Source organism: Mycobacterium sp. NBC_00419, assembly GCF_036023875.1.
Lineage (GTDB): Bacteria > Actinomycetota > Actinomycetes > Mycobacteriales > Mycobacteriaceae > Mycobacterium.
The window spans coordinates 5,315,212-5,372,749 of record NZ_CP107931.1 but is presented as its reverse complement, the minus strand read 5'-3'; the positions used below and the strand labels follow the sequence as shown (position 1 = coordinate 5,372,749).

The following is a 57,538-nucleotide window of genomic DNA, read 5'->3' as shown; positions in this document are numbered from 1 at the left end:
TGAGGCGCTCACCGATCTGAACAAGACGTTGAGCGGGATGAACGGCACCATGGAGTACTTCGAGGAGACCTTGGGCGTCTTCAACTCGACGTTGACCCGGATCGACGAACTGGCACCGCGCCTGAATGCCATCGTCGCGCGGATGGAAGGCGTCGTCGGGCGCGTCGAGCGGATCGTCGGAATCGGTGAAGCGGTGATGTCACCGCTGGCGGTGACCGAGTCGGCGGTGCGCGGAGTGGTCAACGCGGTGCGGCGGGCCGGCGAGCGTTAGCCGGGCAGCTTCTCGACGTCGAGTCGACGGATGCGGTGCTGGCGGGCGAAGCCGGCGATCGCCGCCTCCGCCGCGCCGTCGGTCAGCTCGTGATCGACCCGAACCAGGTGCGTCGCGCCGAACAGAAGAGCCGGCAGTTCAGGAATGTGGGCAAACTCTTCGCGAACTTTGCGAAGGTAACTACCCGACAAACTGATCGCACTGACCCGCGCGGGAAGTTCCGGACCGCGGAACGCGTGATAATCGACCCCGAGCGGCAGGCCGACGCTCGCGGATGCGGTCTGGGCCGTGCACTGGTCCACCTTCGCGATCGTTGAGGGGTTGATCCCGAAACACTGGAGCATGGCTTCGGCCAAGGCGCGGGCTGATGCGTGTGGCGCGGCGACGAACAGCACATGGGTCACGGTCAATGAGCCTCCGGTCAGCGATGCGAAACCCAGCCGGCGACACCGGTGGCCGACAAATGATGTCACAGTTTCAGCCCGGGCAATACCTGAATATTGCCGATCGCGCCCCCTGTCAAAAGGGTTGTCCCTCAGGCGAACACCAACGGAGGTAACCATCGCACCCGGATCGGGAAACCTGGCAAACCTGGACTGCCCGGCGGCTACCTCACCACCAGCCGTCAGCCGGATCCGCGACGCTCCAGTCGGCCAGTACCGGGGGCGCCACCAGCGGGAGGGGGCCGATCAGGTCGGCCGTGTTGTCCATCGAAACCTCGCCGGGTTGTGTCATACCGAGTTCGACGCTGCCCGGCGGCCGCCGGTTCCCGCGGAGTTCAGCTAGCCGCTGTTGCGCAGCGCAGTCGCCAGACCGCTCATGGTGAGCAGGATGCCGCGCTGCACCAGTTCGTCGGTGTCTCCCGAGCGGTATCGGCGCAGCAGTTCCACCTGCAGGTGGTTCAGCGGCTCGAGGTAGGGGAACCTGTTGAACACCGACCGGGCCAGCGACGGGTTATCGGCCAGCAGGTCGTCGTGACCGGTGATCAGCTTGTGCATGCGAATGGTCCGGTCGTGTTCGGCGACGATCTTGTCGAACACCCGCTGCCGCAGTTCGGCGTCCGCGACGAGTTCGGAGTACCGGGCTGCCAGCCCCATATCGGACTTCGACAGCACCTGGGCCATGTTGGACAACACGGTGGCGAAGAACGGCCACTTGGCGTAGAGGTCCTGCAACACCTCGAGCCTGGACCCGTCCTCGGCGATCCAGTCCTCGATGGCGGTGCCGGTGCCATACCAGCCGGGCAGCATCACCCGCGACTGGCTCCAGGCCAGCACCCACGGGATCGCCCGCAGATCGGAGATCGAGGTGGTGGGCTTGCGGGAGGTGGGACGGCTCCCGATGTTCAGCGACCCGATTTCACTGACCGGGGTGGACTCCTTGAAGTACTCGACGAATCCCGGTGTCTCGTGCACCAATTCGGAGTATGCCCGCTGTGCGCGCGCCGCGAGATCGTCGAGCACCTCGTAGGCCGGCCCGGCGGCGTCACCGAGGCCCTCGACGTCGAGCAGGGTCGACTCCAGCGTCGCGGCCAGCAGCGTCTCGAGATTGCGGTGCGCGATGCGCGGTTCGGCGTACTTGGCGGCGATCACCTCACCCTGTTCGGTCAGCCGCAGCGAGCCGTTCACCGCGCCCGGCGGCTGGGCCAGGATGGCGTCGTAGCTCGGGCCGCCGCCGCGGCCTACCGTGCCGCCACGGCCATGGAAGAGCCGTAGCCGAATTCCGGTCTTACGGGCGGATTCGACCAGGTCGAGCTCGGCGCGGTAGAGCGCCCAGTTGGCCGCCAGGTAGCCGCCGTCCTTGTTCGAATCGGAGTACCCCAGCATGATCTCCTGGCTCTCGCCCCGGGCGTGAACCATCGCCCGGTACAGCGGCAGGTCGAGTATCGACTCCAGGATCGACGATCCGCGCTGCAGGTCGTCGATGGTCTCGAACAGCGGCACGATCCCGACCGGGGCGCACACCTGATCCGAGGAAACATCAAGTAGCCCGGCTTCTTTCAGAAGAATCGCGGCTTCGAGCATGTCCGACACCGACTGACACATCGAGATGATGTAGTTCGGCACGGCCGCAGCGCCGAAGACTCGCACCGCCCGCGCCGCGGCAAACACGATGTCGAGTTCCTTGCGCGCGAGCTCGGACAGCTCGGCATCGTCACGGATCAGCGGGCGGCGGGTGGCCAGCTCGGCAACCAGGAGCTCCACCCGTTCGGGTTCCGGCAGCGACGCATAGTCGGCGTGCACGCCTGCCCATGCCAGCAGTTCGGCGACCACCTGCTCGTGCGTCTCGGAGTTCTGCCGCATGTCCAGCCCGCTGAGGTGAAACCCGAAGGCGTCCACGGCGTCACGAAGCCGCGCCAGCCGGTCGTCGGCCAGCAGCGCACTTCCGTTGCGCCGCAGGGAATCACCAATGACGTCGAGATCGTCCAGCAGTTCACCCGGTGTCACATAAGGCTGCAGCCCGAGGTCGAGGATGCGCTCGGGTTGGCGGTCGAGGATGTTCGCGGAGGTGGCGGTCAGCCTGGCGTGCACCACGCGCAGTGCCCTGCGGTAGGGCTCGTCGGAGCGGGCCGGCTCGTCGAGGTCCGCGGCCAGTTGCTGCAGTTCCTCGGAGGTCTTGACCAGTCGGGCCGACATGGACAGTTCCTGCTCGAGTGCGGTCAGCTCGGCGAAGTAGTGCGCCAGAGCGGTGAAGGCGGCGCTGCCGGTCGCCAGCCGGACGACCTCGGCGGTGACGTTCGGGTTACCGTCGCGGTCGCCGCCGATCCAGGACCCGGGGCGCAGGATCGGCTCGGGCAACAGATCGGCACCCGGCCACCTGGCCCGCAGCGCGTTGCGCACCTCGGCGTTGACCTTGGGGATGACCTCGAAGAGCGCCGCCGGGTAGTAGCGCAGGCCGACTTCGATCTCGTCCTGAATCTTCAAGCGGGACAACCTGATCAGCGCCGTCTGCCAGAGCGTGAGGATCTGCAGGCGCAGCTCGGTTTCGACCGGCCGGCCGTCCTCGGTCTCGTCCTGCCCGTGCAGCCGCAACCGCATGAGCTGGGTGATCCGGTGCTGGGTGTCGAAGACCGTACGCCTGCGGGTCTCCGTCGGATGGGCGGTGATCACCGGCGAGACCAGCGCACCGCGCAACGCCGCGGCGACGGTGTCGGCGTCGAGTTCGGCGGCCTCGAGCTTGCCGTAGGTGGCGGCCAGCGTGCTGTCCTGCGGCGGCTCACCTGCCGCGACGTGGACAGCGCGGCGACGCTCCCGATGGATGTCCTCGGCGACGTTGGCCAGCAGGGCGAAGTGGGTGAAGGCACGGATGACCGGGATGGCCCGGTGGATGTCGATTCCGTCGAAGAGCCGGGCCAGTTCGGTGCGGTCGATCTCGGAGCGCCGGACCCGGAATGACTCCACCCTGGCCCGTTCGACGAGGTCGAAGACCTCCTCGCCGTTCTGTTCACGCACCGTGTCACCGAGGATCGCGCCGAGCAGGCGGATGTCGCGGCGCATCGGTTCGGTGGCCTCCCGCCCGACCTGGGTGCGGTGAACGGCACCGATCGGTTCGAGCGTCACATCAGAGACCTCTGCCATGCGTCCAGTATCGGCGCGGGGTGGCCAGCCCGCAGGACGAGGGGCGGTGAGGCTATCCACAGATCCCGATTCATCCACAGCACGACGCACGAACCGTTGCATGCGAACATGTGTTCGATACCGTGGGTTTATGACCGTGCTCGAACCGCTCACCGCCGAGGCGGCCCACGAGCTGGTTCGCGCCGAACTCGATGCGATCGACGCCGCGTACTCCCGACTGCGGACGACATGTACTGATCTGGCGGGCAATGCTTTTCGGATCGAGATGGCCGAGCGGCTGGAGAACCAGCAGCGGACCAGCCGCGGGCTGTCGTATCGCGTGTTCGGCGAGATCGCCGACCCGGTCGACGGTGCGGACGACGCCCGGCCGCCTGTCGGGGTCAAGGTGCGCGACGAACTGGCATCCCGGCTGCGGCTGACCGCCGGCGAGGTGCGGCGCCGGTTCCGGGTGGCGGCGCGGATCCGCCCTCGACGATCACTCACCGGGCCTCCGGTTGCCCCAGAACTGCCCGAACTCGCCGCCGCGGTGCAAGCCGGCGACATCGGTGACGACCACATCAGCGCCGTGTGCCGGGCGCTCGACCTGCTGCCGGCGTCGGTGTCTGCCGTCGACAAGGACAAGGCGGAACGGGCGCTGGTGCGGCACGCCCGCGAACAGGATTCGCAGTTCGTCACCGTGGTCGGTGCGACGATCGCCGACTGCCTCAATCCCGACGGCAACTTCACCGACGAGGATCGTGCCCGGCGTCGCGGCCTGCTGTTGAGCCGTCAGGGCGCCGACGGGATGAGCAGGCTGTCCGGCTGGCTCGACCCAGAGGCCCGCGCCTATCTGGAGGCGGTGATCTCGGCGGTACGCCCTGGGCGCCACCAGCCCGGTGGCGACGAGCGCGACACCCGGAGCTGCCAACAACGGAGCCACGATGCGCTGAAGCTGGCCTTGAGAGCGGCGATCGGGTCGGGCGCCCTGGGCAAGCATCGGGGAATGCCGGTGACCGTCGTCGTGACGACGACACTGTCCGAACTCGACCAGGCCGCCCGGGCCCTGCACGACCCCAGCGTGCCAATGCCGCCGCCGGCGCGTACGGGCGGGGCGGGGCGGCTACCGATGCGCGACCTGATTCGGATGGCCGCCGGTTCCGTCCACTATCTCGCCGTGTTCGAGGACCATTCCGAACGACCGATCTACCTTGGCCGCTCCAAACGGCTGGCGACGCCGGACCATCGGATCATCTGCCACGCCCGCGACGGAGGCTGCACCAAACCGAACTGCTGTGTCCGGGGATACGACTGCGAAGTCCACCACGCGCAGGCCTGGAGCGCGGGTGGGCCGACCGATGCCGACAATCTGTACTTCGGCTGCGACGGCGACCACGACGCGGTCACCGACGGCGTCTACGACACGACAGTCACCGGAGACGGGCGCATCGCGTGGTCAGACGGCACCGGTCCACCGCGGGTCAACGACGTGCACCATCCCGAGCGATTACTCGAAGACGGGGGCGAGTCCCCGTGAGGTGGGGCAGCGGATCAGGAGTACTTGATCTGCAGTGCCATGCCGATGATGGACACCACCCAGATGCCGGTGACGAACAACGTCAGGCGGTCGAGGTTCTTCTCCACCACGGTCGACCCGGACAGGCTGGACTGCACGCCGCCGCCGAACAGGGTCGACAGGCCGCCACCCTTGGCACGGTGCAGCAGCACCAACAGGACCACCAGGACGCTGGTGACCACCAGGATGATCTGCAGGGTCAAAACCATGGCGCCCAGAATACCGGGTTCGCGGCCCGGTTACGGCAGCGGCCCGCCCGCGGCGATCGCCGAGAGAATGGCGAACTGCTCACCGTCCAGCGACGCGCCACCCACCAGGGCACCGTCGACGTCCTCCTGAGCGACGATCTCGCCGACGTTCTTGGCGTTGACCGAGCCGCCGTAGAGCACCCGCACACCAGCGGCGATCTGGGGAGTTGCGATATTCGCCAGCTCCGCACGGATCGCTGCACAGACCTCCTGCGCGTCGGCCGCGCTGGCCACCCGGCCGGTGCCGATCGCCCACACCGGCTCGTAGGCGATGACGACGTCGGTCAGCTGTTCGTTGGTCAGCCCCGCCAGCGAGCCGCGCAACTGCTCGACGTTGTACTCCACGTGGTTGCCGGCCTCACGCACGTCGAGGTGCTCGCCAATGCAGACGATCGGGATCAGGCCGTGCCGGAACGCCGCGGCGGCCTTGGCGGCCACCAGGGCATCGTCCTCGTGGTGATAGGTGCGGCGCTCGGAATGTCCGACGACGGCGAACGTGCACCCCAGCTTGGCCAGGAACGCACCACTGATCTCGCCGGTATAGGCGCCGGAGTCGTGCTGGGACAGGTCCTGGGCGCCGTAGGTCAGCCGCAGCTTGTCGCCGTCGACGAGGGTCTGCACACTGCGCAGATCAGTGAACGGCGGGATGACGGTGACGTCGACCTTGTCGAAGTACTTGTCGGGCAACGAGAATGCGATCTTCTGGACAAGAGCGATGGCCTCGAAGTGGTTGAGGTTCATCTTCCAGTTGCCAGCGATCAGCGGCTTACGGGACACAGGACTCCTAATTCAGAATCTCGATACCGGGCAGAGACTTGCCCTCAAGGTATTCCAGCGATGCACCGCCGCCGGTCGAAATGTGCGAGAAGCCGTCCTCAGGCAGCCCGAGCTGACGCACAGCCGCCGCCGAGTCGCCGCCGCCCACAACGCTGAACGCGCCCTTGGCGGTGGCGCCGATGATCGCCTCGGCCACCCCCTTGGTCCCCGCCGAGAAGGCAGGGAACTCGAACACACCCATCGGTCCGTTCCAGAAGATGGTGCGCGCGTTGGACAGCAGCGTGCTGAACCGCTTGACCGACTCCGGCCCGATGTCCAGGCCCATCTTGTCGGCCGGAATCTGGTCGGCCGCCACGGTGTCCGGCGGCGAGTCGGCAGCGAACTCCGCCGCGACGACAATGTCGACCGGCAGGTGAATCACGTCGCCGTAGGTCTCCAGCAGCTGGCGGCAGGTGTCGATCATCTCTTCCTGCAGCAGCGAGGATCCCACCGAAAGTCCTTGCGCGGCAAGGAAGGTGAAACACATGCCGCCACCGATGATCAGGCTGTCGGCCTTGGTGGCCAGGTTCTCGATCACGGCGAGTTTGTCGGACACCTTCGAGCCGCCCAACACCACGGCGTACGGCCGCTCACCGGCGGAGGTGAGCTGCTCGAGAACCTTGACCTCGGCAGCGACCAGCGTGCCCGCGTAGTGCGGCAACAGCGTCGCCACGTCGTAGACCGAGGCCTGCTTGCGGTGCACCACCCCGAACCCGTCGGAGACGAACGCGCCGTCATCTCCGACCAGCTCGACCAGCGCCTTGGCCAGTGCCAGCCGCTCGGCGTCGTCCTTGCTGGTCTCCCGCGGGTCGAAGCGGATGTTCTCCAGCAGCAGCACGTCACCGTCGGTGAGACCCTCGGCGCGCGCCAGTGCATCGGTACCGACGACGTCACCGGCCAACTGGACGTGCCGGCCCAGCTGCTCCCCCAGCGCCGCGGCGACCGGGGCCAGCGAGAACTTCGGCTCGGGACCACCCTTGGGTCGACCCAGGTGAGCGGTCACCACGACCTTGGCGCCGGCCTCGGCCAGGGCCTTCAGCGTCGGCACCGAGGCGATGATGCGGCCGGGGTCGGTGATGGCACCGTCGTCGAGCGGGACGTTGAGGTCGGAGCGCACGAGGACGCCCCGACCCGCGACGCCCTCGGCGAGCAGATCGGAAAGAGTCTTGACAGTCATCGCTGTTAGAGCGACTTGCCGACCAGGCCGACGAGGTCGACCAGGCGGTTGGAGTAGCCCCACTCGTTGTCGTACCAGGAGACGACCTTGGCCTGGTTGTCGATGACCTTGGTCAGGCCCGAGTCGAAGATCGAGCTGTGCGGGTCGGTGACGATGTCGCTGGAGACGATCGGGGCGTCGTAGTACTTCAGGATGCCCTTGAGCTTGCCCTCCGCGGCGGCCTTGAGTGCGGCGTTGATATCGGCCGCACTGGCGTGCTTGCTGAGCTCGACGGTGAGATCGGTAACCGAGCCGGTGGGGATCGGCACCCGTAGCGCGTAGCCGTCCAGCTTGCCCTTGAGCTCCGGCAGCACCAGCCCGATGGCCTTGGCGGCCCCGGTCGAGGTGGGCACGATGTTCACCGCGGCGGCCCGGGCACGGCGCAGGTCCTTGTGCGGGCCGTCCTGCAGGTTCTGGTCGCCGGTGTAGGCGTGGATGGTGGTCATCAGACCGCGCACGATGCCGAACTCGTCGTTGACGACCTTGGCCAGTGGCCCAAGGCAGTTCGTGGTGCACGAGGCGTTGGAGATGACGTTCTGGCTGCCGTCGTACTTGTCGTCGTTGACGCCGATGACGATGGTGATGTCCTCGTCCTTGGCCGGCGCCGAGATGATGACCTTCTTCGCACCCGACTCCAGGTGTCCGCGGGCCCGGGCGTCGACGAAGATGCCCGTCGACTCGACCACGATGTCGACGCCGAGGTCACCCCACGGGATCGCCGCCGGACCTTCCTTGACCTCGAACGCCTTGATCTTGGTGTTGCCGATGACGATGGTGTCCTCGCCCTCGAGGCTGACATCCTCCGGCAGCCGGCCCAGGATCGAGTCGAACTTCAGCAGGTGCGCGAGAGTCGTGTTGTCGGTGAGGTCGTTGACCGCCACGATCTCGATGTCTTGGGCCTTGCCTTCGGCCTGCTGCGTCGCCAGGGCCCGGTAGAAGTTGCGTCCGATGCGGCCGAAGCCGTTAACGCCAACCCGGATCGTCACGTCTGTCTCCTTGAGTCGCTTCCAGTGCTCGAGGTCAGCCTAGTAGCGACGCCGACAGCGTGCGCGACCGGTTGCGATGTCCGCTCGATCCGGTTCACGAGCCGGTCTGATCAAGCCTGTCCGAACCGGTCCACCGCTGCCGGATCGACGGCAGCGTCCCGTCCCGTTCCAGTTCGGCCTGCGCCACGTTGATCCGCGCCAACAGCGCCGCGTCGCTGGTGGGTACGGCGATCGCGATCTTCTCGGCGGTGATCCCGCGCTGCACCACCTCCACCCCGGGCAGCGGCCTGACGAGTTCGGTGAGCACCGGCGCCAGCTTCATGAAGGCGTCGCAGCGTCCCGTAGTCAGGTCGCGCAGGACGGTGCGGCCACTGCCGTAGCCATAGACCCGCACCCGCGCGGCCTTTCCTTCGGCGACAAGCCGGTTGGCGATGGGCTGGCTGGTGTTGCCGTGCTGAATACCGATCGTCAGCCCTTCGAGATCGTCCACCGAGTGCACCCCGGGCAGCCGGCCGGTGTCGACGGCCAACGCCTGGCCGGAGATCAGGTAGGGATCGCAGAACGACGCCTTGAGGGCGCGGGAACCGGTGACGGTGGTGCCCGAGGTGACGCAGTCGAACTCGCCCGAGTCGAGGGCGTCGAAGATGCCGTTGAAGTCGCGCCCCTGGTAGGCGATGAACTCCACGGCGCAGGCCAGCCTGCTGCCGATCGCCTCGATCAGATCGACGTCGAGGCCGGCATGCTCACCGCCACCCGTCGAGTGGAACGGCGGATCCGAGAAGGCCGCACCGACGCGCAGCACGTCGTCACCGCCGGTCATGGCGAAACCGTAACGAACGCCGCCGAGGATCGACAGCCGCTTTCCGCGGCGCGTACCGTCGCGCTCATGGCGATCACCCCGGACCTCGGCCCGGTCCGGAGACGCCTCGGACAGGGCTTGTTCGCGATGGTGGCCGGACCGGAAGGCCCGCGCAACCGCGACCGCATCCACAACACCCCCGGACCGCGCTGGTTCGCCCCCGACCGCCCCATCCGCCGGGTGCACGCCGACGCCTCGATGTTCGTCGGGGGCCTGCGCGCGCTGCTGCTGCAGTCGCTGCACCCGCTGGCGATGGCCGGTGTCGCCCAGCATTCCGACTATCGCGGCGATCCGTGGGGCCGGTTGCAACGCACCAGCACGTTCCTGGCGGTCACCACATTCGGGCCCGCCGCCGAGGCGCAACGGGCCGTGGACCGGGTGCGCGGCATCCACCGGCGGGTGCACGGCACCGCCGCCGACGGCCGGCCTTACCGGGCCGACGACCCGCATCTGCTGGAGTGGGTCCACATCGCCGAGGTGGACAGCTTCCTGCTGGCCCACCAGCTCTACGGCGCCGCCCCGCTCGACCAGGACGGGCGCGACGCCTACGTCGCCGACACCGCCCGCACCGCCGAGGCACTCGGCGTCCCGGACCCGCCGCGCACCGAGGCCGAATTGGCCGAGCGCATCGCCGCCTTCCGCCCCGAACTGCACAGCACCGAGGCCGCCCGCGACGCCGCCCGCTTCCTTCTTCTCACCCCGCCGCTGCCGCTGATCGCGCGGATGCCCTATGGCGTGCTGGCCGCGGCATCGGTGGCCATGCTCCCGGCATGGGCCCGGCTGCCGCTGCGTCTGCCTTATCTGCCCCCGGTGGAGGCCACCGGGATTCGCTTCGCCGGCCGCGCACTGGTCGGCACGATTCGCTGGGCCCTTGCCGCGGACCAACCTGAAGTGGCTGCAGCCGAAGAGCTTTCGATCTAACCCTCAGGCGTCTTCTAGCAGGTCAGGGGTAACCGCCGACTCGGTGTCGGGGATACCGTCCTGCTTGGCCTTACGGTCTGCCATCGACAGCAGGCGCCGAATACGTCCCGCCACAGCATCTTTGGTCATCGGCGGCTCCGCCAGCCTGCCCAGCTCCTCCAGCGAGGCCTGCCGGTGCTCGACCCGCAGCCGGCCCGCCGCGGCCAGGTGGTCCGGCACCGTGTCGGCCAGGATGTCCAGAGCCCGCTCGACCCGGGCGGCCGCGGCCACCGCGGCCCGTGCCGAGCGGCGAAGGTTGGCGTCGTCGAAGTTGGCCAGCCGGTTCGCGGTGGCGCGCACCTCGCGGCGCATCCGGCGCTCCTCCCAGATCAACCGAGTGTCCTGGGCGCCCATCCGGGTCAACAACGCGCCGATGGCGTCACCGTCGCGCACCACCACCCGATCGGTGCCGCGCACTTCGCGGGCCTTGGCGCTGACGCCGAGGCGGCGGGCGGCGCCGACGAGTGCCAACGCGGCCTCGGGCCCCGGGCAGCTGACTTCCAGCGCCGACGAGCGGCCGGGCTCGGTCAACGAGCCGTGCGCCAGAAACGCTCCGCGCCAGGCTGCCTCGGCGTCGCCGACGCTGCCGCCGACCACCTGGGCAGGCAGCCCTCGCACCGGACGGCCACGCATGTCCAACAGGCCGGTCTGCCGGGCCAACGCCTCGCCATCTTTGGCGACACGAACCAGATAGCGGGTGCTCTTGCGGATACCGCTGGCCGAAAGAACATGCACCACCGCGTTATAGCCGTAGAGGTCGTAGATGTCCTTACGCAGACGCCGGGCGATGATGCCCAGATCCACTTCGGCTTCCACGACCACCCGGCCGGCGACGATGTGCAGGCCCCCGGCGAACCTCAGCAGTGAGGCCACCTCGGCCCGGCGACCACTGACGGAGTTGACCACGAGTCGGCTCAGTTCGTCCTTCACCTCGGCAGTCATCGCCACAGGTCGTCACCTCTCGGTACGTTGCCACTCGTTCCCTCCACCCCGTCCCCCTGTCGCGGTACCCCGGATCGCGTGGGGGCAGCGGCAGGAAGCGTCTGTGTCGCGGGAACGGTTCCCCGTGTGCGCACAACTTCAAGCGCTGCGGCCAGCTTCGCCGGGTCATGTAAAGGTGTACCAGGTCTGGACACGTCAGCAAACTGAACTGTCGCTTCTATCAAATTCGCAGTACGACGAAGTTGGTCACGTTCGCGGTCCGACGGCACCGAAGTGGCATCCACGATGATCTCGTGCACCGCGAAGCCCGGGGCGTGCTGGGCCAGCACGTGCAGATGACGCTCGGCCGAGAACCCGGCGGTCTCCCCCGGCTCGGCGGCCAGGTTCAGCACCACCGCCCGGCGTGCGGTCGTGGACTTCAGCGCCGCGGCCAGACCGGGGACCAGAACGTGCGGGATGACACTGGTGAACCAGGAGCCCGGTCCTAGCACCACGAGGTCGGCGGCCATGATCGCGTCGACGGCCTGCCGGGTCGCCGGCGGATCACCCGGCAGCAGGCGCACGCGGCGCACTTTGCCCGGTGTGGTGGCGACGGCGACCTGACCCCGGATCACCCGGCTCATCCGGGGATCACCTTCCAGCCCGGCCACGTCGGCCTCGATCTGCAGCGCGATGGGACACATCGGCAACACCCGCCCCTTGACTCCGAGCACGCGGCCGAGTTCGTCGAGGGCGGCCACCGGATCGGCCAGCACCTCGTTGAGACCGGCCAGCATGAGATTGCCGATCGGATGCCCGGCAAGGGCACCGCTACCGCCGAACCGGTGCTGGATGATCGTGGCCCACAGGCGGCCATGGGGGCTGTCAGAAGCCAAGGCGGCCAATGCCATTCGCAGATCACCGGGGGGAACGACGTCGAGCTCGCTGCGCAGCCGCCCGGAGGAGCCCCCGTCGTCGGCGACGGTGACCACGGCCGTCACGTGCGGCGTGATGCGGCGCGCCGCCGACAAGGTCGCGTACAGGCCGTGTCCGCCGCCGAGCGCGACGATGCGAGGACTGACCTCGCCGGTCGTCACACTCATTCGCGACCCAGATCCCGGTGCAGGACCCGCACCGAAAGTTGCCGGTTGTCGCCGAGTAAGCCGGCCAGCGCCTCGGCCATGGCGACGCTGCGATGTTTACCGCCCGTGCAGCCGATCGCCACCGTCATGTACCGCTTCCCTTCTCGGCTGTAGCCGTCGACGACGAGCTCCAGCAGCTGATGGTAGGTCTGCAGGAACTTCGTGGCGCCCGCTTGGCTCAACACGTAATCGCGGACCGCAGGATGCTGACCGGTCTGCGGGCGCAGCTCGTCCACCCAATGGGGGTTGGGCAGGAACCGGACGTCCATCACCATGTCGGCATCCATCGGCAAGCCGTACTTGAAACCGAACGATTCGACGGTGACGCTGGTCTGGGCGATCGTCTCACCCCCGAACGCGCGCTCGATACTCTCCCGCAGCGCCCGTACCGACAGCGTCGAGGTGTCGATCACCAGGTCAGCGGTGGCCCGCACCGGGGCCAACATGGCCCGTTCGGCCGCGATCCCCTCGGCCAGAGTCTGGTTGCCCTGCAGCGGATGGCTGCGCCGGTTGTTCTCGTAACGGCGCACCAGGATGTCGTCGGAAGCCTCCATGAACAACACCCGCGGGTGGATGCCGCGGGTGGCCAGTTCGTTGCGAACCCAGTCCAGGTCACCGGTGAAACCGCGGGAACGGACATCCATCACCACGGCCAGTTGGGTGATCCGCGAACCTGCGGCCAGCCCCAGGTCGACCATCCGCGCGATGAGCTCCGGGGGCAGGTTGTCGGCCACATACCAGCCGAGGTCCTCGAGCACCTTGGCGGCAGTTCCCCGCCCGGCGCCGGACAGGCCCGTCACCAGCACTACGTCGATACCCGCATCGGGTTCGGCCACCACTGGGGTCCGCCTGTCTTCAGCTGTGTCGTCTTCGGTCATAGCGATGCCTGTTGCGCAGTCCGATCATCGTCGACCGGCTCGGTCGTCGCAGCCGATACCGGCGAATCCGCCGACACCCCTAGCGCTTCCAGCACCGCCGCCGCAGTCGTGGCACCGATGCCCGGCACCGCGGTGATCTCGTCGACGCTGGCCTGACGCAACCGGGCCAGTGATCCGAAATGGGTGACCAGCGCCTTGCGGCGGGCGTCGCCCAAGCCGCGCACCGAGTCCAGGGCCGAGGCCGTCATCCGCTTGGAGCGCTTGCTGCGGTGATACGTGATCGCGAAACGATGCGCCTCGTCGCGAACCCGCTGCAGCAGATACAGACCCTCGCTGTTGCGCGGCATGATCAGCGGGTCGGCCTCGGCGGGCACCCAGACCTCCTCGAGCCGCTTCGCCAGCCCGATCACGGCGACGTCGTCGACACCGAGTTCGTCGAGCACCGCCTGGGCTGCGTTGACCTGCGGGGCGCCACCGTCGACGACGTAGAGGTTGGGCGGGTAGGCGAACTTGCGGGATTTTCCTTCTGCGGTCATCTGGTCGGGGTCCTGCTGGTCGTTCACGTGGCGCAGGAACCGGCGGCGGGTGACCTCGGCGATGGAGGCGACGTCGTCGGAACGACCTGAACCGGCCGCCTCCCGGATGGCGAAGTGCCGGTAGTCCGATTTGCGCGGCAGCCCGTCTTCGAACACCACCAGCGAGGCCACCACGTCGGTGCCCTGCACGTGGCTGATGTCCACACACTCGATGCGCAGGGGCGCAGCAGCCAGGCCGAGGGACTCTTGAATGTTCTGCAGGGCAGCCGATCTGGCGGTGAAGTCGCCGGCCCGCTTGAGCTTGTGTTGCTGCAGGGCCTCCTGGGCGTTGCGGTGCACCGTCTCGGCGAGTGCCTTCTTGTCGCCGCGTTGCGGCACTCGCAGCACCACCCGTGACCCGCGCAGCTCGGACAGCCAGCTGGCAAGTTCCCCGGCGTTGGGCGGGAGGCAGGGTACCAGCACTTCCCTGGGTACCGGATTGGTGGATTCGTCTGCAGCGCCGCCCAATTCGGCTTCGGGCGGGCCGCCCAATTCAGCTTCAGCGCCGTAGAACTGCGCCAGGAACTGCTCGACCAATTGCGCCTCGGCGGAGTCGCCGGGGTCGACCGGCTTCTCGACCACCCAGCCGCGCTGACCTCGGACCCGCCCGCCACGGACGTGGAACACCTGGACCGCCGCTTCCAGATCGTCGTCGGCGAAGGCGACGACGTCGGCGTCGGTGCCGTCACCGAACACGACCGCCTGCTTCTCCAGCGCACGCTTGAGCGCGCCGATGTCGTCGCGCAACCGCGCGGCGCGTTCGAAGTCCAGCTCCGCGGCCGCGGCATTCATCTGATGTTCGAGGTCCCGGGCGAACCGGTCGGTCTTGCCCGACAGGAAGTCACAGAAGTCGCCGACGATCTTGCGATGCTCTGCGGCGCTGACCTGACCGACGCACGGCGCTGAGCACTTGTCGATGTAGCCCAACAGACAGGGCCGGCCGATCTGGTTGTGCCGCTTGAATACTCCGGCCGAACAGGTGCGGGCCGGAAACACCCGGGTGAGCAGATCGAGAGTCTCCCGGATGGCCCAGGCGTGCGAGTAGGGCCCGAAGTACCGGACACCCTTGCGGCGCGGGCCGCGGTAGACGAACAGCCGCGGGTACTCCTCGTTGAGGGTCACCGCCAGCACCGGATAGGACTTGTCGTCGCGGTACCGGACGTTGAACCGCGGGTCGAACTCCTTGATCCAGTTGTATTCCAGCTGCAGCGCCTCGACCTCGGTGTTGACCACCGTCCACTCCACCTTGGCGGCGGTGGTCACCATCTGCCGGGTGCGCGGATGCAGGCTGGACAGGTCGGCGAAGTACGACGTAAGGCGGCTGCGCAGGCTCTTGGCCTTGCCGACGTAGATCACCCGGCCGTGGGGGTCCCGGAATCGGTAGACACCCGGCTCGACGGGGATCGATCCGGGCGCCGGGCGGTACGTCGCGGGATCTGGCACATTCTCAGGTTAGTACCGTCGAGGGCGTGCCCACGGCGCGCATCACCCGCCTCACCGAGTCGGACTGGGAGCAATTCGCTCAGCTCCGGTTGCGGGCGCTGGCCGACGCGCTGGGCACCACCGACGAGCAGTACCTCGGAGAGTCGCGGATGTCGGCGGCGCAGTGGCGGCAGCGGTTGCGGGAGCACGCCCAGTTCGTCGCCGTCGTCGCAGAACGACCGGAGGGCCTGATCGCTGCCCACCGGGCCAGTCCCGGCACCGTGTACCTGTACTCGCTGTGGCTGGACCCCCGAGTTCGTGGCCGCGGCCTGAGCCGCGACCTCGTCGGCGCCGCACTGAACTGGGCCCGCCGCAGTGACGCGCGCATCGTGACATTGCGGATGGCGCGCGACAACGTCGTCGCCCGCTCGGTCTACGAGAGTTTCGGATTCGTGGAGATCGGTGACGACGGCCGCCCCGAGGTGGCGATGCGACTCAGGCTGGCGTGATGCCGTTGCGGTAGGTCGCCATGAGTGTCCGCATGGTCTCCATCGCCTCGACGGCCCGCTCGCCGTCCACCGCCTGCACGGCGACCAATGGGATGTACTCGTAGGCGGCGAGGTCCACGCGGGCCCAGCGGGACCCCTCCGGGAAGCTCACGTCGACCACGTCGTCCCAGGGCACCACGCGTTCCAGCAGGAGGTTGCGCACAGCGATTCCGGCGGGCCCGACCCGCACCCGCGGCATCGCCAGCAGCAGGATCGCCCCACCCAGGACCACGCCCAGGGTCGCGACGGCCACTTGGTCGGCGGGCTGGATGAAAGCACCGGTGAACTTGATCTTGTATAGGAATCCGACGGTGATGCCCGCCACCGCGACGACGAACGCCGCGACGTAGGCGACGATCCGGATCAGTCGTGGCCGCAGCACGACATCCCACGCGGTCGTGGAGTCGGTCATGCCCCGCGCAGGTGGCGCAGCGTCAACGCCGTCGACAGCGCGGCCGCCGCCGCCTGGGCGCCCTTGTCCTCGGCCGAATCGGGCAGACCGGCCCGGTCGAGGGCCTGCTCCTCGTTGTCGGTGGTGAGCACGCCGTTGGCCACCGGTGTCGAGGCATCCAGCGACACTCTCGTCAGCCCCTGCGTGACCGCGTCGCACACGTAGTCGAAATGCGGTGTCTGGCCACGGATCACCACACCTAGGGCGACCACCGCGTCATGGGTGCGCGCGAGTTCCTGTGCGACGACCGGGATCTCGATGGCACCGAGTACCCGCACCACGGTCGGCTCGGCGATACCGGAGTCCTCGGCGACGCGGCGTGCGCCGTCGAGCAGCGCATTGCAAATCTGCGCGTGCCAGGTACTGGCGACGATCGCCAGCGACACCTGGGAGGCGTCCATTTCCGGAAGGTCCGGAATGCCTGCGCCCCCGCTCATTTGGCGGTCCTCACAGGGCTCCGCCCAAGTCCCCGGGCAGTTGCGCTGCGTCGTCGTAGTCGTCCAGACCGGTCAGGTCGTGGCCCATCCGGTCCCGCTTGGTCATCAGGTAGCGGATGTTCTCGGCGTTGGCGCGCACCGGCAACGGCACCCGTTCGATGATGTTCAGCCCGTAGCCGTCCAGACCCACCCGCTTGGCCGGGTTGTTGGTGAGCAGCCGCATCGAGCGCACACCGAGGTCGACCAGGATCTGGGCGCCGATGCCGTAGTCGCGGGCGTCGGCGGGCAGGCCCAGTTCGAGGTTGGCGTCGACGGTGTCGGCGCCGGCATCCTGCAACTGGTAGGCCTGCAGCTTGTGCATCAGCCCGATGCCGCGGCCCTCGTGGCCGCGCATGTAGAGCACGATTCCGCGGCCTTCACGGGCCACCATGGCCAGCGCCGCGTCCAGCTGCGGCCCACAGTCGCAACGGCGCGAACCGAATACGTCGCCGGTGAGGCACTCCGAGTGGACCCGGACCAGCACGTCGTGGCCGTCGTTCTCCGGGCCGGCGATGTCGCCCCGCACCAGAGCGACGTGCTCGACCTCTTCGTAGACGCTGGAGTAGCCCACCGCGCGGAACTCACCGTGCCGGGTGGGGATGCGTGCCTCGGCGATCCGCTCGATGTGCTTCTCGTGCTTGCGGCGCCATTCGATGAGGTCGGCGATCGAGATCAGAGCCAGGTTGTGCTCGTCGGCGAAGACCCGAAGTTCGTCGGTCTGCGCCATCGCGCCTTCGTCCTTCTGGCTGACGATCTCGCAGATCGCCCCGGCCGGCTGCAGGCCGGCCATCCGGGCCAGGTCGACGGCGGCCTCGGTGTGGCCCGGACGGCGCAACACCCCGCCGTCCTTGGCGCGCAGCGGCACGACATGGCCGGGCTTGGTGAAATCCTGGGAGACGCTGGACGGGTCGGCGAGCAGCCTCATGGTCGTCGCCCGATCCGAGGCTGAAATACCAGTCCCCACACCGTTTTTCGCATCGACCGTGACGGTGTAGGCGGTGCCGTGCTTGTCCTGGTTGACGGCGTACATCGGCAGTAGACCTAGACGATCGCAGATGTCGCCGTCCAGAGGTACACAGAGATAGCCCGAGGTATAGCGGACCATGAACGCCACCAGCTCAGGGGTGGCCTTCTCGGCGGCGAAGATCAGATCGCCCTCGTTCTCGCGGTCCTCGTCATCAATGACGACAACGGCCTTGCCCGCCGCGATATCGGCAACCGCCCGTTCGACGGTGTCCAGCCTCGTCATCGTTGCCGCCTGCCCTCTACCCTGAATCTGCTGCACACAGTATGAACCACGAGTGGACCCGGGTTATTGCCGCTCCTGCTCAGCGGTCCGCTTAGTCGGCGGCCGGCGATCTCGGGCCTCGATATGCCCAGGCCAGCCGGGGACGATGTGACATACGCGACAGGACGGGCCGGTCGACCACGCGGCGTTCTGCAACGCGCTGCTGCGCCGTCGGTGTCGGGGTGGATCAGACCTGCTTCTGGCCCGGCGTGCTGGTCACTACGCCGTTGGAGGTCCTCCAGTACCCGTCGTAGACGGTGATAGTGAAGGAGGAGAACTTGGTGAGGGCGGCGGTGCCGAGGTTGAGGCTGCCGGTCAGGGAGTCCCCGGTGGAGACGATGTACCCCGAGCCGGGGTTGGCGTTACTGGGCGGGGCGCTGAGTTTCGTGGTCGAGATCGTCTCGCCATCGGGATCGGTCGCTTTTATGCTCGTCCAGCTATTGCCGACCTTGACGGCGCTCGTAGCCGGGTCCCTGTTTTCGGCGTAGATCGGGATGACCACCGTGACGGTGCTGGTGCCGCCGTAGCCGTCGGTGACGGTGAAGTTGAACCAGTCCGTCTTTTGCGCTGCGGTAGCCCCCATCTTGGCCGCGGCGTGGAAGTAGGCCGCGCTCTGGCTGATCGAGTACGACATGGTGCCGTTGGAGTTGACGGTCACAGTGCCGCCGTTGGCGGTGGCGATGGTGCCGCCGCTGGCCAGGGCGAAGGTCGTGCCGGTGCCATCGAACTTGTTGTTGATCAGCAGTGCGTCGGAGTCGGCGTCGCTGGTGACGAACGATAGGCCGGTGATCGTCTGGACTCCGGCCGCGTTGGGGTTGGTCTTGGATCCCGGACCGGACAGCGTGACCGTCCCGGAGCTACCGTTGACCGTCGCCACAGGCGCGCTGTTGCTCACCGTCGGGGCGACGTTGATGGTGGCGATGACAACCGACTTGCCGGTGGCATCGGTGGCCGTGATGGTGAACGAATCGTTCGGCGTCGTGGAGTGGCCCAGGCCGGCGGTCCGGGTGTAGGTGTAGGTGCCGTCGGCGTTGACCACCACGGTGCCCTTCGAAGGCCCGCTGCCCAGGCTGTAGGTCAGCCCCAGGCCGGTGTCGCCGGCCGGGACGTTCAGCGACCCGCTCGTGGAACCGGCCACGCCGTTGGTGTTGGTCTGCGGCGACGGCGTGGTCAACCCGCTCAGCGTGACCGTCGCCGTGGTGACCCCACCGTGATTGTCGTCGACCTGCACCTGGAACGAATCCGAGCTGACCCCCACCTTCGGAACGTAGGTGAACGAGGTGCCACTCATCGTCACAATGCCGCCGTTGGTGGTGTAGGCCGATCCACCGCTGGTGTTGAGCAGGCGATAGGTCAGGCTGTCGCCGTCACCGTCAGAGCCGCCGGAGATGGTGCCGCGCACCACACCGAGCCCACTGGCACTCGAACTGGCGACACTGCCGCTCAACGTCGGCGCCGCGTTCTGCTTCTCGATCGGGATCGAATACGTCGCGTTGGTGGTACCGCCGAACGCATCGCTGACCGCGACCGTGAATGTGTCACCGGGATCGCCCACCACCGCATGGTCGTGCCAGTAGCTATCCGAGACCCCGAACCACGCGTACTTCTGCAACGAGTAGCTGAAGGACCCGTTGGCGGCCACGGTGATGGTCCCACCGTTGGCGGTGTTGTAGGTGCCCGCGGCCCACGTGACCGAATCACCTTCGGCGTCAGTGGCTTTCAGCGTTCCTGACGTGCTCTGCTTGTCGTACGGACCCACAATCCGATCCAGCGACGAACTGGCCACGGTCACACCGTTACCCACCGGCGCGGTGTTGGTCACCGTCGGGGCGACGTTGATGGTGGCGATGACAACCGACTTGCCGGTGGCATCGGTGGCCGTGATGGTGAACGAGTCGTTCGGGGTCGTGGTGTGGCCCAGACCGGCTGTGCGGGTGTAGGTGTAGGTGCCGTCGGCGTTGACCATCACGGTGCCCTTCGACGGGCCGGTACCCAGGCTGTAGGTCAGCCCCAGTCCGGTATCGCCAGCCGGGACGTTCAGCGAACCGTTGGTGACACCGCCGGCCGCGTTGATATTGGTCTGCGGCGACGGTGTGCTCAGGCCGCTCAGCGTGACCGTCGCCGTGGTGAGGCCACCATGACCGTCATCAGCCTGCACCTGGAACGAATCCGAGCTGACACCCACCTTCGGGACGTAGGTGAACGAGGTGCCACTCATCGTCACGATGCCGCCGTTCGTGGTGTACGCCGACCCGCCGCTGGTGTTGAGCAAGCGGTAGGTCACGCTGTCGCCGTCACCGTCAGAGGCACCCGAGATGTTGCCGCGCACCACACCGAGCCCACTGGCACTCGAACTGGCGACGCCTCCGCTCAACGTCGGCGCCTTGTTCAGCGATGCGATCGGGACCGCGTACGTTACCGCGGTGGTACCACCGAAGTCATCACTGACGTTGACAGTGAATGTGTCAACCGCACCGACAGGCTGGTGCCAGTAGGCATCATGGGTGTGGATCAGCAACCCGTCGTCGTACGCGTCCTTCTCCATCTTGTAACTGAACGTGCCGTCAGAGTTGACCGTGACCGAACCACCGTTGGTCGTGGTGTACGTACCACTGGCGAAATGCACCGCGTCGTTATTCGGGTCCGTCGCGTGCAGCGTGCCGTTCGTCTGCTGGATGTCGGACCAGTTGAGTACTCCCACACTGGTGTAGACCGGCGCGCCGACGGGCGAGTCGGTGGTGAGCCCGGTGCCCACCGGCGCGAGGTTGCCGACGGTCGCGTTGACGGCGAAGCTCATGGTGACCGTCCGGCCGTTGGCGTCGGTGGCGATCACAGTGACGACGTCGTTGGGCGTCGTCGTATGGCCCAGATTCGAGTCGCGGGTGTAGGTGAAGGCGCCCGTGACCGGGTTCCAGGACGTGACCGTGCCCTTCGAGGGGGCGGCACCCAGCGTGTAGGTGAACATTCCGGTATCGAGGGCGGGCGTCGGCACCGACCCTGTGACAACGTTCTGCGTCGATGTGTTGACACTGGCTGGGGTGAGCGAGGTGGTGTTGGACACCGTGACGGTCGTGACGGTGCTGCCGCCGTGGGCATCGGTCATCTGCACCTGGAAGGACTGCGTGGCGCCTGCCGTCGACGTCGAGACGTAGGTGAAAGTTCCGTCTGCTTTGAGGGTCACGATGCCGCCGTTGTTGGCGCCGTTCTTGGTGTAGGCGGAGTTACCGCTCAGACCGTTGACCGACGAGCCGACCAGCGAATAGGTCAACTGGTCACCGTCGGAGTCGCTGCCGCCGACGCTGCCGCGCACCACACCCAGCCCGTCGGCCGCGCCCGTGGTCGGGGACGCCGAGGGGTTGGCGTTCGTCCCGCCGACGATCTGAATCTTTTGCGTGACAAGGTAATTCTGGCCGTCGGCGCCCTTCACGGTGACCTGCACCGTGTCGTACCTGTCGTCCGGGTTGTCTGAGGTAGCGGCGTGGAAGTACGCGGATCCGGGAAGGGTCTGGGTGTAGGAGAAGCCACCGCTGTTGCTGTTGATCGTAACCAGGGCACCCCAGGCGGAGGTGTACGTGTTCCCAGCGGCCGGCGAGTAGCTCGCGGCATTGCCGTTCTGATCGACCGCGTGGAAGCTTCCGTACGCGTACTCGGAGCCGAGAACCTTGCTCGGGTAGCCGGAGTTGTAGCTGGTGCTCGTCGTGAAATTAGTGCCGGGCAACGGCGTATTGGCGACGGTGAGAATCTTGACCTGGAAGGTGAGCGTGTACGGGGCGCCGTCCACCGACGACACGGGAATACTCACGGTGTCGTACTGGCCGGCAGCACCCGCAGCGAAGAACGCCGGCCCGGGAAGCGTGTTGGTGTAGGTGTATCCACCGTCATAGGTGTTGATGGTGACCAACGCGCCCCACGCCGAGGTATAGGTCTTCCCGTCGGCGGGCTGGAAGCTGACGGTGTTGCCGTTCTGATCAACAGCGTGGAACGATCCGGCCGCGTACTGAGACGCGGTCTCGGGCGTCAATCCTATTGTGTACAGCCAACTCTCGTATGTCGTACTCTTCGTGTAGTTCAGCAGCGCCGCCATTTCCTGGAAGCGCTTGTAAATCCCGACGAAAGCCACGTAGGTGACCACCGTGAAGGGATTTACCTGCTCCGCGGTCCAGGTCGGTAGAGTGATATCCCAGGCCCGAGTCGGGTCGTAAAACGCACCACCGTCGGTGAGCCCGAAGGTCAAGGTCGCCCCGGCCTGCGCCGCAACGACCTTGCTTATGAGACTGGCCGAGTCCGACAGATCGGCACGGGTAACCGTGGCACCGGTGGTCGCCTTGATGACATCGATCTCCCACTGGGCCGGGTCATAGATGCCGTTGAGCATGTCCTGCAACACTGTTGCGGTGCCGACCACCGTGGCGGCCATGATCTTGTACGGGTTGATGATGTCGAATGTGCCGGCCCCGGGAGCGATCGTGAACGGTGGCACGATCCGGTTCAGGAAATCGCCCCACGCATTGAGGGTGTCCGTGAACGTGTAATTAGGGATTGCGGACTGGAAGAACAGGCCGACGACGCCGAGCAGGTCTTTGACCCACCGCGCCGGACTGCCTGCGATCGCGTTGTCGATCAAGTTCTGCAACTGAAGGTCGGCCAGGTCGAGGTTCTGGTCGGTTTGGGTATTCGTGATGTCGACGAACTTCTGCGGTGTCCCGGGCCAACCGGCGAGCCGATTGACCGCCCACGTCAGAACGCCCTGGAAGTACCACTCAGCCGTCCCCGCCACAGGTGTCGCGGCGGCAGCGGGCGACGCGGCGGCAGCCGCCATGACGCTGGCGGTAGCGGCATCGGCCGAGGCCTGTGGTGTGACGAAGTGGTAGAGACCCGAGGCGATCGGCTGGCCGACCACTGGGATCATCCCGATGAGATCCCTTGTGACATCGCCGATTTCGTCGGCAACGTCGACTCCGTTACGGTTGAGCACCGCGGTGCCCAACTCCGCGAGATCGCCGAGAAGACTGATGGCATTGATCACGGGCGCCAGGACGATGTTCACCACGTTGGTCAGCTGGAGGCCGAATTGCATTGCCTCGTGCTGGGATTCGACCGACGAGTTGGCGTTGTACGCCGCGGTCAGTGTCGCGACCGCATCCTCGGGAGAGATAGGGGTGACGGCGGCGGCGCCGTCGGGGGTATCACCGGCGGATGCGCCGGTACCTGGGGTTGTCGCCGCCGGCGGAGCCGACGTCGTCGTGGTCGTGCCCGCCGAGCTGCCCTTGGGCGAACGCGTGTTGCGTACCGCCAGCGCCAGCGACTCCTCCAACCCCTGTCCCATCCAGTTCAGCACGTCGGCGATACTGGTGAAAACCTCTGGCGCGGAGGCTGTTTGCGCCGTAACGGCGTTGGAGACGGCGGCCGTCGCGGCCGGGACAGCTGCGACCGTGACGGTGGTGCTGGACTCAGTGGCCGCCACCGCTGCCGACGGCGCGGGAGTGTTGACCGTCGTGTCGGTGTCGGATTTGCCGGCAGGCTTGGCGGCCGGAGTTCCCTGGGCCGACGGCGTCGAATCTACGTCGGATGTCTTGGGCGGCTTGACCTTTATCTGAGGCTGGGCGCGCTTGTTGGAACTCCCCGCGGCGGGCTGGTCGGTGGCAGTCGAGCCGCTGGAGTCAGGACCGGAATCCGCCTTCGAACCGCCGGCGGTGTTCTTGTCGTCGCCGTTCTTGCCGGAGCCGTCCTTGTCGGAAGTGTCTTTGTCGGAGGTGTCGCTGGTCTGGCCCGACACCTTCGTCGTGGGCGGGCGCTTGGGGCCGGCCTTCTGTGCGGTGCTCTCCGAAGCCGGACTCTGCTTCGGCGCCGACGACGCATCGGCGGCATCCTTGGCGGGGCCGGTGCTCGGCGAGTCATCCGGGGCGGCCGACGCGATGCCCTGCCCGCTGGCGATCGCCGCGCCCAGCCCGATACCGACGGTGCCGACGCGCAACCACTGCGCGCAATTCGAGGATTCGATGACAGTGGGCTTGCGATGGCGGCCCTTGGTCCGACGCGGGTTGCGTGGGCTGGCGGCAGCCACGGCAGCTCCTTTGCGTCGGGGTGACGGCCCTCACCTCGCCCGACCGGGGAGACGCTCGTCACGCATCGCCCTGCAACTTAACATCGCGTCGTTGATTTGGCTAAGACAAGTCCCAGGTCCGATTTGCGAAATACCCCTGAACAGGAGTTTCGTGGGCGAAACGCCCAAAACAAACCCTGGCGTAAATTTCGCTGGTTTTGCTCAGGGTAGGGATGTCAGCAAAGGGTGGGTCAGCGCAGGCGGTCGCCGAGCAACCGCTCAACATACTTTGCGATGACATCTACCTCGAGATTCACCGAAGCGCCCACCGGGGCTCTGCCCAGCGTGGTCAGCGCCAGCGTGGTCGGAATCAGCGACACCTCGAACCAGTCGTCACCGAGGCCCGAGACGGTCAGCGAGATGCCATCGACGGTGATGGAACCCTTCTCCACCACGTAGCGGGACAGCTCGGGCGGCAGCGCGACGCGCACCACCTCCCAGTGTTCCGAGGGCGAGCGGGAGACGACATGGCCGGTGCCGTCGACATGACCCTGCACGATGTGGCCGCCCAGCCTGCTGTCGACGGCGGCAGCCCGCTCCAGGTTGACCGCGCTGCCCACGTCGACGGCAGCCAGGCTGGAACGCCGCAGCGTCTCGGCCATCACATCCGCGCTGAACTGACCACCGGGCAGAACATCCACCACGGTCAGACACACACCGTTGACGGCGATCGAGTCACCGTGGCGCGCATCAGCAGTGACGACGGGCCCGCGGATCACGAAACGGGCGGAATCGCCCAGGTCGTCCTTGCCGACGATCTCGCCCAACTCTTCGACGATTCCGGTGAACACGGGCCCCAATCTAGTCCCCGGCCTAGCCCCGGCCGTCGACCAACCGTTTCTCGCCGAAGTAGGTCGCCACCGGATTGCCGTTGAAATTGGCCACCGGCCGGTATCCCGCCGCCTCGTACATGCGCTGCGCGTGCGGCTGCCGCGCACCGGTGTCGAGCCTCGCGACCTGGTAGCCCAGCCCGCGCGCGGCGTCCTCGAGCGCCTGCAACAGGGCCTTGGCCAGGCCCCTGCCGCGCTCCTCGGGTACGACGTACATGCGTTTGATCTCGCAGGCGCCGTCGGGCAGCCGCTTGATCCCGCCCCCGCAGACCGGGCGGCCGTCGCGATAGCCCACCAGATAGGTGCCACCAGGCGGCCCGAGCTCGGCTGCGCCGGCTTTCGGCATGTTCTCGGCCTCGATGTCGAGTCCGTCGTAGAGATCGCGCATCTCGGCCACCATCGCCGCGACCAGCGCGGCAGCCTCGCCCGCGCCGGCCGGGACGTGCTGAAACTGCAGGTCACTGCCCATACCCACACTCATACCGACGTGGTCACGACTGGGCAACCCCAGCGTCGCAAATGAGGTCGAGTCGGAGCGACCCACTACGATGCACCTATGCCGACGCGCCGCCGAATGTTCGCCGTCCTTGCCGCCCTGCTTTCGACAGCCACGCTGGTCGTCGCGGGCTGTTCCTCGAAGCCTGCCGAGTCCCTCCCCGACGCACAGGGGTTGCTGCAGCAGTCCATTACCGCCACCAAAGCGCTCAAGAGCGCTCACCTGGAGATCAACGTCAGCGGCAAGATCGACGGGCTGCCGGTCAAGAAGCTCACCGGCGACCTCACCAACGTGCCCAGCGTGGCCGTGTCGGGTAACTCCACCATCTCGATGGGTGGCTCCGACGTCGATATCCAGCTGGTCGTGCTCGAGGGCACCCTGTACGCCGCCCTGACCCCGAACAACTGGCTCGACATGGGGCCTGCCGCCGACGTCTACGACCCCTCGGTGATCCTGAACCCGGACAGCGGCCTGGCCAACATGCTGGCCAGCGTCACCGACGCCAAGTCCGAAGCCAGCGACACCGTCAATGGGGTGGACACCGTCCGGATCTCGGGCAAGGTCACCGGCGACGCCGTCAACAAGCTCATCCCCCAGGTCAAGGCCAGCGGTGCCGTGCCCGCGACGGTGTGGATCCAGAAGAGCGACCCGCACCAGCTGGTCCAGGCCAAGGTGGACCCGAGCGACGGCAACAGCATTCAGCTGACGCTCTCGGACTGGGACAAGCCGGTCACCGTCACCAAGCCCGCGGTCTGATCGCCGACGCGTTTCGATGACTGAGGCCCACACCACCGCAGCGGACCGGACGGACGCCACCGGCCGCAGCCGACGGATCGCGATCGGGGCGGGCAGCCTCGCCGTGCTGCTCGGCGCCCTCGACACCTACGTCGTGGTCACGATCATGACCGACATCATGCAGACGGTCCAGATCCCGATCAACCAGATCCAGCGGGTGACGCCGATCATCACGATCTACCTGCTGGGCTACGTGGCCGCGATGCCGCTGCTGGGCCGGTTGTCCGACCGGTTCGGCCGCAAACTCATCCTGCAGCTCAGCCTGACCACCTTTGCGGTCGGATCGGTGGTGACAGCACTGTCGACCGAACTGCCGATGCTGGTCGTCGGGCGGCTCATTCAGGGTGTGGCCAGCGGCGCGCTGCTTCCCGTCACACTGGCGCTGGCCGCCGACCTGTGGGCAGCCCGCAGCCGGGCCTCGGTTCTCGGCGGAATCGGCGCGGCCCAGGAGCTCGGCAGCGTGCTCGGTCCGCTCTACGGCATCGCCGTGGTCACGGTGCTGTCGAAATGGCAGGACGTGTTCTGGATCAACGTGCCGTTGACCGTAATCGCGATGGTGCTGATCCACTTCAGCCTGCCGTCCCACGACCGCAGCTCGAATCCGGAGCGGGTCGACGTCGTCGGCGGTGTGCTGCTGGCCATCGCCCTCGGGCTGGCCGTCATCGGGCTCTACAACCCGGCGCCGGACGGCAAACAGATCCTGCCGAGTTACGGCCTGCCGCTCGTGCTGGGCGCGGTGGCGGCGGCGATCGCGTTCGCTGTGTGGGAGCGCTTCGCCCGCACCCGCCTGATCGAACCCGCCGGCGTGCGATTCGTCCCGTTCCTGGCCGCGCTGGGTACGTCGCTGTGCGCAGGCGCGGCCCTGATGGTGACGTTGGTCAACGTCGAGTTGTTCGGCCAGGGCGTGCTGGGCAAGGACCCGAAGGAAACCGTATTCCTGTTGGTGCACTTCCTGTTTGCCCTGCCCATCGGCGCGTTGGTAGGTGGCTGGATCGCAACCAGGATCGGTGACCGGATCGTGGCCGTGGTCGGCATGCTGATCGCCGCAGGCGGCTACTGGCTGATCTCGAAGTGGAATGTCGATGTCATGACCGCCTACCACCACCTGGGCCCGGTATCGCTACCGGTGCTCGGCACCGACCTCGCCGTCGCCGGTCTCGGACTGGGTCTGGTGATCGGTCCGCTGACCTCGGCCGCACTGCGGGTGGTGCCCGCCGCTCAGCACGGCATCGCGTCGTCTCTCGTGGTGGTCGCCCGGATGACCGGCATGCTGATCGGTGTTGCGGCGCTGAGCGCCTGGGGCCTGTACCGGTTCAACCAGATCATGGCGAGCATGCCCAAGCCGACCGGTACCAACGTGCTGGAGATCGCCACCCAGCTCGCCCAGAACGGCCGCAAGGCGTTCGCGATGCAGTACGGGTCGATCTTCTCCATCACCGTGATCGTCTGCCTGGTAGGCGCCGCGCTGGCGGTCTTCATCGGCGGCAAGACGGCACACGCCGACGCCGACGAAGATCAGCAGCTAGCCGCCCTGCGGTAGCGGAACATCGCGGGCCAACAGGTCCGCCCAGGTGTCCCGCCGCACCACCAAGTGGGCCTCGCCGTCGGCGACGAACACCACCGGAATGCGGCGCGCCCCGTTGTACTGATTGGCCATCGTGTAGCAGTACGCCCCGGTGACCGGCACCGCCAGCAGGTCACCGACGACCGGATTATCAAGGGCCACAGCGTCGATCAGTTGATCGCCGGACTCACAATGCCTGCCGACGACCGTCACGGGTTGACCGCCACCGACCCGGTTGACCACGGTCGCCTCGAACCGCTGGCCGTACAACGACACCTCGAGGTTGTCACCCATCCCGCCGTCGACGGCGACGTGGGTTCGTTCGCCGTGCTTGACGGTGGTGACGCGGTAGACGGTGCAGGCCGCGGCGGCGGTCATCGAGCGGCCCGGCTCGACGATGATCCGGGCGTCGGCGGGCACCAGGCCGCGGGCCCGTTCGACCATCATCGCGGCGTATTCGCGCACCGACGGCGGATGGTCGTCGTAGGTGTAGCGCACCCCGAGGCCGCCACCGAAGTCGTAGACGTCGAAACTGCCCAGTTCGGCGACCGGCTCCACCGCGGCGGCCAACTGGGTGGCGTCGAGCAGTTGCGAGCCGACATGGGTGTGCACACCGTCGCAGCGCAGCACCCGGCTGCGACGGATCTTCTCGATCGCGATGCGGGCATCGGCGGGCAGCAGGCCGAACTTCGAGCCGGCGTGCCCGGTGGCCATGGCCGCATGGGTACTGCCCTGCACACCGGGAACCACGCGCACCAGGCATCCTTGACGCCGGCCGGCGGGCACGATTCGTTCCAGCCGGTCGATGTCGTCGAAATTGTCCACCACCACGAGCCCGACGCCGTTGGCCACCGCAAGCTCGAGCTCCTCGTCGGTTTTGGCATTGCCGTGCAACAGCATTCGGGCCGGGTCAGCTCCGGCGGACAGCGCGGTGACGACCTCTCCCCCACCCGCGACGTCGAGGTGCAGACCTTCCTCGGTCATCACCCGCTGGATCGCGGTGCACGGAAACGCCTTCGACGCGAACGCCACGTCGGAACGCGGCCACAGGTCGCGGAACGCAGCGAGATAGTCGCGCGCCTTGTGACGCAGGGCGTCCAGCGCGACGACCATGACGGGGGTGCCGAATTCGGCGGCGATCTCGTCGAGACGGCAGCCGCCGACCGTGAGAGTGCCGTCGTCATCGAGTGTGCTGCCGGGCGGGAACAGGCCCAGCACCTCCGGATTGCCCATCTATCGCTCCTGTGTCGGAATCACAGCATTGCCGCAGCGGCGCTGTCGGCAACCACTGTGACATCTGCATGGAGCTGGAGCACCGATGCGGGCACCGCGGCCGCGACCGGCCCGAACAGCGCGGCCACCAGCGGCTGGGCCTTCGCCGGGCCCGAGGCAAGCAGCACAATGGCGCGCGCCCGGCAGATGGTCGCCAGCCCCTGGGTGATGGCGCGGCGGGGAACCGCCTCGATGCGGCCGCCGAAGAAGCGCGCATTGTCGGAGCGGGTCCGCTCGGAGAGCGCCACGACACGGGTGGTGGACGCCAGCGGCGACCCCGGCTCGTTGAAGCCCAGGTGGCCGTTGGCGCCGATGCCGGCGATCTGCACGTCGACGCCGCCAATGGCGGCGATCCGGGCGTCGAACTCTGCTGCGGCCGCGGCCGGATCCGGTGAATCACCCTGGGGCACAACCACATTCTCCGGGGCAATGCCGAGTGGCTCGGCGATTCGCTCACGCACGTAGGCCGCGTAGCTCTGCGCGTCCGCCAATCCGAGGCCGACGTACTCGTCGAGGGCGACGACGACGGCGGACGACAGGTCGATCTCGCCTGACCTGCTGCGCCGGGCGAGTTCGTCGTAGAGCCGCATCGGCGTCTCGCCGGTCGCCACTCCCAACCGCGGCGCAATCGGGGGCAGCCTGGAGAGCAGTTCGTCGGCGGCGGCGGCAGCGAACGCCTCGCCGTCGACGATGCTGACGGTCATCACCGTGCCTCGTCGTGACGGGCCAAGCACTGCGTCCACCACAGGTGCCGGTCCGGCCGCGGCGACACGATGGTGGTCTGCGGAGTCCGCTCGATCGGCCGCCCCAGCGCCCCGGCGGCGAAGATCGCCGCGCCCAGTGCCGAGTGGTCGCTGACGTGCGGATCGGCGCGTACCTCCCGTCCAGTGGCGTCGGCGAGGTCCTGCCACATCAGGGGACTGACCGCACTGCCGCCCCCGAGCAGAATCGGCCCCGCCCGGCCGGTGGTGTCGGCGAGGACGTCGATGCACCGACGCAGTTCCACGACGATCCCGGTCAACAACCCGCGGGCGATGTGGCCGACGCCCATCGACAACCGCAAACCCTTCAGCGTTCCCGTCAGGCTGGGGTCCCACAGCGCGCCCTGCTCCCCCGGAGTCAGGTACGGCAGGAACAGCGGTGCCTCATCGACAGGCACATGCACCGCTGCGTCGAGCAACGCGGCCGGGCCGCTCAGTCCGAACAGCGCGGCTACCGCACCGAAGGCCGAACCCATTGCCAGCAGGTCCATTTCGAGTCCCCATCCGCTACCGGCCAGCGGCGTGACCAGATAGCGCAGCTGCGGGTCGCGGGTCGGCTCGTCACAGATGCCCAAGACGATCGCCGAGGTACCCGCGATCACCCCGACGTCACCGTGGTTGACCGCACCCACACCCAGTGCGCCCAGCACCGAGTCGGCCGCACCGAGAACCACTGGCAGGTCATCGAGCCCCCACCGCTGCCGCCACGGGGCGGCCAGGGATTCCACGGTGTCCGAAGGGGCAATCTCGGGCATCGCGGAAATACCTGCAGCAGTGGTGATCTCGGTGATCCAAGAGCTCTCCTCGATATCGAAAGCCGCGCTGCCCGCTGCCGTGCTCGGGTCGGTCACCAGCCGTCCGGTGAGTTGCTCGAACAACACATCCTTGGCACCGGCCGCCGTCACGCCGGCGCGGCCCAGCCCGGCCAACCGGGCATGCATGGGCGCCAGATAGCGGCCGTCCACTCGCTGACCGGTACGGCGGTACAGGAGGTCATCGCCGAAACGGGCGATCAGCTCCGCGGCCTGCTCCTCGGCACGCGCGTCCTCCCAGGTGATCGCCGGGCCGCAAACGGCTCCGTCGGCGTCGAGTTCCACCAGGGTGGGCAGCATGGCGCTGAGCCCCATACCCCGCCACCGGTGCGGTGAGACCGTGCGGGCAACCTCGTCGCCCGCGGTCTGCAACGCCTGCCACCAATCCTGCGGATTCTGTTCAGCAGCAGCCTGTTCAGGGCGTGCGGTGGGGTATCCGCACCGCGCGGTGGCGGCCACTGTGCCGTCCTCGCACACGGCGACGATCTTGATAGCGGAGGTGCCGAGGTCGACGCCGAGGACGACGGGACGATCGCTCACGATCCCGCTGCGGGCACGTTCGCGCGGGCGACGACGGTCAGCGCGTCGGCCGCAGCGTTGAGGGTCTCGTCGATATCGCGGTCGTCATGGACCAACGACACGAACAGATTCTCGAACTGCAACGGATGGAACAGCACTCCGCGGACCACCATCTCCTCATACCACCGGGTAAACAGTTCCTCGTTCGCGTGCGCCACGGCATCGCGCCAGTTGTGAATCGGCCCGTCGGCGAACCACAGCTGGAAGACGGTGCCGAGCCCTTCGCAGTACGCGTCGAGTCCCCGCTCGGCGGCCAGCTCGCTCAGTCCGGTTGCCAGCCGATGGCCGAGCGCGCGCTGGCGTTCGTACAGTCCGGGTTCGGCCAGCACATCCATCGTCGCCGACACCGCCGCGCACTGCACGACGTTGGCGTTGTAGGTGCCCGAATGGGAGTAGGTCCCGTCGGCGATCATGTGCATCGCCTCCACTGACCCGCCGATCGCCGCCACCGGGAATCCGCCGCCCAAACCCTTGGCCAGGGTCGTCAGATCCGGGGTGACCCCGAACCACTCCTGGGCGCCGCCGCGGGCGAACCGGAACCCGGTGATCACCTCGTCGAAGATCAACAGCGCGCCGTGCTTGCGGGTTTCGGCCCGCAGCAGTTCCAGATAGCCGGGCTCGGGCAGGATGCAGCCGGTGTTGAACACCGCAGGCTCGGTCAGCACCGCGGCGATCTCGTCGCCCCTGCGGTCCATCAGCTCCACGAAACTGTCCGGGTCGTTCCAGGTCAGAACAACCAGGGTGTCCTCTAGCTCGGCAGGCACGCCCGGACCCATGGCGACCGGCCGCGGATGATCGGCGGGGCCGGCCAGGACCGGATCGACGTGGTTTGACCAGTAGACCGTGTCCTGCCAACCGTGATAGTGACCTTCGAAGCGCACGACGATGCGCCTGCCGGTGGTCGCGCGGGCCAGCCGGACCGCGGTACCCACGGCCTCCGAGCCGGAGTTGGTGAACCGGACCTGTTCGATCCCGGGCACCGCGGCGACCACTTTCTCGGCGGCCTCGATCTCCAGCTCGTATGGCAGGCCGAAGCACGTGCCCAGGTCGCGCACCGCCTCGGTGACGGCGTTGGTGACGACTGGGTGGCGGTGGCCGAGGATCATCGGGCCAAGTCCGAGCAGGTAGTCGATGTAGGTGTTGCCGTCGACATCGGTCAGGCGTGAACCGCTGCCCTGCGCCATGAAGATCGGGTAGGGCTTCCAGCCGTTACGCGGAAGCCGGGCCGTCGAACCCGCCCCGCCCGGGACAGTGCGCTTGGCGCGCTCATAGAGCGCCTTGGTGTCGTGCGTCCGGGCCGCGTAGGCGTCGGTGAATTGCATCAGAGATTCTCTTTCACTTCGGAGAAGATGTGGTCAACAGAAGGGGTCAGGTCGGGGCATCCGGTCATCGGGGTGTGCCCAGCGGGTCCGGGGTCGGCGCGACGTCGTGGCCCGGATCGGTGTAGAAGGGCGCGCGCCCGACCTTGGCCGAAATGACCGAAAGCACCAGCCCCGCAAGGGCGAGACCGACGCCGAAGGCAAGTTCGATCCCGTTGAGCGAGCCCGACGCGATCGAGTACACGACGACGAACGCCATGAACGCCGCGCCCAGGCCGGGCATCAGACCGCCGATAGCGAAATCCTTGGCAGAGGAGGTGATTTGGCGCCGATAGCACCAGATCGCGGTGACCGCTGTCAGCAGGTAGAAGATCGCCGCCATCAATCCGAGTGTGCTGACGATGTTCGACAGCGCCTCGCCTACCGCACCGATGAGTATCGAGCCCCAGAGGAACGCGATGTTCAGCAGACCGAACAGGATCGTCGCATTCAACGGGGTGCCGTATTTGGGGCTCACGTTGGCCAGCCATGTCGGAACGACCCGATCACGCCCCATGGCGAAGCCGATCCTCGACGCACTGACGATTGCCGCCAGCAGCGACGCGAGTGTGCCGCCGAGCACCGCCACGATCATCACGTTGGCCCAGAACCCGCCGCCGATCCGCTCGCCCACGAACGCGAGAATGTTGGCCGCGTGGTCCTGCATGTCCTGCATCGGCGCAATGCCCTGGAATGCCAACACCGACACCGAGTAGATGACGAACAGCAGAATGACACTGGTCACCGCTGCGCGTCCGGCAGTGCGGCCGGTGGACTCCTCGCCGACGTAGGCCGCGGTGTCCCAACCGGAGTAGAGGAAGATCGCCAGCAGCACGCCGGAGATCAGCGACTTGAAGCCGCCAGCACCCTCGATCGTGAACCACGACCAGCTGGGCTTGACCACGTCATTGTGACCATGGGCGATGAAGACCACGGCCAGCACCGCAAAGCCGATCAGCAGCGCGTACTCGAAGATGGCCCAGGCCAGTTGGAATCGGGCTGACAACGCCACACCGAACGCGGCCACAGCGGTGACGATCAGGTCGAAGACCGTGCCGACCGCGGCCACGGCGACCGTGTTGTCCGCGGCAGTGTCAGAGAAGAACGAGAGCAGATAGCTCCCGAGCGGGATGGTCAGGCTGGTCGTTCCAACTGTGTAGTACAGCAACATGATCCAGCCGGCGAAGAATCCGGCGTGCGGGTTGAGCACCCGGCCCACCCACGTGTAGGTCGCGCCCGCGCTGGGCTGCCATGCGTGCAGACGCTGGTATCCGAGCGCGATGCCCAGCATCGGGACGAAACAGATGAGAATCGGCACGAAGCCGGCGTAGGCGACGGTGGCCAAGATGGCGGCCAGCGAGACGGCCACGCTCTGGATGGGCCCCGAACTCGCCAACGCCATCACCACAACATCGACAGCGCGCAGCGCACCCGAGCGCAACCCGGGACTGGCCGTGTTATCAGCTGAAGCGGTCATCGGGATTCACCGCCCGTCGGCACCGGCGAGCCGATGAGCGTCACCAGGGCGCGGCGCAGGATCTCCGTGGTGGCAACCAGATCGGGAATCGACACCCACTCCTCGGCCGCGTGATAGTTGCCCCCTTCGGGCCCGAAGAGCACGGTGGGAATACCCGCGCTCTGGAACAGTGCCGCGTCGGTCCAGGCATTCAATCCGGTGACCGGGGATCGCACCCCGTTGACCGCCTCCGTGGCATCGGCGAGTGCGTCCAGCAGGGCGCCGTTACCTTCCCCGGTGAACGGGTCACGGTCCAGCCGGACCTTGACCTCGCCGCGGAATTTCGGGTCGGTCTTGGCGACCTCGGCGAAGATCTCCTCGATCTCGGCGACCCGGTTGGCCAGCGTCTCCCCCGGCTGGGTGCCGATCTCGATGCCGACGACGGCCTGGTTGGGGTAGGTGGCGTAGTCGGTACCGCCCTTGATGGTTCCGGTGTGGAAGACGGTGCGGCCGTTCTTCGGGTCGGGATTGGGCTTCCACACCGTCTCGTCCAGCCGACGCAGTCTGGTGAGAACCTCGGCCATGTGGACGATGGCGTCCACCCCCTTGTCGGGCGCCGACCCGTGCGCGGGAACCCCGTGCACGATGATGTCGATCCATCCGAAGCCCTGGTGCTCCCCGAAGATCGTGTGGGAACCTTCCGGCTCGAGGTTGATCGCGTAGTCGATCTCGTCCGCGTGATGGGCCACCAGGTGCTCGGTACCGATGCTGACGCCCTCTTCATCGATCACCAGCGCAACGAGCACGTTTCCGGCCAGTTCCGTTCCCGAGCGCACCAATTCACGCACGGCGAGCATGGCGGCGGCACATCCGCCCTTGTCGTCGGCGGCCCCCAGCCCGATCATCAGATCGCCGTCGATCACGGGGTGCAGGGCGCGGTCAGCCCAGTTCTCGTAACCGACGGTGTCGATGTGCGCCGACAGGCAGATGGTCGGTCCGGGCTTGCTACCCCGCAGCCACGCCAGCACGTTGGGCCGGCCGGGCTCGACGTCCTCGAGCGTCGCATCCAATCCGAGGTCGCTCAGCCAGTCGCGCATAAAGCGGGCCACCTCTCCTTCACCCGCCCCGCCGGGGATCAACCAGGGGGTGACAGAGTCGATCTTTACCATCGCCTCCAGCAACTCGATGGCTTCCTCACGCGTGACGGTCATGTAGTGCTCTCCTTCGGGGTTGGCGATACTTCCGTATCGGAAAAATGGCAGGCGACAACATGTTCCGGGGAGACAGCGCGCAGAATCGGCTGCTCGGTCCGGCATCGTTCGGGTTCCCCGAGCTGCCGGCGCAGCGGGCAGCGCGGGGCGAACCGGCAACCGGTGTCGGTGTTGGTCACGTTGGGCGGTTCGCCGGTCAGAAGCGCTCGCGCACTGCGACGACCGCCGCCGGCCTTGGGCATCACGTCGACCAATGCTTGGGTGTAGGGATGCCGGGGCGTACCGATCACCTCGGCGGCAGCTCCCTGCTCCACCACCTGACCCAGGTACAGCACGGCGACGCGGTCGGCGAACACACCGGCCAGTGCCAGGTCGTGAGTGATGAACAGGATCGCGATCCCCAACTTCTCGCGCATGTCGAGTAGCAGCCGGATGACGCCGGCCCGCAACGACACATCGAGCATCGATACCGGCTCGTCGGCGACGAGCAACCGTGGCTCGACGGCGAGGGCAGCCGCGATGGCGACGCGTTGGCGCTGACCACCCGAGAGTTGAAAGATCCGCCGATCAGCGATTGCCCCGGGCGGGGTCAGTCCACACTTCTCCAGGGCGGTAAGCACCGCGGTGCCGCGAGCCGCCGCGTCGAGGTCCGGGCGGTGGATGGCAAGACCTTCGCTGACCACCTCGAAGGCCGTCGCGTTGGGCGCCAGGCTCTCGAACGGATCCTGGAAGATCATTTGGAAGTTGTGACGCAGACGGCGCAGTGCCCGACCCTGGGTATGCGTGATGTCGGTCCCGGCGACCGAAATCGTGCCCGACGTAGCGTCCACGAGCCGCATCAGGGTGCGCGCGATAGTCGTCTTCCCGCAACCTGATTCACCTACCAGAGCGACGATCTCCCCTTCGTGGACGGTCAGGTCCACACCGTCGACTGCGCGCGCCGTCAGCGTTGTGCGTCCATGCCGCACCGGAAAATGCACCCGCAGATCCCGAAGCTCCGCGGTCACCGGTCGGGACAGCATCTCGGTCATAGAACCGCCCCCAGCGCCGGTTGGAGCAGATGGCATGCGGCCACATGTCCGGAGTCGGACACCGGCCGGAGCGCGGGATCTTCGACCGCACAACGCGGCAGACTTTCCGTGCACCTGTCGACAAATCGGCAGGCCGCCGGTGGATTGGCGAGATCGGGAGGGCTGCCGGGGATTCCGCTGATGGAAGCCTGGCCGGCATCCAGCCGTGGATAGCAGTCGAGCAGCCGTCGGGTGTAGGGGTGCGCGGGTCGGGCCCCGGCGGTCAGGATCTCCTCGGATTGTCCGTATTCGACGATGCGGCCGGCGTACATCACCGCGACCCGGTCACACAGCTCGGCCAGGACGGTCAGGTCGTGGGAGATGATCAACATGGCCAGTCCCAGTTCGTCGGCCAGCCGCCGGATGAGTTCGAGAATCTGAGCCTGCGTCATGACGTCGAGCGCGGTAGTCGGTTCGTCTGCGATCACCAGATCGGGACTGCACGCCAGTGCCATCGCGATCATCGCGCGCTGCTTCATTCCGCCGGAAAGCTGGTGCGGGTAGTCGGCGGCCCGATTGGACGCGATGCCAACCTGAGTGAGCAGTTCGGCCACCCGGTCGTTGACGACACGCCGCTTGGTGCCGGGCTCGTGCGCGCGGATCGCCTCACCGATTTGGTCACCGATCGTCATGACCGGGTTGAATCCGTTCATCGCCCCCTGGAACACCAACGCGAGCCGCCGCCAGCGCAGGCCCCGTAGTTCCGCGTCGTTCACCGACCGCAGATCGGTACCGGCAAAACTGAGCTCATCGGCGGTCACAGCGGCGCCGTGGGGCAGCAGCCGTGCCACCGCCAGCGCGAGTGTGCTTTTTCCACAACCAGATTCACCGGCCAAGCCGACCACCTCGCCGGCGCCGACATCGAGGTCGACGCCGTCGACCGCCCGAACCGCCGAATCCCCCGCGGAATAGCTGACACTCAGGTTGCGAACAGACAGAAGCGTCATTCAGCCACCACCAGCCGGGGATTGAGAATGCGCTCCAGACTCTGCCCGATCAGCGAGAAGGCAAGGACCACCAGCACAATGCCGATACCCGGCGGAAGGAAATACCACCAGTTGCCGTTGCCGACCGCACCCGCGGCGAACGCGTTGTGCAAGATCTGCCCCCATGATGTCCGGATGGGGTCACCCAACCCGAGGAACGACAGCGTCGCCTCGGCGAGAATGGACCCGGCGATCACCAGAACAGCGTTGGCGATCACCAGTGCGAGAACGCCGGGCAGGATGAGTCGCCACAGAATGCCTACCGACGAGAGCCCCACGGTCCTGGCCCGTGCCACCACCTCTCGTTCACGCAACGCCAATGCCTGGGAGCGCACGATGCGTGCGGTGCTGGGCCAGCTGGTGATCGCGATGACCACCACGATCATCGGCAGACTCTGACCGATGATCGCTCCGAGCGCGATCATCAACGGGAGGTTGGGCAGTACCAGGAAGAAGTCGGTGACTCGCATCAGCATGGCGTCGACGAATCCGGTGAACCAGCCGGCCAGAACGCCCACGAGCGTCCCGATCAGGATCGTGATGATTGTTGCGATGAGACCGATCTCCAGGGACACCGACGTTCCGGCCACCACCTGGCGAAACACGTCGCGGCCGAGTTCGTCGGTGCCCAGCCAGTGAAGTGCACTGGGCGGCTGCAGGATTCCGGCTCGCGAACCGGCGACATCGGTGCGGTCATACGGCGCGAGCAGCGGTCCGGCGATCGCCACCAGCATCACGACAGCGACGCTCAGCAAGCCGGTCAGGCCCATCGGGTCGGCAACCAGTTTCCGAACGACGCCGCGCCATCCCCCAGTGATGTGGGCGGCGGCCGGCTCGGGCTCCAGATTGGGGATCGGTCCGGTCATGTCAGCCTCACCCGAGGATCGAGAGCGCGGTAGACCATGTCACTGGCGAAGTTGGCCACCACGACGACCACGGCGAAGATCAGGAAACAGGCCTCCATCACGGGATAGTCGCGCCTGATCACCGACAGGTAGATGAGCTGACCCATGCCGGGCCAGGAGAACACCGTCTCGACCTGGATGGTGCCTCCCACCGTCGCGCTCGCGTACAGCGTCGTCGCGGTGACCACCGGCAGGAGCGCATTGCGCACGCCGTGCCGCCACAACACCCGGCGCGGCGTGAGCCCCTTGGCCCGCGCGGTCACCATGTAGTCCTCCGACAAGGTCGCCAGCAGTGAGCTGCGGGTGATCAGGACGAACTGTGCGATGTCGACGAGCACCATCGCCACAGTCGGCAACACGAGATGTCTTGCAAGGTCGGCGATCCGGGTTAACACCGTGGGATACAGCGCATCCGCGGTGTACATCCCGGCGATCGGGAACCAGCCCAGCGTCACCGCGAAGACGAAGATCAGCAGCATGCCCACCCAGAACGTCGGCAGGCTCCAGAACACCAGCGACCCGATGACCAGCCCGCCGTCGGTGCGCGACCCGCGCCGCGAGGCGGCGTACACGCCGATCAGCACCCCCAGGATGATCACCAGCAACGTCGAGATCGTCACCAGAATCAACGTGTTCCCAAGGGCTTTCACCACGATCGGGCCGACGGACGCCTGATAGGTGTAGGAGAACCCGAGATCGCCCTTGAGCAGGTTCTGCAGGTAGGTGACGAACTGCGACGCCATCGACTGATCCAGGCCGTAGTAGCTGCGCAGTCGTGCGATTGCCTCGGCATCCAGGTGCTGGCCGCGGGCAATGTGGGTCACCGGATCTCCCGGCATCAGATGGAAGAGAACGAAATTCGTCGCAACCACCGCGATGAGCGTGAACACCAGGTAAGAGAATTTTTGAGTGAGGTACCGAAGCATCGACTTGTCAGGCCGGAGTGACGTCGAGGTAGTTCACTCGTGGGAAGTTCAGGATCATGCCGCCGTTGATCGGCTGCCAACCCGTCCAGGTGTTGGTACGCGTGCCGGTCAGCTTCTTCTGATACCACATCACGATGTAGGGGCAGGCCGCGTAGTGGATCGCCTGCATCTCCTGGACGAGCTTGACTCGGGCGGCGCGATCGACGGTGGTCTTCTGCTGGGCGTAGAGCTCGTCGTAGCGCGGGTCGGTCCAGAACGTGTCGTTGTTGCCGCCGATCTGATCGGTGGTCGGGATGCCCAGCAGATAGGACGGGTCGTAGAACTCCGAGTCCCAGCCCCAGACCATGATGTCCCAGTCGGGCGTGTCGGCGTTGTAGACCGTGGCGCTCATGCTGTCGGCGTCGGTGCTGGACAACTTCAGGTTGATCCCGACGGCTTTGGCTGCCGTGACGAACAGGTCGGCAGCCTTCATATCGACCGTGGTGTCGGCGATCGCGAGAATGCGAAATTCCAGTGGCGCACCATCTTTGGCCTCTCGGATGCCGTCTCCGTTGCGGTCGGTGTAGCCGGCCCCGTCAAGGAGCTCCTTGGCTTTGGCCGGGTTGTTGTCGAGTACGGCGTCGGGCGCCGGGACGTAGTGGAAGTCACCGAAGGTGGGAGGCAGCAGATCGGCTCCGGGTTCCCCGTAACCGGCCAGGGCGAGTTCGACGAGCTGCTGACGGTTGACGGCACAGGACAGCGCCTGCCGTATCACCTGGTCTTTGAGGAGGGGGTTGCCCTTCGAGCCGGGAGCGGTCGAACAGTTGAAGCCGATCATGTGGAACGAGAACGATTCCATCGCGGTCGTCTTGACATCGGCGGCATTCTGCAGACCTGTGAAGATCGTGGGCGGCACTTCGGAGACGATGTCGATGTCGCCGGTGCGCAACGCCTGGGTGACAACGTCATCGGAGCCGAACTTCGTCCAGGTGACTTTCTGGGCTGCGGGCTTGGGCCCCCACCACGAGTCGTTCCTGGTGACCGTGGCAACGCTGCCCTTCTCCCACGACACGAAGTTGAACGGTCCGGTGCCGACCGGCTTGTCGTTGCTGTATTTGGGCAGGTCGTCCTTGGCGACGCCTTCCCACAGGTGTTTGGGCACCATCGGCATGATGACGCCAGGTTCCAGCGTCTGCGGCTGCGAGTACGTCAACCGCACCTGGCCATCGCCGGCCTTGGCCACGTCGGTCAGGTCCTTGAAGTACGCGCCGTAGGTGCCGTAGCTGTTGTCCCGCACCAGCAGAAAGGTGAAGACGACGTCGTCGGCACTGAAATCCTTGCCGTCCTGCCATTTCACGCCAGAGCGCAGCGTGTAGGTGAAGGTCTTGCCGTCGGGGCTACGGTCCACGGCGGTGGCCAGCGACGGCGCGATGTTGAGCTGGGCGTCGTAGTCCATCAATTTGTCGTAGACGAGCTGGAAGACGTCGTAAGACTGGGTGGAGGCTGCCGTGAACGGGTTCAGCGAGTCGATGTCGGTGGTCGAGCCGACGCGCAGCACGGTACTGGTCGCGGTCTTCGGGGCGCACGACGCGAGCGCTGCCGCTCCGCCGAGGGCGGCGGCGACAACCGCCGAAGTCCGGAAGAAGCTGCGACGATCCATTTCGGCCATGTGTGAAACCCTTCCCGACACCAGTTTGTATACACAGTAGTATGAGTGGCGGTGATTGCCGCGCTATTGCCGGTTTGTTTCCGATACTTTTCGCTTTACGGCTAGCGAGAAGCAGATCCCAGCGACGTTAAGGCCTACGGCCGATGAACTGCATAGTTAGCATTCACATGACTCCCCCGCTAGTGGGCAGGTGACCCCGGACGGTTGCGAAAGGCGATGACGATGGCCACCAAGCCGAATCGCTCGGCAGGCTCGGCGGCTCCAGCCGACCGCAAGCTGCGCTATCAGCACGTCTACGACCTGGTGTTGCGCATCATGGCCGAACGTGGACTCAAGCCCGGTGACCGCCTGCCGTCGGTTGCCGACCTGGCCGAGATCGCCTCGGTGAGCAATATCAGCGTGCGCCGGGCGCTCGACGAACTCGAGCGGGCAGGCAAGATCACCCGTCGGCAGGGGCTGGGCACATTCGTGGCCCAACCACGCATCGCCAGTGACCCGACCCGGCCCGGCGAGTTGCTCCATACCCTGCTCGACGGGGAGGGCGACCCGCCGAAGGTCATCACCTCGTTGATCTCCATCGGTGTCGGATTGCCCAGCACGGCCATCGCCACCGCCCTGGGTGTCGACGCCGGCCAACCGGTCTGGGAGATCTGGCGCAAACGCAGCCTCGGCAGCGCCGACGCCATCCTCGAGCGCGCCGTGCTGCCGCTGAGCCGGGTACCGGCGATCGACCACGAGGAACTGTCCGCAGGCGGATCGCTATATCGGTTCATCAAGGAGCGCTACCAGCTCACCGACGAATACACCGAGCAGGCAATCGAAGTCGACACTCCCAGCGGGTGGGAGGCGGGCCATCTCGGTGTCGGCACCGCCGATCCGATCGTGCGGGTCCGCGGTGTCAGCTTCGATGCCGACGGGACGGCGTTCGACTGCTTCGAGCAGTGTTACCGCGCCACGAAGTTCACGTTCTATACCGCCGGTCAGACCCGGCACCGCATCCTGGGCCCGTCGGAACTGTCCAATTGGTCGGTGGCTCCCCTGTCTTCACCACAGTGTTGATCGACCCCGCTGCTGGGTATGCCACCAGCCATGAGCAACGAACTATCTGAGAAGAAGATCGCGTTCCTGGTGGCTCCCGAGGGCACCGAGCAGGTCGAACTCACCGCACCGTGGGAGGCCGTCGAGCAGGCCGGTGGCGCAGCAGAATTGATCTCCACCGAGGTCGGCAAGATCCAGGCGTTCAACCACCTCACGCCGGCGGACACCTTCGACGCGGACAAAGCCGCCGAGAGTGTGTCGGCCAGCGACTATGACGCCCTCGTCCTGCCCGGCGGGGTCGCCAATCCGGACTACCTGCGCACCAACGCGCACGCGGTGGGCTTCGTCAAGAGTTTCTTCGACGCCGGAAAACCGGTCGCCGTGATCTGCCACGGCCCGTGGACGCTGGTGGAAGCCGATGTCGTCGAGGGCCGCCAGATCACGTCGTGGCCCAGCCTGCAGACCGATCTGCGCAACGCCGGTGCGCAGTGGGTCGACGAGCAGGTCGTGGTGTGCACCGAGGGCCCCAACACGCTGGTGTCCAGCCGTAAGCCCGATGACCTGCCGGCATTCTGCGCGAAACTGGTGGAAGCCTTCGTCTAACCGGGGACCAGGCTGAGCAACAGGTCCGGCCCGATCCGGTCGACGCCGTCGTAGCGCCATCGCAGCGCCCGCGCGATGCTGGGCACGCCCACGTCGTCGACGGCGGTGACCGGCCCGCCCAGCAGAATCGGCGCGACATAGGCCAGGATCCGGTCGATGACGCCGGCCCGCAGGAAGGCGCCCGCCAACGTCGGACCGCCCTCGAGGAGCACGTCGGTGCGGTCGGTGAGCGCGCGGATCACCTCGTTCGGGTCATGGGTGCGGATCACCATGGTGCGCGAATCATCGTTGAGGACATTGGATTCCGTGGATATCTCGCGCTTGCCCACCACCACCCGCAGCGGCTGGCGTTCGGCGAGGCCGCCGCCGGGCAACCGGGCGGTCAACGTCGGGTTGTCGACGAGCACCGTGCCGGTGCCGACCACGATGGCGTCGGCCGCCGCCCGCCGCCGGTGCACATCGGCACGGGCGGCGTCACTGGTGATCCACTGCGAGGACCCGTCGGCGGCGGCGCTGCGGCCGTCGACGCTGGTGGCGTACTTCCAGGTGACATGCGGCCGCCCGGTGCGCTGCTTGTGCAGCCACTCACGCAGTGGGCCGATCCTCACCTCGTCGGCACACACCCCGCCGGTCACCGTCACACCGGCTGCGCGCAACCGCTGGGCTCCGCCGGATGCCACCGGATTGGGATCGGCGACCGCGTAGACCACCGCAGCCACTCCGGACGCGATCAACGCGTCGACGCAGGGCGGCGTGCGGCCGTGGTGGTTGCAGGGCTCGAGCGTCACCACAGCAGTGCCACCGCGAGCCAGTTGCCCCGCCGCCCGCAATGCGATCACCTCCGCGTGCGGTCCGCCGGTGGGCTCCGTACCGCCGACCGCAACGACATTGCCGTCGGGACTCAGGATGACCGCTCCCACAGGAGGGTTGGGATACGTGGTGCCTTTGACCCGCTGTGCCCGCTCGATGGCCAGCCGCATCGCCGCCTCGATCACCGCTGGTGTCGCGGCGGTCATACGGTCAGGTGCGGTGAGGCGGCACCGGCCCTGCGGCGCAGGGCTTCGACCGCCGCGGCCGGGTCCTGTGCCCCGTAGACAGCTGAGCCCGCCACGAAGCAGTCCACCCCGGCCTCGGCGGCCATCTCGATGGTGTCGGCGTTGATGCCGCCGTCGATCTCCACCAGGATCGTCAGCTCCCCCGCGTCGACGAGCCGACGTGCCGTCGCCACCTTGGCGAGCACCTCGGGCATGAAACTCTGCCCGCCGAAGCCCGGTTCGACCGACATCACCAGCAGGGTGTCGAAGTCGCGCAGGATCTCCAGATAGGGCTCCAGCGGGGTACCGGGTTTCACCGACAGGCCGGCCTTGGCGCCTGCGGCACGGATGTCGCGGGCCACCGACACCGGGTTGTCGGTCGCCTCGGCGTGGAAGGTCACGTTGTAGGCGCCGGCCTCGGCGTAGCCGGGCGCCCAGCGCTCCGGGTTCTCGATCATCAGGTGGCAGTCCATCGGAATGTCGGTGGCCGCCAGGAGGCTCTCCACCACCGGCAGCCCGAGGGTGAGGTTCGGCACGAAATGCGCGTCCATGACGTCCACGTGCAGCCAGTCCGCACCCTCGACGGCCGCGGCCTCCTCGGCGAGGCGGGCGAAATCAGCGGACAGGATCGACGGTGCGATCAGTGGTCGGGACGGTGTCGCCATGGCAGTCAGCCTAAAGGTGGTTCAGAGGCGTTTTTGCAGGGCTGCGGCGAACATGGCGTCGGTGCCGTGCCGGTGCGGCCACAACTGCACGTACGGCCCGGGCCCCAGACCGTCCATCGGGGCGAACAGCGGCCGGGTGTCCAAGGCGGTGACCGGCTGGCGGCGCAGCGCATCGGACACCACCCCGACGGTCTCGGCCAGGTGCGGTGAGCAGGTGGCGTAGAGCACCACCCCGCCGGGCCTGGTCAGCGCGATCGCGGCGGCCAGCAGTTCGCGCTGCAGTTTGGCCAACGCCGGTACATCGGCGGGGGTGCGCCGCCAGCGGGCCTCCGGGCGCCTGCGCAGTGCGCCCAGCCCGGTGCACGGCGCGTCGACCAGGACGCGGTCGAAGCTGTCCGGCCGCAGCCCGGACTCACGGGCGTCGACCCGCAGCACCTCGACCGCCAGGCCGCGGGTGTTCTGCTCGACGAGATCGGCCCTGCGCGGCGCGGGTTCGATCGCCGTCACCGTGGCGCCCTGTTGGGCGGCGATCGCGGCGATCAGGGCGGTCTTGCCGCCCGGCCCCGAGCACAGGTCCAACCACAGGCCGCCGTCCTCGCCGAGCAGCGGCGCCAGGGTCAGCGCGCGGGCCACCAGCTGGCTGCCCTCGTCCTGAACCAGGGCCTTCGAGTCCCGGATCGCCGCCAACCGGCCGGGGTCACCGCCGGTCAGGTAGACCGCATACGGCGAATAGCGGCCGACTGTCGCGTCGGCTTCCTGCGCGAGTTCCTCGGCGGTCAGCACGCCGGGCCGGGCGGCCAGGTGAACGGCGGGCCGGGCGTCGTCGGCGGCCAGCGCAGCCTCGAGTTCGGCCGCGTCGGCCCCCAGTGCGTCGGTGAACGCCTGGGCGATCCAGCGCGGGTGGGCGTGCACGAACGCCAGATGCCCGACGGGATCGCTGTCCCGCGTCGGCGCGAGCTCGGCCACCCAGGCTGCTTCGTCGCGAGCGGTGATGGCGCGCAACACGCCGTTGACGAAACCGGCTCGCACACTGTCGAATTCGATCCCGGCCTGTTCGACCGTGGTCGAGACCGCGGCGTGCGGGGCCACGTTGGTGCGCAGGAGTTGATAGCTGCCCAGACGCAGCAGGTCCAACAGCACCGGGTCGATCTGATCAATCGGGCGACCGGCCGCCGCGGCGATCACCGCATCGAGCAGGCCCCGCATGCGGGACGTACCGTAGGCGAGTTCGGTGGCGAAGGCAGCGTCACGGCCGCTCATGCCGCGTTCGGCCAGCATGGCGGGCAGAGCCAGGTTGGCATAGGCGTCCCGCTCGGAGACCGCGCGCAGGACGTCGAAGGCGACCTGCCGGGCGGGATCGAGCGGGGCGCGCTGCGGGCGGCGGGGTGGCCGCTGCGCTCCGCCATCGCGCCGCGGCGGACCGCCGGTCTTCCCGTCGCGCCCACGCCCCTGAAAAGGTCTGCCGCTCTGCCCTTTTCCACGGTCGCGGTCGTTGCCGCCACGCGGCGATCGTTCGGTCACGAGGCACGCACCGTTTCGTCTAGTCGGGCTCCGCGGGCCCAGTCGGCGGCGTTCATCGGCTTCTTGCCGGGCGGCTGCACCTGCCCGAGTGCCACCGGGTGCGAGCCGGTTCCCACCATGACCGTCGAGCGCTCGGCCCGAATCTGGCCGGGCGCCAACGACTCTGCGGTCTCCTCGACCGTCACCGGACCCACCTTGACGCGGATGTCACCGACCATCGTCCAGGCGCCGGGCCCCGGCGTCACGGCACGGATCTGGCGCTCGAGGACGTGGGCGGGCAGCTCCCAACGGATGCGCGCCTGCTCCACGGTGATCTTCGGCGCCAGGCTGATCCCCTCGGCCGGCTGTGGCACCGGGGCCAGCGCGCCGTCCTCGATGCCGTCCAGCGTCGTCTCCAGCAGGCCCGCACCCGAGATCGCCAACCTGTCCAGGAGCTCACCGGCGGTGTCAGACGGCCGGATGGTCTCGGTCACCACGCCGTAGACCGGACCGGAATCCAGACTCGGCTCGATGAGGAAAGTCGTTGCGCCCGTCACGGTGTCGCCCGCGGCGATGGCCGCCTGCACGGGTGCGGCGCCGCGCCACGCGGGCAGCAACGAGAAGTGCAGATTGACCCAGCCGCGCGCCGGCACCGCCAGCAGGGCCTCGCCGAGCAATGCCCCGTAGGCCACCACGGCACAGCAGTCCGGCGCCAGGTCGGCCAGTTCGGCGACGAACTCCGGGACATTAGGCCGTGGCGGGCGCAGTACCGGAATCCCGGCGTCGAGGGCCAGTTGCGCCACCGGCGAGGGTGCGGGCTTGCCCCGCCGGCCCGCGGCGGCGTCCGGGCGGGTCAGCACGGCGACCACCTCGTGTCGCGGCGAGTCGATGAACCGCTGCAACGACGGCAGTGCCGGTTCGGGGGTACCGGCGAAAACGATTCGCATGAGGCTACTTCGGGCTTTCGCCGATGAGGTGCCGACTCTTCGCGCAGGCGCTCATCGCGGCACCTCCGCCGATGAGGTGCCGACTCTTCGCGCAGGCGCTCATCGCGGCACCTGGTAGAACTCGCGCTGCTTCACCCCGGCCATGCCGGCCACGAACATCCACGGGATCGTGGTGGTGAGCCGGTTCACTCCGGCGACCGCGTCGTTGTAGTACTGCCGGGCGAAGGCCAGTTTGTCCTCGGTGTCGGCCAAGTTCTGCTGCAGGTTCAAGAAGTTGTTCGACGAGTTGAGCTGCGGGTAATTCTGGCCCAGTGCCAGCACCTGCCCGACGGCGGTGTCGAACTCTTTCTCCGCCGAACCGCGCTGCGCCACCGACTTACCGCTCGTCGCCGCCGACAGGGCGGCCTGCGCATCGGCGACGTGATCGAGGATCGCCTTCTCGTGGCCTGCGAAGGTCTGCACCGTGCTGACCAGGCTGGGGATCAGCGAGGCGCGGCGGGTCAGCTGCACGTCGATGCCGCCGAGCGCCTCGTCGACGCGGACGTCGGCGGCGCGAACCTTGTTGTAGCCCACCACGAATCCACCGAGTACCAGTACTGCGATCAGCAGAACCAGTGCGAGCACGAAGGTCACCATGAACCGCCTCCTCCTCCACCGCCGCCACCACCGCCACCGCCGCTGAACCCGCCACCGCCGCCGCTGCTGCTCGACGACGACGATGACTGTGAGGCGGTGTAGGCACTGATCGACGACGACAATGCCGACTCGAAGCTGTCGAAACTAGCACCACCGCCGGTCGAGGAATGCCACGTGCTGCCCGACGAGGAGTGGTACCACTGCGGATCCGGCGGCACCTGGCTGGTGGCGGCCTGGTACTTGCGCGCCCACAGCGCGGCCACGCCACCGGCCACGGCGAACGGGATGTAGGCGGTGTAGAGGTCCTTGCGGGCAGCGAAGTCGAACCGCGACTCCGCGCTGTCGGTGGCCAGCATGCGGTGGAAGCCGCCGATCTCCGACCACAGTTGACGTCCGGACGCGGTACGCCGGCTGCCCACACCACTTCGCCACGCCGAGGCGGTCAGCACGAAGAACACCGCGAACGGCAAGCCCCACAGCGTGATCGGGAAGAACCAGCCGACAAAACCGCAGACCGCCAGGGCAAGCGCGACGAAATTGGCCAGTCGCAGCCAGAGCTCTGCGCTGCGCTTGACCATCAGCCCTTCGCCGAACGCCCACTTCTTGACCGACGTCCCCATATCCGCCTTGGCGCTGGTGAGCTTCTTGCCCGCCGACACCGTGCCGTTGGCGTCGAACTCGCGCCCCGGTCCCATGACGCCCAGCGCGGAGGCGATGTCGACGCTGACCGGGTCGACGTCGGCCCAGGCCGCTTCGTCCGCGGTCCCGCGCACCGTCCACTTGCTCGCACCGACCTGGTTCAGCGACACCAGCTTGCGCTCGCCGAGGTAGAACAGCGTCGCGGTCAAACCACTCTCGGGCACCTTCTCGGTGCGGATGTACTCACACTGCACCGGACCGAGGCCCTTGGGCGGGGCGAACTGCAGCGGGAATCCCGGCGACGGTTCGACGGTGGTCCGCCACCACAGGAACCCGCCGAGTCCGGCGGTCAGGGTCAGGCCCAGCAGCCACAGCGTGGTCGGCAGCGAGCGCCCCAGCACCCGATCCCATTGGTACGACCACGGCAGTTCGGTGCGCGACGGAGTCGGCACGTCGACGGCGGCGCGCACCGTCACCGGTGTACGCGGCGCCAGCGCCGTGGCCGAGACCCGGATCGTGTCGCCGGCGACGGTCAATCCGTCGCAGGCGCGTCCGACACCGGTACCCACCGAGCACTGGGCGCCGGGCACGCCGCCGGGCAGCGTGACGGAGATATCGGCACGGTCGATCTGGTTATTCCACGCGGGGGCGATGACGTTCCAGAAGAAGGCCGACGGCGCGGACTGGCTTCCGAGCGACGACGCGAACGTCCTGTTGACCCCCGTCGTGCCCGGATCGAGCACACCGTCGATGGAGTAGCGGATCCGGAATACGTGGGTGCCGTAGTCGAGCAGGCGGTGCGGGTCGCCGATCTTGGCGACCCGGAACCGTTCGCCGCTCTCCCACAACATCTGGTACGGGATCGGCTGGTCATCCATCAGGATCTCGGTGACCTGCGGCACCTGGCGGACATGCGGATCGTTCTGATTGGCGACGTCCCAGTAGCGGAAGATGCCGTGCCGGTCGCCCGGGAACTTGCCGGTGATGATCTCGGTCGCGTCCATCCGGCCGTCGCGGTCGACGACGAAGTCGGCGCGATAGTTGGTGAACACGACAGGGTCGTACACCGCGCCGCCGCTCGGCGTGAAGCTGAAGACCACCGGCCACAACAGCCCAATCAGGATGAGCAGCAACGAGATCGACCACGCGATGGCACGGCCGAACCCCTTCATGACACCTCCGTTGTGCGTTACGCCCCGGATTACCCTATGTGCAACGGGTCGATCTGTACCCGAACCGCCTCGTGATCGTGGCGGGCACTGTGGATCGCGGTGGCGTCGCGCAGGGACGCCGCCAGCGCCAGACCCTCCTCGCGGCGCACACGCACCAGCATCCGGATCACCGGTTCCCCGGCGGGCGTGGCGGGCGGGCGGCGCACCCCCGGCGGCAGATCGACGGGCCCGAGCAGGTCGGCATCCTCCGGCAGTTCGGCGTGCTCGAGCAACGCGTTGACCGCCTCGGTGCCGCCGTCGACCACGGCCATGTGCACGCTCGGCGGCAGACCGACCTCGGCTCGGGCCTCCAGTTCGGCTTCGGCATGCCCGACCGGATCCCACTTGACCAGGGCCTGAACGGTCGGGATGGTCGACTCCGCGACGACGGCGACCACACCCCCGTCGGCGCGGGACTGCACCAGGGTGGCGGCCGCCATCCAGCGTCGCAGGGTGTCCTCGGCGGCGCGCAGGTCCTGGCGGCCTAGCATCGCCCAGCTGTCCAGCAGCAGGGCTGCGCCGTAGCCGTCGGGGGCGTGCGGTTCCGCACCGGGGGTGGCGACGACGAGCGCAGGCCCGGGCCCGATCTCGCTGTGCACGGTGTCGCCCGCCGACGTCACCACCGTCGTGCCCGGAAACGCCCGGCCGATCTCCTCGGCGGTGCGCCGCGCGCCGACCACCACCGCGCGGATCGCATCCGAGCCGCACCGCCGGCAGCGCAGCGCCGGGTCGATGCGGCCACACCAGCGGCAGACAGCACCCGACCCTGCACCGGACAGCGACAGCGGGCCGGTGCAGTGCCGGCAACGGGCGATCGTCCGACAGCGCGCGCAGGCGACCGAGGGGATGTAGCCACGTCGGGGCACCTGGATGAGGACCGGGGCGTCGCGCTCCAGGGCTGCCCTGGCGGCACGCAACGCCACCGACGGCAGCCGTGCGGTGCGGGCGGCGGCGTCGCGTTCCTCGGCGTAGCCGCCGTCCTCGAGTGCCACCACCCGGGGCGAACATGCCCGTACCACCGGCCGGGCCGCCACCAGATCGTGGGCCCAGCCGCTGCGCACCAGGGCGTGCGCCTCGGCGGTGCGGGCGTAGCCGCCGATCACCGCGGCGCAGCGCAGTTGGTGGGCGCGCAACATGGCGACCTCACGGGCGTGCGGGTAAGGGGCTCGCGGCTCGGCCAGGGTGTCGTCGCCGTCGTCCCACACGATGACCAGGCCGAGCCGTTCCACGGGGGCGAACACCGCGCTGCGGGTTCCGATCACCAGCCGGGCGTGGCCGCGCAACACCGACAGCCACCGCCGGTAGCGCGCCGAGGGGCCGAGCCCGGCCGACAGCGCCACCACCGCGGTCTCGTCGATCCGGGCGGTCGCCGCCCGCCACACCGCGTCGATGTCGCGCTGGTCGGGCACGATGGCCAGCACGCCGTACCCGCCGCTGACCGCCGCCGCGGCGGCTTCGGCGATCCGATCGCACCACTGCTCCCCCGGCAGCGCCTGCCAGACCGCCCGCGCCGCCCGGCCCTCGCGCAGCGCCGTCAAGAACTGCTCGCCGCGGCCGTAGCGCGCCCATCCCGCGGGGTCGACCGGGTCGATCACCGGCAGCAGCGGTGTGTCGGCGTCGCTCTTCTCGGCCCGGGCGTGCCGGGGCGGGATCGCCAGCCGAAGGACGTCCGGACGGGTGCCGGCGTAGCGGGCGGCGACCGCGTCGACGAGCCGGCGTACCTCCGGCGTGAGCACCGGCTCGGCCGAGATCACCCGATCCAGCCAGCCCAGTTGCCCCACATGGTCGGTGTCGGAGCGCCGTTCGAGAACGAAGGCGTCGACCAGCCGGCCGTGGAATCGCACCCGCACCCGCACCCCGGGCTGGGCGTCGTCGGATTGTTCGGTCGAGACCAGGTAGTCGAACTCGCGGTCCAGATGCGGCACGGACAGCATCGGCAGCACGCGCGCGATGGGTTCGTGTTCAGCGGCCTGCCGGGTGTTCGGCACCGTCGAAGACTACCGATGCGCGCCGACAACGCACCTCAGTCGCGCGGCACTCGGCCGAAGAAGAAGCCCGCCGTGATCAACACCTGAGAGGTCGCGTACACCCACCAGATCGGCACCTCCAGCGCGCTGGATGCCAGGACGAACTTGCCGATGCCGATCATTCCGTCGGAGACGGCGAAGCACACCGCACCCGCGGCCGTCCACAGCGTGGGCAGTTGCGCCACCAGCGCCGCGCACACCATCGCGCCGAGCACGCCGATGTAGACCGTCACCGGGATCGTCAGCCCCTCGGTGGTCAGCGTGGGCCAGAACCAGATCAACAGGCTCACGCACAGGGCCACCATCACCGCGGCGGCGGCCAGTCGGGGCCGGCTGCGGCCACGCAGCGGCAGCAGGGCACCCAGATAGCAGAGATGGGCCACCAGGAACGAGCCGAGGCCGAGGACGAACGACGGCTTCCACCCCGGCATGGCCAGGAAGAAGTCACCACCCGCCGAGAACAGCAGCGCGGCGATCAGCCAACGCCGCTCCCGCACGATCGGATGCCATAGTGCGGCCACCGCGAGCAGCACGGCCATCAGGGCCTTCACGGCGGGCTGGCCGGGGAACCGACCGGTCAGTTCCGCACCGTCGGGAAGCCACAACGCGGTGACCGCGAGGAAGACGCCGTAGCCGATGGCCGCGACGACTGCGGCCAGCCACCACGCCGTCAGGGTGCGTAAGTACGGTGGGCTGATGCCCAGCTTGGACAGACCGCCGGTGGACGCCATCCTGCAGAAGGTACTGGACGCGGTGCCGTTCCAGTTGTCGGTCGACGGTGGAATCGACGAGGCCCGCCGGCGCCTGCGGGAGCTGCCGCGGCGCCCGGTACACCCGGATCTGCGCGTCGAGGAGCACCAGATCGACGGCCCGGGCGGCCCGATCCCGGTCCGCGTCTACTGGCCAGACGACGGGCCGACGCCCCCGGGATCCATTCCCGGGTCGCTTCGCTCCTGCCCTCCGGTGACCATGTACTTCCACGGCGGCGGGTTCGCCGTCGGTGACCTCGACACCCACGACGGGACGGCGCGCGAGCATGCGGTGGCCGCCCAGACCCTGGTGGTGTCGGTGGACTACCGGCTCGCCCCCGAGCATCCCTACCCCGCGGCCGTCGAGGACGCGTGGGCGGCGACCCGCTGGGTGGCCGACAACGCAGGCCGGTTCGGCGCCGACGCATCGCGGCTCGCGGTGGCTGGCGATTCAGCCGGCGGCACACTCTCGGCGGTCGTCGCCCAGCTCGCTCGTGACGGCGGCGGGCCGGCGCTGGCGTTCCAGCTGCTCTGGTATCCCTCGACGATGTGGGACACCTCGCTGCCGTCGTTCGCCGAGAACGCCGACGCCCCGGTGCTCGACAATGCCGCGATCACCGCGTTCACCCGCTGGTACGCCGGTCACGTCGACCTCAGCGACCCGCCCGCAACGCTGGCTCCCGGGCGCGCCGAGGACCTCTCGGGGCTGGCTCCGGCCTATGTCGCGGTCGCCGGCCACGATCCGCTTCGCGACGACGGAGCCCGCTACGCCGAGCTGCTGGCGGCCGCCGGTGTAACGGTTGAACTGCATCATGCCGACACACTGGTGCATGGCTATCTTGGCTACGCTGGAGTGGTCCCGGCAGCGACCGAGGCGACACAGCGTGGCCTGAGCGCTTTGCGGGCAGCTCTACACGGCTGACCAGCGAATCTTGTCGCGGCAGTCCGCGGCAGGCCAGAATGGCAATACACGCCACAACACGGAGGACTCATCCCCATGAAATTTGCTGAAGGAGCCGCGACCCGGCGCGCGGTCGGCATCTGTCTCAGCTCGCTTGTCGGGGGTATGGCCCTTGCGGTGATCGCCGCACCGTCGGCGTTCGCCGCTCCCGATTGCAGCAAGGCGAGCGTCGACAACACCGTCGCCAACGTGCAGGGCCAGGCCCAGAGCTACATGAACACCCATCCCGACGGCCAGAAGGTCCTGATGAGCGCTGCCCTGCAGCCGCGCCCGCAGGCCGAGCAGACGCTGCGCAACTACGCCTCCGCCAACCCGCAGGAGTACGCCGACTTCAAGGCGATCCTGGCCCCGCTCGGAACGTTGCAGGACCAGTGCGGCGTGCAGGTCGTTCCGCCGCAGTTCCAGTGGGCATTCGACGCGTTCGTCGGCTAGCCCGCCGAACTTCACCCGCAGACGTTCAAGCCCCGCGACCCCAAAGGGTTCGCGGGGCTTGAACGTTGTGGAGGCTAGACCGAGTTCTTCAGATCCTCGACCTTGTCCAGGCGCTCCCACGGCAGATCGACGTCGGTGCGGCCGAAGTGGCCGTACGCAGCGGTCTGGGCGTAGATCGGGCGCTTGAGGTCCAGATCGCGGATGATCGCGCCGGGCCGCAGATCGAAGACGGCCGTGATGGCCTTCTCGATGCGGGCCGGGTCGACAGTCTCGGAGCCGAAGGTCTCCACGAACAGACCGACGGGGGCAGCCTTACCGATGGCGTAGGCCACCTGGACCTCGACACGCTCGGCCAGGCCGGCCGCGACGACGTTCTTGGCCACCCAGCGCATCGCGTAGGCCGCGGAGCGGTCCACCTTGGACGGATCCTTGCCGGAGAACGCGCCACCGCCGTGACGGGCCCACCCGCCGTAGGTGTCGACGATGATCTTGCGGCCGGTCAGGCCGGCGTCGCCCATCGGGCCGCCGAGCACGAACTTGCCGGTCGGGTTCACCAGCAGCCGGAAATCCGAGGTATCCAGGCTCTCGTGAGCGAGCTCGTCGAGCACGGTGCGGACCACCTGCGCCCGGATATCGGGGGCGAGCTGGCCGTCGAGGTCGACGCCGTCGGCGTGCTGAGTGGACAGCACGACGGTATCCAGCCGCAGCGGGGTGGTCCCCTCGTACTGGATGGTGACCTGCGTCTTGCCGTCGGGCCGCAGGTAGGGCAGCACACCCTGCTTGCGCACCTCGGTCAGCCGCCGGGCCAGCCGGTGGGCCAGCGCGATCGGCAGCGGCATCAACTCCGGGGTGTCGCGGATGGCGTAGCCGAACATCAGGCCCTGATCGCCGGCGCCCTGGGCGTCCAGCGGATCGCGCTCGCCCTCGACGCGCGCCTCATAGGCGGTGTCCACACCCTGGGCGATATCGGGCGACTGGGCGCCGATGGCGACGTTGACGCCGCACGAGGCACCGTCGAAGCCCTTGGTCGACGAGTCGTAGCCGATGTCCAGGATGCGGTCGCGCACGATCTTGGGGATGTCCGCGTACGCCGACGTGGTCACCTCACCGACGACGTGGACCTGACCGGTGGTGACCAGGGTCTCCACCGCAACGCGCGAGCTCGGGTCCTGCGCCAGGAGCGCATCGAGCACCGAGTCGCTGATCGCGTCACAGATCTTGTCGGGGTGTCCTTCGGTCACCGACTCACTGGTGAACAGCCGACCCTTATCGCTCACGGTCACATCCCTTCCAATACTTAGGTGGGCAAATCATATCGTTGGCCCCTGAAGACCCAACCGGGACGTCGCGTCCCGCGCAAGGTTTCTGCGCAATTCGAGCGTGATCCCCCGACCGCCTACGCTTCACTGACACTCAGGAACGAGACGATCGCGTCCACGATACGACTCGCCATGAGCGTCTTCGAACCGTGCTCCAGTGCGACCTCGGTGCCGTCGGCTCCCAGCAGCCAGCCGTCGTTACTGTCCACCTCGAACGCCCGGCCGTCCCCGACCGCGTTCACGACGAGCAGATCGCAGGCCTTGCGGGTCAGTTTGGCCCGGGCATGGAAGAGGACGTCACCGTTCGCGTCGCCGGTTTCGGCGGCGAACCCGACGATGGCCCGCATGTTCGGCAGTTCCCCGTCGGCGCGCAGCCGAACCGATCCGGCCAACACGTCCTCGGTGCGGACCAACTCGATCGTCGGGCCCTCCTGGACGCCGACCTGCTTCTTGATCTTGTTGGCGGCCACCGTGAGCGGCCGGAAGTCGGCCACCGCCGCGGCCATCACGAGGACGTTGGCATCCGGTGCGTGTTTGGTCACCGCCTCGTGCAACTGGGCGGCCGACGTGATGTGCAGGACGTGGACGCCGGCCGGGTCGGCCAGGCCGGTGGTGTTACCCGCGATGAGGGTGACGTCGGCGCCGCGCTGAGCGGCCACCCTGGCCACCGCGTAGCCCTGCTTGCCGGAACTGCGATTGCCGATGAAACGGACCGGGTCGATCGCCTCGCGGGTACCGCCCGCGGTGACCAGGACCTTGACGCCGGCCAGGTCGTGCGGCAGCGCGTCATGACGTGCCAGCAGCAGCTCGGCGAAGGTGGTGATCTCTTCGGGCTCGGGCAGCCGCCCCGCACCGCTGTCGGAGCCGGTGAGCCGCCCGGATGCCGGTTCCAGGACCACCGCACCGCGCTCGCGCAATGTCGCCACGTTCTGGCGGGTAGCGGGGTGCTGCCACATCTCGGTGTGCATGGCCGGGGCGAACAACACCGGGCAGCGTGCGGTGAGCAGCGTCGCGGTCAGCAGGTCGTCGGCGCGACCCGCGACGGCGCGGGCGAGCAGGTCCGCGGTGGCGGGAGCGACCACGACAAGATCAGCCTCTTGGCCGAGCCGGACGTGGGGAACTTCGTCGACGTCCTCGAAGACGCCCGTACGGACCGGGTGGCCCGACAGGGCCTCGAACGTCGCGGCACCAACGAATCGCAGCGCCGACTCGGTGGGGACGACGCGTACGTCGTGGCCGGCTTCACTGAGCTGTCGAACGACCGAGCACGCCTTGTAGGCGGCGATGCCACCGGCGACGCCGACGATGATCCGCTTCGGGTTCATCTAGAAGCCCGGCCCGGTGCGACTACTCGCCTTCGGTGTGTTCGAGCAGGTCGGCGTGGATCTCGCGGAGCGCGATCGACAGCGGCTTCTCCTGCAGGCCCGGCTCGACCAGCGGCCCGACGTACTCGAGGATGCCGTCGCCGAGCTGGTTGTAGTAATCGTTGATCTGGCGAGCCCGCTTGGCCGCGTAGATCACCAGCGCGTACTTGCTCGACACACGGTCCAGCAGCTCGTCAATGGGCGGATTGGTGATGCCCAGCGGCGTGTCATAGGCCGTGGCGGCACCCGGGGCCGGGTCGTAGTGATCCGTGCTGGCTTGTGTCACGTAAAGCTTCTTCCTGGGGTGTAGATCGGGTCCAGATCGAGTGTCAAAGCTGGGTCTGGTGGGCTGTTGTTCGGTCCGTAGCGGCCTCGCGCGCCCTTACGGCGCGTTGCCCACCAGCAAGGATACCAATTCGGCGCACGCCGACTCCAATTGGCTGTTCACCACGACCACGTCGAACGTGCCCTGAGCGGCCAGTTCAGCACGGGCGGTCTCCAACCGGCGTGCTCTGACTTCAGGAGTCTCGGTGCCACGCCCGACGAGCCGCTGCTCGAGAGCTTCCCAGCTCGGCGGGGCTAAAAACACCGTCACCGCGTCGGGCATCGCCTGCTTGACGGCGGCTGCACCAGCGAGATCGACCTCGATCAGTACCGGGTGGCCGGCCTCAGCAGCGCGGCTAACCGGCGCCGCCAACGTGCCGGAGCGGTGTAGTCCGCCATGGATGTCGGCCCACTCCAGCAGCTCACCGCGATCGATCAGCTGCTGGAACTCCCCGGGGGTGACGAAGTGGTAGTCGACGCCGTCCACCTCACCGGGGCGCGGAGCCCTGGTCGTGGCCGACACGCTGAAATGCAGGTCGGGCACCTGCTCGCGCAGGCGGCGGACGACGGTCGACTTACCTACCGCAGAAGGCCCGGACAGCACCACAACTCGGCCGCGGCCGCTGTCCGGCCCTCTGCCGGTGTCCACTCTTAGTCGGCAGTGAAGTCGAACTTTTCCAGCAGCGCCTTGCGCTGCCGATCGCCGAGTCCGCGCAGACGACGCGTCGGGGCGATCTCGAGTTCGGTCATGATTTCCTGCGCCTTGACCTTGCCCACCTTGGGCAGGGCTTCCAGCAGAGCGGAAACCTTCATCTTGCCGAGGACCTCATCGCTCTCAGCGTCCTTCAGCACCTGCTTGAGGTTGGTGCCGCCACGCTTGAGCCGATCCTTGAGCTCAGCTCGTGCTCGACGCGCGGCTGCAGCCTTTTCCAACGCCGCTGCGCGCTGCTCGTCGGTCAACTGGGGAAGGGCCACGGGGTTCCTCCGTCTCATCACCATCATTTGTTATGCCTGGGCCGGGTTCTTCAGCCAGCGACGACGACCGTACCCACGCTGTCTGACGAAATCTAACCCCACCCCCTACTTCGGGATGCAAACCCGCAGGATATGACCCAACAAGGTCGGGCTCG

Annotated in this window: 52 protein-coding genes (1 of these 52 cut by a window edge); 10 read left to right on the top strand and 42 right to left on the bottom strand. The window is 67.7% G+C overall.

Going from position 1 to position 57,538, the window contains the following annotated elements; all coding sequences use genetic code 11:
- Positions 1-271, top strand: partial view of an ATPase gene (locus tag OG976_RS25680; protein WP_328355534.1) — the 3' portion only. The gene continues 116 nt to the left of window position 1, outside the view; the window shows 271 of its 387 coding nt (coding positions 117-387); its start codon lies off the left edge, out of view; the stop codon is at positions 269-271.
- Here the strand turns inward: OG976_RS25680 and OG976_RS25675 are convergent.
- The 3 genes from OG976_RS25675 to ppc form a co-directional block, all read right to left on the bottom strand.
- A complete protein-coding gene (locus OG976_RS25675; protein ID WP_328355531.1) occupies positions 268-681 on the bottom strand; it encodes a hypothetical protein in 414 nt (137 codons plus the stop codon). The two genes, OG976_RS25680 and OG976_RS25675, sit on opposite strands and share 4 nt — an antisense overlap.
- 202 nt (positions 682-883) lie before the next feature.
- Positions 884-1,006 (bottom strand): hypothetical protein, encoded by a 123-nt coding sequence (locus OG976_RS25670; RefSeq protein WP_328355528.1) that lies wholly within the window; start codon positions 1,004-1,006, stop codon positions 884-886.
- Positions 1,007-1,053: 47 nt separating this feature from the next.
- Entirely contained in the window at positions 1,054-3,849 is a 2,796-nt protein-coding gene (gene ppc / locus OG976_RS25665) for a phosphoenolpyruvate carboxylase (RefSeq protein WP_328355525.1), read from the bottom strand.
- A gap of 130 nt (positions 3,850-3,979) precedes the next feature.
- Between ppc and OG976_RS25660 the strand changes: the two genes are divergently transcribed.
- Positions 3,980-5,362, top strand: coding sequence for an HNH endonuclease signature motif containing protein (locus tag OG976_RS25660; protein WP_328355522.1), 1,383 nt, complete (start codon positions 3,980-3,982; stop codon positions 5,360-5,362).
- A gap of 14 nt (positions 5,363-5,376) precedes the next feature.
- Here the strand turns inward: OG976_RS25660 and secG are convergent, their stop codons facing one another.
- The 5 genes from secG to OG976_RS25635 all read right to left on the bottom strand — a co-directional run bounded on the left by secG (position 5,377) and on the right by OG976_RS25635 (position 9,487).
- A complete protein-coding gene (gene secG, locus OG976_RS25655; protein WP_047330334.1) occupies positions 5,377-5,610 on the bottom strand; it encodes a preprotein translocase subunit SecG in 234 nt (77 codons plus the stop codon).
- A gap of 30 nt (positions 5,611-5,640) precedes the next feature.
- Positions 5,641-6,426, bottom strand: coding sequence for a triose-phosphate isomerase (gene tpiA / locus OG976_RS25650; protein ID WP_328355501.1), 786 nt, complete (start codon positions 6,424-6,426; stop codon positions 5,641-5,643).
- A 7-nt stretch (positions 6,427-6,433) separates the two neighbouring features.
- Complete coding sequence (locus OG976_RS25645) at positions 6,434-7,642, bottom strand: phosphoglycerate kinase (RefSeq protein WP_328355498.1); 1,209 nt, start codon at positions 7,640-7,642, stop codon at positions 6,434-6,436.
- 5 nt (positions 7,643-7,647) lie between these two features.
- Complete coding sequence (gene gap, locus OG976_RS25640) at positions 7,648-8,667, bottom strand: type I glyceraldehyde-3-phosphate dehydrogenase (protein ID WP_328355493.1); 1,020 nt, start codon at positions 8,665-8,667, stop codon at positions 7,648-7,650.
- Positions 8,668-8,761: 94 nt separating this feature from the next.
- Positions 8,762-9,487, bottom strand: coding sequence for an ABC transporter substrate-binding protein (locus tag OG976_RS25635; protein WP_328355490.1), 726 nt, complete (start codon positions 9,485-9,487; stop codon positions 8,762-8,764).
- A 66-nt stretch (positions 9,488-9,553) separates the two neighbouring features.
- On the opposite strand from OG976_RS25635, the gene OG976_RS25630 reads away from it, so the two are divergent.
- The gene (locus tag OG976_RS25630; protein ID WP_328355487.1) at positions 9,554-10,447 is read left to right on the top strand and encodes an oxygenase MpaB family protein; all 894 of its coding nucleotides are present in this window, start codon (positions 9,554-9,556) and stop codon (positions 10,445-10,447) included.
- Positions 10,448-10,450: 3 nt separating this feature from the next.
- Here the strand turns inward: OG976_RS25630 and whiA are convergent, their stop codons facing one another.
- From whiA to uvrC, 4 genes are read right to left on the bottom strand one after another with little or no spacing between them, the layout of a single operon-like run.
- Positions 10,451-11,428, bottom strand: coding sequence for a DNA-binding protein WhiA (gene whiA, locus OG976_RS25625; RefSeq protein WP_328364023.1), 978 nt, complete (start codon positions 11,426-11,428; stop codon positions 10,451-10,453).
- On the bottom strand, positions 11,425-12,510 hold the full coding sequence (locus OG976_RS25620; protein ID WP_328355484.1) for a gluconeogenesis factor YvcK family protein: 1,086 nt from the start codon (positions 12,508-12,510) through the stop codon (positions 11,425-11,427). Before OG976_RS25620 ends, whiA begins: the two co-directional genes overlap by 4 nt.
- On the bottom strand, positions 12,507-13,427 hold the full coding sequence (gene rapZ, locus OG976_RS25615) for an RNase adapter RapZ (RefSeq protein ID WP_328355481.1): 921 nt from the start codon (positions 13,425-13,427) through the stop codon (positions 12,507-12,509). The genes OG976_RS25620 and rapZ overlap by 4 nt, the downstream gene beginning before the upstream one ends.
- Entirely contained in the window at positions 13,424-15,445 is a 2,022-nt protein-coding gene (uvrC, locus tag OG976_RS25610) for an excinuclease ABC subunit UvrC (protein WP_328355479.1), read from the bottom strand. Before uvrC ends, rapZ begins: the two co-directional genes overlap by 4 nt.
- 26 nt (positions 15,446-15,471) lie before the next feature.
- Between uvrC and OG976_RS25605 the strand changes: the two genes are divergently transcribed.
- Positions 15,472-15,933, top strand: a complete 462-nt coding sequence (locus tag OG976_RS25605) for a GNAT family N-acetyltransferase (RefSeq protein ID WP_328355476.1) — start codon at positions 15,472-15,474, stop codon at positions 15,931-15,933.
- On the opposite strand, the gene OG976_RS25600 is transcribed toward OG976_RS25605, so the two are convergent.
- From OG976_RS25600 to OG976_RS25575, 6 genes are all read right to left on the bottom strand, one after another.
- Entirely contained in the window at positions 15,920-16,384 is a 465-nt protein-coding gene (locus OG976_RS25600) for a PH domain-containing protein (protein WP_328355474.1), read from the bottom strand. The genes OG976_RS25605 and OG976_RS25600 overlap by 14 nt on opposite strands.
- Positions 16,381-16,860 carry a 6,7-dimethyl-8-ribityllumazine synthase gene (ribH, locus tag OG976_RS25595; RefSeq protein WP_328355471.1) on the bottom strand — a complete coding sequence of 160 codons (480 nt, stop codon included), beginning with the start codon at positions 16,858-16,860 and terminating at the stop codon, positions 16,381-16,383. Before ribH ends, OG976_RS25600 begins: the two co-directional genes overlap by 4 nt.
- Before the next feature lie 10 nt (positions 16,861-16,870).
- On the bottom strand, positions 16,871-18,148 hold the full coding sequence (locus tag OG976_RS25590; protein WP_328355468.1) for a bifunctional 3,4-dihydroxy-2-butanone-4-phosphate synthase/GTP cyclohydrolase II: 1,278 nt from the start codon (positions 18,146-18,148) through the stop codon (positions 16,871-16,873).
- A gap of 226 nt (positions 18,149-18,374) precedes the next feature.
- A complete protein-coding gene (locus OG976_RS25585) occupies positions 18,375-24,251 on the bottom strand; it encodes a beta strand repeat-containing protein (protein ID WP_328355465.1) in 5,877 nt (1,958 codons plus the stop codon).
- A gap of 230 nt (positions 24,252-24,481) precedes the next feature.
- Entirely contained in the window at positions 24,482-25,081 is a 600-nt protein-coding gene (locus OG976_RS25580; protein WP_328355462.1) for a riboflavin synthase, read from the bottom strand.
- A gap of 22 nt (positions 25,082-25,103) precedes the next feature.
- On the bottom strand, positions 25,104-25,664 hold the full coding sequence (locus OG976_RS25575; RefSeq protein WP_328355459.1) for a GNAT family N-acetyltransferase: 561 nt from the start codon (positions 25,662-25,664) through the stop codon (positions 25,104-25,106).
- 12 nt (positions 25,665-25,676) lie between these two features.
- Between OG976_RS25575 and OG976_RS25570 the strand changes: the two genes are divergently transcribed.
- Together OG976_RS25570 and OG976_RS25565 are read left to right on the top strand one after the other, a co-directional pair.
- Entirely contained in the window at positions 25,677-26,372 is a 696-nt protein-coding gene (locus OG976_RS25570) for an LppX_LprAFG lipoprotein (protein WP_328355456.1), read from the top strand.
- Between the two features lie 16 nt (positions 26,373-26,388).
- Positions 26,389-27,951: an MFS transporter gene (locus OG976_RS25565; RefSeq protein ID WP_328355453.1), complete on the top strand. Its 1,563-nt coding sequence runs from the start codon at positions 26,389-26,391 to the stop codon at positions 27,949-27,951.
- On the opposite strand, the gene lysA is transcribed toward OG976_RS25565, so the two are convergent.
- The 11 genes from lysA to OG976_RS25510 form a co-directional block, all read right to left on the bottom strand.
- Positions 27,934-29,208, bottom strand: a complete 1,275-nt coding sequence (gene lysA / locus OG976_RS25560) for a diaminopimelate decarboxylase (protein WP_328355450.1) — start codon at positions 29,206-29,208, stop codon at positions 27,934-27,936. The two genes, OG976_RS25565 and lysA, sit on opposite strands and share 18 nt — an antisense overlap.
- Before the next feature lie 20 nt (positions 29,209-29,228).
- Complete coding sequence (locus tag OG976_RS25555; RefSeq protein WP_328355447.1) at positions 29,229-29,951, bottom strand: glucosamine-6-phosphate deaminase; 723 nt, start codon at positions 29,949-29,951, stop codon at positions 29,229-29,231.
- Complete coding sequence (locus OG976_RS25550; protein ID WP_328355446.1) at positions 29,951-31,360, bottom strand: xylulokinase; 1,410 nt, start codon at positions 31,358-31,360, stop codon at positions 29,951-29,953. Before OG976_RS25550 ends, OG976_RS25555 begins: the two co-directional genes overlap by 1 nt.
- Entirely contained in the window at positions 31,357-32,721 is a 1,365-nt protein-coding gene (locus tag OG976_RS25545) for an aspartate aminotransferase family protein (RefSeq protein ID WP_328355443.1), read from the bottom strand. The genes OG976_RS25550 and OG976_RS25545 overlap by 4 nt, the downstream gene beginning before the upstream one ends.
- Before the next feature lie 64 nt (positions 32,722-32,785).
- A complete protein-coding gene (locus OG976_RS25540; protein WP_328355440.1) occupies positions 32,786-34,234 on the bottom strand; it encodes an APC family permease in 1,449 nt (482 codons plus the stop codon).
- Positions 34,231-35,424: a M20 family metallopeptidase gene (locus OG976_RS25535; RefSeq protein ID WP_328355438.1), complete on the bottom strand. Its 1,194-nt coding sequence runs from the start codon at positions 35,422-35,424 to the stop codon at positions 34,231-34,233. The genes OG976_RS25540 and OG976_RS25535 overlap by 4 nt, the downstream gene beginning before the upstream one ends.
- Positions 35,421-36,455, bottom strand: coding sequence for an ABC transporter ATP-binding protein (locus tag OG976_RS25530; RefSeq protein ID WP_328355435.1), 1,035 nt, complete (start codon positions 36,453-36,455; stop codon positions 35,421-35,423). Before OG976_RS25530 ends, OG976_RS25535 begins: the two co-directional genes overlap by 4 nt.
- Complete coding sequence (locus OG976_RS25525) at positions 36,452-37,441, bottom strand: ABC transporter ATP-binding protein (RefSeq protein ID WP_328355432.1); 990 nt, start codon at positions 37,439-37,441, stop codon at positions 36,452-36,454. The genes OG976_RS25530 and OG976_RS25525 overlap by 4 nt, the downstream gene beginning before the upstream one ends.
- Complete coding sequence (locus tag OG976_RS25520) at positions 37,438-38,346, bottom strand: ABC transporter permease (protein WP_328355429.1); 909 nt, start codon at positions 38,344-38,346, stop codon at positions 37,438-37,440. The genes OG976_RS25525 and OG976_RS25520 overlap by 4 nt, the downstream gene beginning before the upstream one ends.
- Positions 38,343-39,311 (bottom strand): ABC transporter permease, encoded by a 969-nt coding sequence (locus OG976_RS25515; RefSeq protein WP_328355426.1) that lies wholly within the window; start codon positions 39,309-39,311, stop codon positions 38,343-38,345. Before OG976_RS25515 ends, OG976_RS25520 begins: the two co-directional genes overlap by 4 nt.
- Before the next feature lie 7 nt (positions 39,312-39,318).
- Positions 39,319-40,959 (bottom strand): ABC transporter substrate-binding protein, encoded by a 1,641-nt coding sequence (locus OG976_RS25510; protein ID WP_328355423.1) that lies wholly within the window; start codon positions 40,957-40,959, stop codon positions 39,319-39,321.
- Between the two features lie 222 nt (positions 40,960-41,181).
- Here OG976_RS25510 and OG976_RS25505 point away from each other — a divergent pair, with 222 nt between their 5' ends.
- Together OG976_RS25505 and OG976_RS25500 are read left to right on the top strand one after the other, a co-directional pair.
- Positions 41,182-42,018 (top strand): GntR family transcriptional regulator, encoded by an 837-nt coding sequence (locus OG976_RS25505; protein WP_328355420.1) that lies wholly within the window; start codon positions 41,182-41,184, stop codon positions 42,016-42,018.
- Between the two features lie 30 nt (positions 42,019-42,048).
- Positions 42,049-42,600 (top strand): type 1 glutamine amidotransferase domain-containing protein, encoded by a 552-nt coding sequence (locus OG976_RS25500; RefSeq protein WP_328355417.1) that lies wholly within the window; start codon positions 42,049-42,051, stop codon positions 42,598-42,600.
- Here the strand turns inward: OG976_RS25500 and ribD are convergent.
- The 8 genes from ribD to OG976_RS25460 all read right to left on the bottom strand — a co-directional run bounded on the left by ribD (position 42,597) and on the right by OG976_RS25460 (position 51,990).
- Complete coding sequence (gene ribD / locus OG976_RS25495) at positions 42,597-43,616, bottom strand: bifunctional diaminohydroxyphosphoribosylaminopyrimidine deaminase/5-amino-6-(5-phosphoribosylamino)uracil reductase RibD (RefSeq protein ID WP_328355414.1); 1,020 nt, start codon at positions 43,614-43,616, stop codon at positions 42,597-42,599. The two genes, OG976_RS25500 and ribD, sit on opposite strands and share 4 nt — an antisense overlap.
- Positions 43,613-44,299 (bottom strand): ribulose-phosphate 3-epimerase, encoded by a 687-nt coding sequence (rpe, locus tag OG976_RS25490; RefSeq protein WP_442930392.1) that lies wholly within the window; start codon positions 44,297-44,299, stop codon positions 43,613-43,615. The genes ribD and rpe overlap by 4 nt, the downstream gene beginning before the upstream one ends.
- Positions 44,300-44,320: 21 nt before the next feature.
- The gene (locus OG976_RS25485; protein WP_328355411.1) at positions 44,321-45,820 is read right to left on the bottom strand and encodes an RsmB/NOP family class I SAM-dependent RNA methyltransferase; all 1,500 of its coding nucleotides are present in this window, start codon (positions 45,818-45,820) and stop codon (positions 44,321-44,323) included.
- Complete coding sequence (fmt, locus tag OG976_RS25480; RefSeq protein WP_328355408.1) at positions 45,817-46,746, bottom strand: methionyl-tRNA formyltransferase; 930 nt, start codon at positions 46,744-46,746, stop codon at positions 45,817-45,819. The genes OG976_RS25485 and fmt overlap by 4 nt, the downstream gene beginning before the upstream one ends.
- A 99-nt stretch (positions 46,747-46,845) precedes the next feature.
- A complete protein-coding gene (locus OG976_RS25475) occupies positions 46,846-47,382 on the bottom strand; it encodes a LemA family protein (RefSeq protein WP_328355405.1) in 537 nt (178 codons plus the stop codon).
- Positions 47,376-49,193, bottom strand: coding sequence for a DUF2207 domain-containing protein (locus OG976_RS25470; protein WP_328355402.1), 1,818 nt, complete (start codon positions 49,191-49,193; stop codon positions 47,376-47,378). Before OG976_RS25470 ends, OG976_RS25475 begins: the two co-directional genes overlap by 7 nt.
- 29 nt (positions 49,194-49,222) lie before the next feature.
- On the bottom strand, positions 49,223-51,166 hold the full coding sequence (locus OG976_RS25465) for a primosomal protein N' (RefSeq protein WP_328364017.1): 1,944 nt from the start codon (positions 51,164-51,166) through the stop codon (positions 49,223-49,225).
- A gap of 89 nt (positions 51,167-51,255) precedes the next feature.
- A complete protein-coding gene (locus tag OG976_RS25460; protein WP_328355399.1) occupies positions 51,256-51,990 on the bottom strand; it encodes a lysoplasmalogenase in 735 nt (244 codons plus the stop codon).
- On the opposite strand from OG976_RS25460, the gene OG976_RS25455 reads away from it, so the two are divergent.
- Together OG976_RS25455 and OG976_RS25450 are read left to right on the top strand one after the other, a co-directional pair.
- On the top strand, positions 51,956-52,930 hold the full coding sequence (locus OG976_RS25455; RefSeq protein ID WP_328355396.1) for an alpha/beta hydrolase: 975 nt from the start codon (positions 51,956-51,958) through the stop codon (positions 52,928-52,930). The two genes, OG976_RS25460 and OG976_RS25455, sit on opposite strands and share 35 nt — an antisense overlap.
- Before the next feature lie 75 nt (positions 52,931-53,005).
- A complete protein-coding gene (locus OG976_RS25450; RefSeq protein WP_328355393.1) occupies positions 53,006-53,401 on the top strand; it encodes a hemophore-related protein in 396 nt (131 codons plus the stop codon).
- A 74-nt stretch (positions 53,402-53,475) separates the two neighbouring features.
- Here OG976_RS25450 and metK read toward each other — a convergent pair whose 3' ends face one another.
- The 5 genes from metK to mihF form a co-directional block, all read right to left on the bottom strand.
- The gene (metK, locus tag OG976_RS25445; RefSeq protein WP_328355390.1) at positions 53,476-54,678 is read right to left on the bottom strand and encodes a methionine adenosyltransferase; all 1,203 of its coding nucleotides are present in this window, start codon (positions 54,676-54,678) and stop codon (positions 53,476-53,478) included.
- Between the two features lie 119 nt (positions 54,679-54,797).
- Positions 54,798-56,045 carry a bifunctional phosphopantothenoylcysteine decarboxylase/phosphopantothenate--cysteine ligase CoaBC gene (gene coaBC, locus OG976_RS25440; protein WP_328355387.1) on the bottom strand — a complete coding sequence of 416 codons (1,248 nt, stop codon included), beginning with the start codon at positions 56,043-56,045 and terminating at the stop codon, positions 54,798-54,800.
- A 22-nt stretch (positions 56,046-56,067) separates the two neighbouring features.
- Positions 56,068-56,370 carry a DNA-directed RNA polymerase subunit omega gene (rpoZ, locus tag OG976_RS25435; RefSeq protein ID WP_059019942.1) on the bottom strand — a complete coding sequence of 101 codons (303 nt, stop codon included), beginning with the start codon at positions 56,368-56,370 and terminating at the stop codon, positions 56,068-56,070.
- Between the two features lie 96 nt (positions 56,371-56,466).
- Positions 56,467-57,057, bottom strand: a complete 591-nt coding sequence (gene gmk / locus OG976_RS25430) for a guanylate kinase (RefSeq protein ID WP_328355381.1) — start codon at positions 57,055-57,057, stop codon at positions 56,467-56,469.
- 2 nt (positions 57,058-57,059) lie between these two features.
- Positions 57,060-57,383 carry an integration host factor, actinobacterial type gene (mihF, locus tag OG976_RS25425; RefSeq protein ID WP_057165041.1) on the bottom strand — a complete coding sequence of 108 codons (324 nt, stop codon included), beginning with the start codon at positions 57,381-57,383 and terminating at the stop codon, positions 57,060-57,062.
- Positions 57,384-57,538 lie beyond the last annotated feature (155 nt).

Coding starts and splice junctions, on each gene's coding strand:
- OG976_RS25545 (WP_328355443.1), bottom strand. CDS start 32,721: ATGCAATTCACCGACGCCTACGCGGCCCGGACGCACGACACCAAGGCG.
- coaBC (WP_328355387.1), bottom strand. CDS start 56,045: ATGAACCCGAAGCGGATCATCGTCGGCGTCGCCGGTGGCATCGCCGCC.
- lysA (WP_328355450.1), bottom strand. CDS start 29,208: ATGGGCAATCCGGAGGTGCTGGGCCTGTTCCCGCCCGGCAGCACACTC.
- OG976_RS25525 (WP_328355432.1), bottom strand. CDS start 37,441: ATGACGCTTCTGTCTGTTCGCAACCTGAGTGTCAGCTATTCCGCGGGG.
- OG976_RS25645 (WP_328355498.1), bottom strand. CDS start 7,642: ATGACTGTCAAGACTCTTTCCGATCTGCTCGCCGAGGGCGTCGCGGGT.
- OG976_RS25590 (WP_328355468.1), bottom strand. CDS start 18,148: ATGACGAGGCTGGACACCGTCGAACGGGCGGTTGCCGATATCGCGGCG.
- OG976_RS25630 (WP_328355487.1), top strand. CDS start 9,554: ATGGCGATCACCCCGGACCTCGGCCCGGTCCGGAGACGCCTCGGACAG.
- OG976_RS25465 (WP_328364017.1), bottom strand. CDS start 51,166: ATGCTGTCCGTGCCGCATCTGGACCGCGAGTTCGACTACCTGGTCTCG.
- secG (WP_047330334.1), bottom strand. CDS start 5,610: ATGGTTTTGACCCTGCAGATCATCCTGGTGGTCACCAGCGTCCTGGTG.
- rapZ (WP_328355481.1), bottom strand. CDS start 13,427: ATGACCGAAGACGACACAGCTGAAGACAGGCGGACCCCAGTGGTGGCC.
- OG976_RS25570 (WP_328355456.1), top strand. CDS start 25,677: ATGCCGACGCGCCGCCGAATGTTCGCCGTCCTTGCCGCCCTGCTTTCG.
- OG976_RS25455 (WP_328355396.1), top strand. CDS start 51,956: ATGCCCAGCTTGGACAGACCGCCGGTGGACGCCATCCTGCAGAAGGTA.
- OG976_RS25555 (WP_328355447.1), bottom strand. CDS start 29,951: ATGACCGTCAGCATCGTCGACGGCGAGGCGTTCGCTGCCGCCGCCGCC.
- OG976_RS25450 (WP_328355393.1), top strand. CDS start 53,006: ATGAAATTTGCTGAAGGAGCCGCGACCCGGCGCGCGGTCGGCATCTGT.
- OG976_RS25500 (WP_328355417.1), top strand. CDS start 42,049: ATGAGCAACGAACTATCTGAGAAGAAGATCGCGTTCCTGGTGGCTCCC.
- OG976_RS25535 (WP_328355438.1), bottom strand. CDS start 35,424: ATGACCGTCACGCGTGAGGAAGCCATCGAGTTGCTGGAGGCGATGGTA.
- OG976_RS25540 (WP_328355440.1), bottom strand. CDS start 34,234: ATGACCGCTTCAGCTGATAACACGGCCAGTCCCGGGTTGCGCTCGGGT.
- OG976_RS25475 (WP_328355405.1), bottom strand. CDS start 47,382: ATGGTGACCTTCGTGCTCGCACTGGTTCTGCTGATCGCAGTACTGGTA.
- OG976_RS25470 (WP_328355402.1), bottom strand. CDS start 49,193: ATGAAGGGGTTCGGCCGTGCCATCGCGTGGTCGATCTCGTTGCTGCTC.
- fmt (WP_328355408.1), bottom strand. CDS start 46,746: ATGCGAATCGTTTTCGCCGGTACCCCCGAACCGGCACTGCCGTCGTTG.
- OG976_RS25510 (WP_328355423.1), bottom strand. CDS start 40,959: ATGGCCGAAATGGATCGTCGCAGCTTCTTCCGGACTTCGGCGGTTGTC.
- whiA (WP_328364023.1), bottom strand. CDS start 11,428: ATGACTGCCGAGGTGAAGGACGAACTGAGCCGACTCGTGGTCAACTCC.
- OG976_RS25520 (WP_328355429.1), bottom strand. CDS start 38,346: ATGACCGGACCGATCCCCAATCTGGAGCCCGAGCCGGCCGCCGCCCAC.
- ribD (WP_328355414.1), bottom strand. CDS start 43,616: ATGACCGCCGCGACACCAGCGGTGATCGAGGCGGCGATGCGGCTGGCC.
- OG976_RS25460 (WP_328355399.1), bottom strand. CDS start 51,990: ATGGCGTCCACCGGCGGTCTGTCCAAGCTGGGCATCAGCCCACCGTAC.
- OG976_RS25670 (WP_328355528.1), bottom strand. CDS start 1,006: ATGACACAACCCGGCGAGGTTTCGATGGACAACACGGCCGACCTGATC.
- OG976_RS25565 (WP_328355453.1), top strand. CDS start 26,389: ATGACTGAGGCCCACACCACCGCAGCGGACCGGACGGACGCCACCGGC.
- OG976_RS25515 (WP_328355426.1), bottom strand. CDS start 39,311: ATGCTTCGGTACCTCACTCAAAAATTCTCTTACCTGGTGTTCACGCTC.
- ppc (WP_328355525.1), bottom strand. CDS start 3,849: ATGGCAGAGGTCTCTGATGTGACGCTCGAACCGATCGGTGCCGTTCAC.
- OG976_RS25635 (WP_328355490.1), bottom strand. CDS start 9,487: ATGACCGGCGGTGACGACGTGCTGCGCGTCGGTGCGGCCTTCTCGGAT.
- rpe (WP_442930392.1), bottom strand. CDS start 44,299: ATGGCGACACCGTCCCGACCACTGATCGCACCGTCGATCCTGTCCGCT.
- ribH (WP_328355471.1), bottom strand. CDS start 16,860: ATGAGCGGGGGCGCAGGCATTCCGGACCTTCCGGAAATGGACGCCTCC.
- OG976_RS25600 (WP_328355474.1), bottom strand. CDS start 16,384: ATGACCGACTCCACGACCGCGTGGGATGTCGTGCTGCGGCCACGACTG.
- OG976_RS25660 (WP_328355522.1), top strand. CDS start 3,980: ATGACCGTGCTCGAACCGCTCACCGCCGAGGCGGCCCACGAGCTGGTT.
- OG976_RS25530 (WP_328355435.1), bottom strand. CDS start 36,455: ATGACCGAGATGCTGTCCCGACCGGTGACCGCGGAGCTTCGGGATCTG.
- OG976_RS25505 (WP_328355420.1), top strand. CDS start 41,182: ATGGCCACCAAGCCGAATCGCTCGGCAGGCTCGGCGGCTCCAGCCGAC.
- OG976_RS25620 (WP_328355484.1), bottom strand. CDS start 12,510: ATGAGTGTGACGACCGGCGAGGTCAGTCCTCGCATCGTCGCGCTCGGC.